General features: G+C 74.0%; 37 protein-coding genes, 1 other RNA gene and 1 riboswitch (1 of these 39 running past the window's edge). Of the genes, 17 read left to right on the top strand and 21 right to left on the bottom strand.

Going from position 1 to position 40,625, the window contains the following annotated elements; all coding sequences use genetic code 11:
* Positions 1 to 284: 284 nt before the first annotated feature.
* The 6 genes from IE248_RS18730 to IE248_RS18705 form a co-directional block, all read right to left on the bottom strand.
* The gene (locus tag IE248_RS18730) at positions 285 to 1,130 is read right to left on the bottom strand and encodes an ECF transporter S component (protein ID WP_190031194.1); all 846 of its coding nucleotides are present in this window, start codon (positions 1,128 to 1,130) and stop codon (positions 285 to 287) included.
* Positions 1,127 to 2,941, bottom strand: a complete 1,815-nt coding sequence (locus tag IE248_RS18725) for an ABC transporter ATP-binding protein (RefSeq protein ID WP_190031193.1) — start codon at positions 2,939 to 2,941, stop codon at positions 1,127 to 1,129. Before IE248_RS18725 ends, IE248_RS18730 begins: the two co-directional genes overlap by 4 nt.
* Positions 2,938 to 4,254 (bottom strand): energy-coupling factor transporter transmembrane component T, encoded by a 1,317-nt coding sequence (locus tag IE248_RS18720; RefSeq protein WP_229895383.1) that lies wholly within the window; start codon positions 4,252 to 4,254, stop codon positions 2,938 to 2,940. Before IE248_RS18720 ends, IE248_RS18725 begins: the two co-directional genes overlap by 4 nt.
* Complete coding sequence (locus tag IE248_RS18715; RefSeq protein WP_100583462.1) at positions 4,251 to 4,949, bottom strand: SCO2322 family protein; 699 nt, start codon at positions 4,947 to 4,949, stop codon at positions 4,251 to 4,253. The genes IE248_RS18720 and IE248_RS18715 overlap by 4 nt, the downstream gene beginning before the upstream one ends.
* The gene (locus tag IE248_RS18710) at positions 4,949 to 6,202 is read right to left on the bottom strand and encodes an SCO2321 family membrane protein (RefSeq protein ID WP_190031192.1); all 1,254 of its coding nucleotides are present in this window, start codon (positions 6,200 to 6,202) and stop codon (positions 4,949 to 4,951) included. Before IE248_RS18710 ends, IE248_RS18715 begins: the two co-directional genes overlap by 1 nt.
* Positions 6,203 to 6,344: 142 nt before the next feature.
* Positions 6,345 to 6,415: riboswitch (cobalamin riboswitch) on the bottom strand.
* Positions 6,416 to 6,494: 79 nt separating this feature from the next.
* On the bottom strand, positions 6,495 to 7,568 hold the full coding sequence (locus IE248_RS18705; protein WP_190031191.1) for a Strvi_7410 family MBL fold metallo-hydrolase: 1,074 nt from the start codon (positions 7,566 to 7,568) through the stop codon (positions 6,495 to 6,497).
* Positions 7,569 to 7,796: 228 nt separating this feature from the next.
* Between IE248_RS18705 and IE248_RS18700 the strand changes: the two genes are divergently transcribed.
* Both IE248_RS18700 and IE248_RS18695 read left to right on the top strand, forming a co-directional pair.
* Positions 7,797 to 9,269, top strand: a complete 1,473-nt coding sequence (locus IE248_RS18700; RefSeq protein ID WP_190031190.1) for an aldehyde dehydrogenase — start codon at positions 7,797 to 7,799, stop codon at positions 9,267 to 9,269.
* The gene (locus IE248_RS18695) at positions 9,269 to 9,502 is read left to right on the top strand and encodes a ferredoxin (RefSeq protein WP_008743688.1); all 234 of its coding nucleotides are present in this window, start codon (positions 9,269 to 9,271) and stop codon (positions 9,500 to 9,502) included. Before IE248_RS18700 ends, IE248_RS18695 begins: the two co-directional genes overlap by 1 nt.
* An 85-nt stretch (positions 9,503 to 9,587) precedes the next feature.
* Here the strand turns inward: IE248_RS18695 and IE248_RS18690 are convergent, their stop codons facing one another.
* Entirely contained in the window at positions 9,588 to 10,238 is a 651-nt protein-coding gene (locus tag IE248_RS18690) for a TetR family transcriptional regulator (RefSeq protein ID WP_073796100.1), read from the bottom strand.
* Positions 10,239 to 10,478: 240 nt separating this feature from the next.
* On the opposite strand from IE248_RS18690, the gene IE248_RS18685 reads away from it, so the two are divergent.
* From IE248_RS18685 to IE248_RS18665, 5 genes are all read left to right on the top strand, one after another.
* Entirely contained in the window at positions 10,479 to 11,792 is a 1,314-nt protein-coding gene (locus IE248_RS18685; RefSeq protein WP_073796102.1) for a glycosyltransferase family 4 protein, read from the top strand.
* Positions 11,793 to 11,865: 73 nt separating this feature from the next.
* Positions 11,866 to 12,603 (top strand): class I SAM-dependent methyltransferase, encoded by a 738-nt coding sequence (locus IE248_RS18680; protein ID WP_190031189.1) that lies wholly within the window; start codon positions 11,866 to 11,868, stop codon positions 12,601 to 12,603.
* Complete coding sequence (locus IE248_RS18675) at positions 12,600 to 13,682, top strand: prenyltransferase/squalene oxidase repeat-containing protein (protein ID WP_190031188.1); 1,083 nt, start codon at positions 12,600 to 12,602, stop codon at positions 13,680 to 13,682. The genes IE248_RS18680 and IE248_RS18675 overlap by 4 nt, the downstream gene beginning before the upstream one ends.
* Before the next feature lie 403 nt (positions 13,683 to 14,085).
* Positions 14,086 to 14,568, top strand: coding sequence for a hypothetical protein (locus tag IE248_RS37425; protein ID WP_359520608.1), 483 nt, complete (start codon positions 14,086 to 14,088; stop codon positions 14,566 to 14,568).
* A 58-nt stretch (positions 14,569 to 14,626) separates the two neighbouring features.
* A complete protein-coding gene (locus IE248_RS18665) occupies positions 14,627 to 15,028 on the top strand; it encodes a hypothetical protein (protein ID WP_190031187.1) in 402 nt (133 codons plus the stop codon).
* On the opposite strand, the gene IE248_RS18660 is transcribed toward IE248_RS18665, so the two are convergent.
* From IE248_RS18660 to IE248_RS18640, 5 genes are all read right to left on the bottom strand, one after another.
* Positions 15,025 to 16,035, bottom strand: a complete 1,011-nt coding sequence (locus IE248_RS18660) for an LLM class F420-dependent oxidoreductase (RefSeq protein WP_037797551.1) — start codon at positions 16,033 to 16,035, stop codon at positions 15,025 to 15,027. The genes IE248_RS18665 and IE248_RS18660 overlap by 4 nt on opposite strands.
* 110 nt (positions 16,036 to 16,145) lie before the next feature.
* A complete protein-coding gene (locus IE248_RS18655; protein ID WP_073796108.1) occupies positions 16,146 to 16,964 on the bottom strand; it encodes a DUF5336 domain-containing protein in 819 nt (272 codons plus the stop codon).
* Between the two features lie 139 nt (positions 16,965 to 17,103).
* Positions 17,104 to 18,108 carry an N-acetylmuramoyl-L-alanine amidase gene (locus tag IE248_RS18650; protein ID WP_190031186.1) on the bottom strand — a complete coding sequence of 335 codons (1,005 nt, stop codon included), beginning with the start codon at positions 18,106 to 18,108 and terminating at the stop codon, positions 17,104 to 17,106.
* Between the two features lie 136 nt (positions 18,109 to 18,244).
* Positions 18,245 to 18,892 carry a class I SAM-dependent methyltransferase gene (locus IE248_RS18645; RefSeq protein ID WP_008743681.1) on the bottom strand — a complete coding sequence of 216 codons (648 nt, stop codon included), beginning with the start codon at positions 18,890 to 18,892 and terminating at the stop codon, positions 18,245 to 18,247.
* 104 nt (positions 18,893 to 18,996) lie between these two features.
* Positions 18,997 to 19,941: a polyprenyl synthetase family protein gene (locus IE248_RS18640; RefSeq protein WP_073796114.1), complete on the bottom strand. Its 945-nt coding sequence runs from the start codon at positions 19,939 to 19,941 to the stop codon at positions 18,997 to 18,999.
* A gap of 260 nt (positions 19,942 to 20,201) precedes the next feature.
* Here IE248_RS18640 and IE248_RS18635 point away from each other — a divergent pair, with 260 nt between their 5' ends.
* Together IE248_RS18635 and IE248_RS18630 are read left to right on the top strand one after the other, a co-directional pair.
* On the top strand, positions 20,202 to 22,334 hold the full coding sequence (locus IE248_RS18635; RefSeq protein ID WP_190031185.1) for an acyl-CoA dehydrogenase family protein: 2,133 nt from the start codon (positions 20,202 to 20,204) through the stop codon (positions 22,332 to 22,334).
* A gap of 21 nt (positions 22,335 to 22,355) precedes the next feature.
* Positions 22,356 to 23,543, top strand: a complete 1,188-nt coding sequence (locus tag IE248_RS18630) for a lipid-transfer protein (RefSeq protein WP_190031223.1) — start codon at positions 22,356 to 22,358, stop codon at positions 23,541 to 23,543.
* 417 nt (positions 23,544 to 23,960) lie between these two features.
* Here IE248_RS18630 and IE248_RS18625 read toward each other — a convergent pair whose 3' ends face one another.
* Complete coding sequence (locus tag IE248_RS18625) at positions 23,961 to 24,320, bottom strand: response regulator (RefSeq protein ID WP_229895381.1); 360 nt, start codon at positions 24,318 to 24,320, stop codon at positions 23,961 to 23,963.
* Positions 24,321 to 24,552: 232 nt separating this feature from the next.
* Between IE248_RS18625 and chsH3 the strand changes: the two genes are divergently transcribed.
* The 3 genes from chsH3 to IE248_RS18610 are packed head-to-tail and all read left to right on the top strand — an operon-like array spanning position 24,553 to position 27,478.
* A complete protein-coding gene (gene chsH3, locus IE248_RS18620; RefSeq protein WP_100583453.1) occupies positions 24,553 to 25,407 on the top strand; it encodes an enoyl-CoA hydratase ChsH3 in 855 nt (284 codons plus the stop codon).
* Between the two features lie 32 nt (positions 25,408 to 25,439).
* The gene (locus IE248_RS18615; RefSeq protein WP_190031183.1) at positions 25,440 to 26,522 is read left to right on the top strand and encodes a Zn-dependent alcohol dehydrogenase; all 1,083 of its coding nucleotides are present in this window, start codon (positions 25,440 to 25,442) and stop codon (positions 26,520 to 26,522) included.
* 14 nt (positions 26,523 to 26,536) lie between these two features.
* Positions 26,537 to 27,478, top strand: coding sequence for a 3-oxoacyl-ACP reductase (locus IE248_RS18610; protein ID WP_073780663.1), 942 nt, complete (start codon positions 26,537 to 26,539; stop codon positions 27,476 to 27,478).
* A 19-nt stretch (positions 27,479 to 27,497) separates the two neighbouring features.
* On the opposite strand, the gene IE248_RS18605 is transcribed toward IE248_RS18610, so the two are convergent.
* Both IE248_RS18605 and iscB read right to left on the bottom strand, forming a co-directional pair.
* Positions 27,498 to 28,592 (bottom strand): hypothetical protein, encoded by a 1,095-nt coding sequence (locus tag IE248_RS18605; protein ID WP_229895380.1) that lies wholly within the window; start codon positions 28,590 to 28,592, stop codon positions 27,498 to 27,500.
* Positions 28,593 to 28,657: 65 nt separating this feature from the next.
* The gene (gene iscB, locus IE248_RS18600) at positions 28,658 to 30,217 is read right to left on the bottom strand and encodes an RNA-guided endonuclease IscB (RefSeq protein ID WP_190031222.1); all 1,560 of its coding nucleotides are present in this window, start codon (positions 30,215 to 30,217) and stop codon (positions 28,658 to 28,660) included.
* Between the two features lie 480 nt (positions 30,218 to 30,697).
* On the opposite strand from iscB, the gene IE248_RS18595 reads away from it, so the two are divergent.
* From IE248_RS18595 to IE248_RS18585, 3 genes are read left to right on the top strand one after another with little or no spacing between them, the layout of a single operon-like run.
* Entirely contained in the window at positions 30,698 to 31,546 is an 849-nt protein-coding gene (locus tag IE248_RS18595; protein ID WP_073796129.1) for a Nif3-like dinuclear metal center hexameric protein, read from the top strand.
* A gap of 15 nt (positions 31,547 to 31,561) precedes the next feature.
* Positions 31,562 to 32,305: a zinc ribbon domain-containing protein gene (locus tag IE248_RS18590; protein ID WP_073780659.1), complete on the top strand. Its 744-nt coding sequence runs from the start codon at positions 31,562 to 31,564 to the stop codon at positions 32,303 to 32,305.
* Complete coding sequence (locus IE248_RS18585; RefSeq protein ID WP_190031181.1) at positions 32,305 to 33,633, top strand: bifunctional RNase H/acid phosphatase; 1,329 nt, start codon at positions 32,305 to 32,307, stop codon at positions 33,631 to 33,633. Before IE248_RS18590 ends, IE248_RS18585 begins: the two co-directional genes overlap by 1 nt.
* Before the next feature lie 73 nt (positions 33,634 to 33,706).
* Here the strand turns inward: IE248_RS18585 and rnpB are convergent.
* Positions 33,707 to 34,108, bottom strand: an RNA gene (gene rnpB / locus IE248_RS18580) — RNase P RNA component class A.
* Positions 34,109 to 34,168: 60 nt separating this feature from the next.
* On the bottom strand, positions 34,169 to 35,614 hold the full coding sequence (locus IE248_RS18575) for an RNB domain-containing ribonuclease (protein ID WP_073796132.1): 1,446 nt from the start codon (positions 35,612 to 35,614) through the stop codon (positions 34,169 to 34,171).
* A 103-nt stretch (positions 35,615 to 35,717) separates the two neighbouring features.
* Here IE248_RS18575 and yaaA point away from each other — a divergent pair, with 103 nt between their 5' ends.
* Positions 35,718 to 36,518 (top strand): peroxide stress protein YaaA, encoded by an 801-nt coding sequence (gene yaaA, locus IE248_RS18570; RefSeq protein WP_073796134.1) that lies wholly within the window; start codon positions 35,718 to 35,720, stop codon positions 36,516 to 36,518.
* 385 nt (positions 36,519 to 36,903) lie between these two features.
* Here yaaA and IE248_RS18565 read toward each other — a convergent pair whose 3' ends face one another.
* Together IE248_RS18565 and IE248_RS18560 are read right to left on the bottom strand one after the other, a co-directional pair.
* Positions 36,904 to 37,653, bottom strand: a complete 750-nt coding sequence (locus IE248_RS18565; RefSeq protein WP_037797541.1) for a bifunctional DNA primase/polymerase — start codon at positions 37,651 to 37,653, stop codon at positions 36,904 to 36,906.
* A 175-nt stretch (positions 37,654 to 37,828) separates the two neighbouring features.
* Complete coding sequence (locus IE248_RS18560; RefSeq protein WP_190031180.1) at positions 37,829 to 38,545, bottom strand: TetR/AcrR family transcriptional regulator; 717 nt, start codon at positions 38,543 to 38,545, stop codon at positions 37,829 to 37,831.
* Between the two features lie 131 nt (positions 38,546 to 38,676).
* Here IE248_RS18560 and ddaH point away from each other — a divergent pair, with 131 nt between their 5' ends.
* Complete coding sequence (ddaH, locus tag IE248_RS18555) at positions 38,677 to 39,486, top strand: dimethylargininase (protein ID WP_037797539.1); 810 nt, start codon at positions 38,677 to 38,679, stop codon at positions 39,484 to 39,486.
* A gap of 26 nt (positions 39,487 to 39,512) precedes the next feature.
* Here ddaH and IE248_RS18550 read toward each other — a convergent pair whose 3' ends face one another.
* Complete coding sequence (locus IE248_RS18550) at positions 39,513 to 40,532, bottom strand: small ribosomal subunit Rsm22 family protein (protein WP_100583447.1); 1,020 nt, start codon at positions 40,530 to 40,532, stop codon at positions 39,513 to 39,515.
* Between the two features lie 32 nt (positions 40,533 to 40,564).
* Positions 40,565 to 40,625 carry the 3' portion of a Bcr/CflA family multidrug efflux MFS transporter gene (locus tag IE248_RS18545; protein ID WP_037797536.1) on the bottom strand. Its footprint extends 1,244 nt past the window's final position, so 61 of the gene's 1,305 nt are visible here — the last part of the coding sequence; the start codon falls outside the window, past its right edge; the stop codon is at positions 40,565 to 40,567.

Genomic DNA, 40,625 nt, shown 5'->3' with positions numbered 1-40,625 from the left:
AGACATGCGTGAACCACTCACACGGGTGGAGAGGGGATCCGCGGGCTCCGGGTGAAGCACCCGTGCTGCCCGGCGACATCAACCAGTTAGCCAGCCGGCCGCTGCCCTGGCAACGACCCCCGTTACTAGCCGGGATCGGAGCGGGGGGCCGGGAGACGCGAGTCCGGTCCGCCCGCGGGGGTCGTTACGGGCGGAACTCGGGCTACTAGGGCTGCTCGTATGTGACGTGGGTCCTATGGGGCGCCTCACCCGCAGGGCGCCCGGATCTCACCTTCCGTGGCGGTTCATACCCGTTTCAGGGGTGTGTCCTGGGCCACTTCCGCCCCCGAATCGAAGGAGACCGGGGCATCGAAGGCCGCTTTCCGCGTGGCCCGCCGCAGCGCCTTCAGCAGCGTGGTGCCGAGCGCGAGGGTCAGTACGACGGTCAGTGCGGCCCGCCCCAGGTCCCAGCCCACCGAGGTCGCCAGGCAGTACGCGACGAAGCGCGCGAGGTTCGCCGGAACGGGGTCCCCCGGGTGGAAGGAGACGCCCTGGCCCATGCCCTGCAGGATCACCCAGCCCTGGAGGTTCATGACCGTGCCGTACGCGAAGGAGCCCAGGAACCCGTACACCGCGAGCATCGCCAGCTCGGCCCGGCCGCGGATCCGCTCGGGTCCGGGCAGCAGCCCCGCGCCCAGCGAGAACCAGCCCATGGCCAGCATCTGGAACGGCATCCACGGCCCGACCCCGCCGGTCAGCAGGGCGGAGGCGAACATCGTCACCGACCCGAGGACGAAGCCGAAGCCGGGGCCGAGGACGCGCCCGCTCAGCACCATCAGGAAGAACATGGGCTCCAGCCCGGCCGTCCCGGCGCCCAGGGGCCGCAGGGCGGCCCCGACGGCGGCCAGCACGCCGAGCATCGCCACCGCCTTGGAGTCCATGCCGTCGTCCGCGAGGGTCGCGACGACCACGGCGACCAGGAGCGGCAGCAGCGCCGCGAAGAGCCAGGGGGCGTCCTGGGAGTGCGCGAAGCCGGACTGGCGGTCGGCGAGCAGCGGCCAGCCGAAGGCGGCGATGCCGATGAGGGTGACGAGGACCAGGGCGGCGGCGCCGCGGGGGCCGATGCGGATGGGGCGGGGCGCGGGCCTCACGGTGTGTCCTCCAGGGCCTCGGCGACCTGGGCGACCGTGAGCCAGTGGCCCGGGGCCAGGATCTTGGCCACCTGGGGCGCGAACGCGGGGGAGGACACGACCACCTCGGCGGTCGGACCGTCCGCGACGATCTCGCCGCCGGCCAGGATGAGGACGCGGTGCGCCAGCTCGGCGGCGAGCTCCACGTCGTGGGTGGCCAGCACGATGGCGTGGCCGTCGGCGGCGAGTCCGCGCAGGATCTCGATCAGACGGGCCTTGGCGGCGTAGTCCAGGCCGCGGGTGGGCTCGTCGAGGAGCAGCAGTCCGGGGCGGCCGGTCAGGACCAGGGCCAGCGCGAGGGCCAGGCGCTGGCCCTCGGACAGGTCGCGGGGGTGGGTGTCGTCGGGGACGTCGGGCAGCAGGGCGGTGACGAGCGCCCGGCAGGTGCCGGCGGGCCGGCCCGCGTCGGAGTCGGCGGCGGCGCACTCGGCGCCGACGGTGTCAGCGTAGAGGAGGTCGCGGGGGTCCTGGGGGACGAGACCGACGTGGCGGATCATGTCGGGCGGCGGCGTGCGGTGGGGGGTGCGGCCGCAGACGGTCACCTGGCCGGTGGTGGGCGGGACCGTGCCGACGAGGGTGCTGAGGAGGGTGGACTTGCCGGCGCCGTTGCGGCCCATGAGGGCGACGGTTTCGCCGGGGGTGACGGTGAGGGTGATGCCGTGCAGGACCTCTGCGCGGGCGCGGCGGACGGAGAGGTTCGTGACGTGGGCGGCCGGGGCCGTCGGGGCGGCGGGGGCTGTGGGGTTGGCCGGGGCCGCCGGGGGCGTGGGGCCGGCCGGGGGTGCCGGGGCCGCCGGGGGCTGGGCGGTGTTGGTGCGGCCGAGCAGGCGTGCGAGGAGGCCGGGGCCCTGCGGGCGGCTTTCCCCACCCCGCCCCTTCCCGAAACTGGGGGCTTCGCCCCCAGACCCCCGCGCCTCAAACGCCGGCGAGGCTGAGGGGGGCGGCGGGGCTGAGGGGGGTGACAGGCGGGTTTGGAGGGTTGGGGAGTGTCGGCGGGCGTCGCGGATGGAGAGGGGGAGGGGGGACCAGCCGGCGAGGCGGCCCAGGGCCACCACCGGGGGGTGGACCGGGGAGATCTCCATCATCCGGGCCGGGGGGCCCAGGAGCGGCGGTGCGCCCGGGGCCGGGAGGAGGAGGACCTGGTCCGCGTACTGGACGACGCGTTCCAGACGGTGTTCCGCCATCAGGACGGTGGTGCCCAGGTCGTGGACCAGGCGCTGGAGCACCGCCAGGACCTCCTCGGCCGCCGCCGGGTCCAGCGCCGAGGTGGGTTCGTCCAGGACCAGCACCTTCGGGTGCGGGGTCAGGACCGAGCCGATCGCGACCCGCTGCTGCTGGCCCCCCGAGAGGGTGGCGATGGGGCGGTCGCGCAGTTCGTTCAGGCCCAGCAGGTCCAGGGTCTCCTCGACCCGGCGCCGCATCACGGCGGGGGCCAGGCCCAGGGACTCCATGCCGTACGCCAGCTCGTCCTCGACGACGTCCGTCACGAAGTGCGCCAGCGGGTCCTGGCCCACCGTGCCGACGATGTCGGCGAGTTCGCGCGGCCGGTGGGTGCGGGTGTCGCGGCCCGCGACCGTGACCCGGCCCCTCAGGGTGCCCCCGGTGAAGTGCGGGACCAGGCCCGACACGGCGCCGAGCAGCGTGGACTTGCCCACGCCCGACGGGCCGACGAGGAGGGTCAGCTCCCCTTCCGGGAGGGTGAAGTCCGCGTCCCGGAGGGCGGGCGCGGGGGCGCCGTCGTACGTCACCGACACCTGTTCGAAGCGGATCACTGCGACGCCTCCTTGGGCGGTACGGGGGCCACGAAGGCGGGGAGCAGGCCGATGAGGATCGCGGCCGCCGGCCAGAGCGGGAGTCCGGGAACCACCAGCGGGACCACGCCCGGCAGCAGGGCTTCGGGGTCGACGGTGCCCGCGTAGATCATCAGGGCCGCGACGGCCGCTCCCGAGCCGGAGACCAGCCAGGCCCGCGCGCCCCACCGGTCGGGCCGGTAGCGGGTGCGGATGCTGCGGCGCCCGCCGAGGCGCAGGCCCGCGAGGGCCAGGGCGAGGCCGATGCCGAGCACCGGCAGCCCGTACGCGGCGCCCTCGGCGGCCAGCAGCCCGTACGTGCCGGCGCACATGCCGAGCAGGCCGCCGAGGGTGAGGGCGTTGGTGGTGTGCCGGACGGCGGCCGGGACCCGCGCGGTCCGGCCGTAGCCGCGGGCGTCCATCGAGGCGGCGACGGCCACGGAGCGTTCGAGCGCGCCCTCCAGCACGGGCAGGCCGATCTGGAGGATGGCCTTCACCCCGCCCGTGGGGCGCCCGCGCAGCCGGCGGGCGGTGCGCAGGCGCATCACGTCCGCGACCATGTTCGGCGCGAAGGTCATGGCGACGATGACGGCGACGCCCGCCTCGTAGAGGGCCGCCGGGAGCGACTTGAGGAGCCGGGCCGGGTTCGCGAGGGCGTTGGCGGCGCCGACGCAGATCAGCAGGGAGGCCAGTTTGGCGCCGTCGTAGAAGGCGAAGACCAGCTGCTCGGCGCTCACCCGGCCGCCGAGGCGGATGCCCTGCGCCCAGTCGGGGAGCGGGAGCTCGGGGAGCGTGAGGACGGTGTGCGCGCCGGGGACGGGGGAGCCCAGCAGCGCGGAGAAGACCAGGCGCAGGCCGATGACGACGAGGCCGAGCTTGATGAACGCGCCGTACGAACGGGCCCAGGGGGCGTCGGTGCGGCGCGCGGCGACGACGTATCCGGCGACGCCGACGATCAGGCCGAGGAGGAGGGGATTGGTGGTGCGCGAGGCGGCCGTCGCGAGCCCCAGGGCCCACAGCCACCAGGCACCCGCGTGCAGGGCGTTGCCACGCCGGGCCTCGGGAGCGGTGTGTTTTTCGTACGCCGGCCGGCGCGGGGCGTTCCCCGCCGACGCGGAGCCGGGGCCGGCCGGGGTCGCGAGGCCGTCCGCGGGCCCGCGGGTCGCCCGCCCGACCGCCGGCCGGGCGGGGTGGCCGTCCGTACGGGAGGACGCCCGGGTGGGGCGGCCGGCTGCGGCGGCCGTACGCTCCGCCGGGCCCGCGCCGCCGGGCCGGTCCTCGGGCCCGGGGGTCATCGGGTGCGGCGGCGGCGGGACTGCCAGAGCGCGGCCGCGGCCAGGGCGGCGACGGCCGCGATCCCGACGAGGAGACCGGCCGAGGGCCCGGATCCGGATCCGGATCCGGCGGGCGAGGCCGAGTCCCGGCCGTCGGCCGGTCCGGAAGCAGTCGCCGTCGCAGGCGACGAGGCCGTGCCCGGCCCCTCCGCCAGCGGTTCGCCGCAGCCCTGCTTCGGATAGCCCGACACCGCGCACAGCAGCGCCGCGCTGTTGTAGCGCAGCGGCTTCGCCACCGCGGCCAGCGCCTCGGCCGCCGTCGCGTCCGGGGCGATCTGCGCGCAGGCGGTGCGCGGGGCGTCCTGCGGCGGCTCCTCACCGGACGGGGCGTCCGCCGGGAGGCCGAAGTCGACGACGACGGCCACCCGCTTCTTGCCCTCGGCCGCCGGGGTGGCGCCGCAGACCGCCCCGAAGTCCGCCGCCGCGCGCGGCCGAGCCGCCTCGTCCCCGGCGTCCTTGCTCACCGCGAAGCGGAAGCCCCAGGCCGAGCCGTCGGCGGGGCGGGCCATCGACGGGCCGAGCGAGGCGTACGCCCACTGGCCGGCCGAGCCGTCCCAGAACGACCAGTAGCGGTAGCTCGACGCGAGCGCCGGGCCGGCCGCGACCAGGGTGAGCAGGATCCCGAACGCCAGGACCAGAGGGGTCAGCCGGCGCATCAGAGCTGGTTCTTCTTCCGGCGGCCGCTCAGCATGATGCCGATGCCCACGCCGGCCGCGGCGCCCGCTCCGACGATCCACCAGACCTTGCCGTCGCTGGAGGCCCCGTCCTTCTCGTCCTTCTTCTTGTCCTTCTTCTCGTCCTGCGCGGTCCCGCCGGTCGCCTGCGGCGCCGGGCCGGTCGCGTTCAGGGCCGCGACGAGGTCGGTGCCGCCGAAGGCCTTCGGGTCGGTGCCCGTCGCGTGCGCGGTCAGGACCAGGGAGGCGAGCGCGGCCGGGTTGTCCTTGGACCACGCCGCGGAATTGGCCTTCAGCCACTCCAGGGCGCTCGCCGCGGACTGCTTGTGGCCGGCCGCCGCCAGCGCGATCACCGCGTCGGCCGTGTTGCCGGTGTCGGGGGTCGGCTGGTCCGCGCCCGGGGTGAGGGCCGTCAGGTGGCCGTCCTTCTTGAGGGCCTCGGCCAGGTAGCCGGCCGCGCCCTGGGCGGCGGCGGCCGGGTCGGCGGAGCCCGCCGGGCAGGCCAGTGCGGCGGCCGGGGTGTCCGCGGACGGGGCGGAGACGACCGCGCCCTTGCCGAGGGCGGCCAGCGCGGCGGCGGCCGTCGCGTCGGCGTTGGCCGGGAGCTTGCCGTCGGCCGGCTGGTACCCGAAGGCGCCCCGGTCGGCGGCCGGCTCGGCGGAGCAGCCCAGCTGGAACGCCAGCAGGCCCTCGTACGCCGACTTGCCCGCCTTCGACTTCACGTCGGCCGGCTTCTCGCCCGCCACCGCGAGGGCGCTGATCACCACGGAGGTGGAGCTGGCGTCGCTGGGGGTGCCGGGGGCGTAGGCCCAGCCGCCGTCCTCGTTCTGGACGGACTTCAGCCAGTCCACGCCCTTCTTCACGGCCGCGTCCTGGCCGCCGAGCGCCTTCAGCGCCTGTACGGCCGCCGCGGTGGCGTTGGTGTCGAGCATCGTCTTCGGGTCGCAGGCCGCCGTGGCGTCCGGGCGGAAGGCGGCGAAACCGCCTTCGGCGCACTGCTGGCCGACGAGCCAGGCGACGGCCTCCTCGGCGGGGCGCAGGCCCACCGTGTGCTGGGCGAGCAGCGCGAAGGACTGCCGCCACACACCGTCGTAGGTGGGGTCGTTCTTGCCGTAGAGCCCGGAGGGCAGGACCGGGGCCGGGGAGGGGGAGGGCGCGGCGAGGGCCGTGGGGGCGGCGCCGACACAGAGCACGGCGGAGGCGGCGAGCGCGGCTGCGCTGCGGCGGACGTTCATGGCGGGGCGGGTGCCTCTCGTGCTGGGGAGCGGGGAGGCAGGCACGCGCAGGCACCGGGCTCCGGCTCCGTGTACCTCGACGGTGCCGGCCGCCGGAGGGACCGGCGGCGCGAGCCGCGCACTTTTCGGTACGGGGCATTCCGGCTTCCCGGCCGCAGTGCATGCGGGCCGGGTCACGGTTGCGGGTCAGCGCCGGATTCGCACCGGCTTCCCCCCGTACGGGAGTGTGGACGACGGGTTCACTCTACCGGCCCACCGTTCCCGGGCCCGGGGCGCGGGCGGCCCGGGCCCCTCACACCGCGCGGTAGGTCACCGGGTCGCTGCCCGGCACCGGTTCCGCCCGGCCCTGTTTCACCAGCCGCCGCAGGTGCGCCTCGGCTTCGGAGACGGCGATGTTCCGGGAGCCGTACGGGATCTGCTCCCAGGGCCGGTTCCACTCCATCCGCTCCGCCAGCGCCCACGGGGTCAGGGGTTCGGCGAGCAGCTCCCACAGCCCGGTCAGGCGGTCCTCGTGGTGGGCCAGCAGCTCCCGCACCCGGGCCGGGGCGTCGGTGAAGGCGTGCTGGTGGGCGGGGAGCACCTCGGCGGGTTCGAGGCGGCCGATGCGTTCGAGGGAGTCGAGGTAGTCGCCGAGGGGGTCGGTGGCCTGCTCGGAGGAGGGGTCCTCGTACAGGCCGATGTGCGGGGAGATCCCGGGCAGCAGGTGGTCCCCGGAGAAGAGGCGGCCGTTGCCGGGCAGGTGCGCCGGGTGCTCCTCCTCCAGGTGCAGGCAGACGTGGCCGGGGGTGTGGCCCGGGGTCCAGATCGCCCGGAGCCGGCGTCCGGCGAGGGGGAGCAGTTCACCGGGGAGGATCTCCCGGTCGGGGACGGCGGCCCGCAGCCCGGGCAGGGTGCGCAGCCGGCCGTTCGCCCGGGCGGCGCGCAGGGGTGCGAGGTGGGCCTCGGGGGCTCCGGCGGCGGCCAGCTTCCCGCTCATGTAGTCGAACCAGACGCCGGGCTCGGCGGAGCGGGTCCGTACGACGACCTCGGTGTCGGCGGCGTGCATGGCGATCCAGGCGCCGGAGGCCTCGCGGACCTGGCCGGACAGGCCGTGGTGGTCGGGGTGGTGGTGGGTGATGACGACGCCGTGGACGTCGGCGACCGCGAGGCCGAGGGCGCCGAGGCCGGCGACCAGGGTGTTCCAGGAGGCCGGGTCGTCCCATCCGGTGTCGACGAGGACGGGGCCGCGCCCGGTGTCGAGGACGTGGACGAGGGTGTGCCCGAGGGGGTTGTCGGGGATGGGGACCTTGATGCCCCACACGCCTCCGCCGTGGTCGGTGACCTGAGGCGGCACGTCCTGGTCGAGCTGTGGCGCGTCCTGCGGCATGAGGGGCTCCCTGTCCGAGCCGGGCCGCGACCGTGCCGCCGGCTCACGCTAACGAGAACATGTTGCAGTAGTCGCCCAAGTCGACCATCTCTCCGCGTTTCTGGCTAGTCGTTGGATCTTCCCGGCCGCTGCGTCCCGACCGTGGACTCCTGGAACTAGAACTGGTATCAGTTCTGAAACACCGTCAGGGTGATCGGGTATCCGCACCGGCCGCAGGAGGCATCAGCCATGACCGAGCTCGTGGAACACGGACAGCTGTTCATCGGCGGGGAGTGGACCGATCCGCTGGGCACCGGCACGATCCGGGTCGTCTCCCCGCACACCGAGCAGGTCATCGGCAGCGTCCCGCACGCCTGCGAGGCCGACGTGGACCGGGCCGTGGCCGCCGCCCGCAAGGCCTTCGACGAGGGGCCCTGGCCCCGGCTGTCCCTGGACGAGCGGATCGCCGTCGTCACCCGGATCAAGGACGCGATCGCCGTCCGCCACGAGGAGATCGCCCGCTCGATCAGCTCCCAGAACGGATCCCCGTACTCCTGGAGCGTCCTCGCGCAGGCCCTCGGCCCGATGATGGTCTACGACGCCGCGATCACCGTCGCGCGCGCCTACCCGTACGAGGAGTACCGCCAGGGCGCGCTCGGGCCGATCCTGGTGCGCCGGGAGCCGGTGGGCGTGGTCGCCGCCGTCATCCCCTGGAACGTCCCGCAGTTCGTGGCCGCCGCGAAGCTCGCGCCCGCGCTGCTGTCCGGGTCCACGGTGATCCTGAAGCCCTCGCCGGAGTCCCCGCTGGACTCCTACATCCTGGCCGACATCGCCAGGGAGGCCGGGCTGCCGCAGGGCGTGCTGTCGATCCTGCCCGCCGACCGGGAGGTCAGCGAGTACCTGGTGGGCCACCCCGGCATCGACAAGGTCGCCTTCACCGGCTCGGTCGCCGCCGGCCGGCGCGTCATGGAGGTCGCCTCCCGCAACCTCACCCGCGTCACCCTCGAACTCGGCGGCAAGTCGGCCGCCGTCGTCCTCCCGGACGCCGACCTGGACGCGGCGGTCGCCGGGATCGTCCCGGCGGCCTGGATGAACAACGGGCAGGCCTGCGTGGCCCAGACCCGGATCCTCGCGCCGCGCGCCCGGTACGAGGAGATCGCCGAGGCCCTCGCGGCGGCGGCCGGGGCGCTGGTGGTCGGCGACCCGCTGGACCCGGCGACGCAGCTCGGGCCGCTGGTGGCCGAGCGGCAGCGGCGGCGCTCGCTCGACTACATCCGGCTCGGCCAGGAGGAGGGCGCGAAGGTCCTCACCGGCGGCAGCCGCCCGGCGGGCCTGGAGCGGGGCTGGTACGTGGAGCCGACCCTCTTCGGCGACGTGGACAACTCGATGCGGATCGCCCGCGAGGAGATCTTCGGGCCGGTCGTCTGCCTGATCCCGTACGGGGACGAGGCGGAGGCGGTACGGATCGCCAACGACTCGGAGTTCGGCCTGAGCGGCAGCGTCTGGACCGGGGACGCGGAGCACGGCGTCGACTTCGCGCGGCGGGTGCGGACGGGCACCTTCAACGTGAACACCTTCAGCCTGGACATGCTCGGCCCGTTCGGCGGCTACAAGAACAGCGGCGTCGGCCGCGAGTTCGGGCCGGAGGGGCTGAGCGAGTACCTGGAACACAAGATGATCCACCTCCCGGCGGGGTACCAGGCGCCCGGGGCGGGTGCGTGATGGGTGACCGGTGGTACGTCGAGGTGGACCGCGGGGTCTGCATCGGCTCGGGCATGTGCGTGAACCACGCCCCGGCGGGCTTCACCCTGGACTCGGCGCGCCAGTCGCACCCGGCGGCCGCGGAGACCGACGCCAGCGAGCCGGTCCTGGCGGCGGCGGAGGGCTGCCCCGTCGAGGCCATCGCCATCACCCTGCTGGGCACCGGCGAGGCCGTGTTCCCCCCGGAGGAGTAACCGCAGGCGAAACCCCCGCGACCGCCGCCGGGCCTCCCGCCCGGCGGCGGCCGCGGGCCCGCTTCACCCCCGCCCTACGGCGGGTTCAGGACTTTCGCGGGGTCGGCGCGGCGGCCGCCGCGCCCGGGGCCGTGAGGTCGATGAGACGGCAGACCGTCTCGATGTCGATCTTCACCTGGGCGATCGAGGCCCGGCCCGAGAGCCAGGTGATCAGCGCCGAGTGCCAGGTGTGCTCGATGACCCGGACCGCCGAGAGCTGCTCCGCCGTCGGCGGGGCGTCCAGACCCATCGCGTCCAGGATGATCGCCGTGGTCAGCCGGGACACCGTGTCCACCTCGGGGCTCACGCTGCGGTCCGCGAACGTCAGCGCGCGCACCATCGCGTCCGCCAGGTGCGGCTCCCGCTGGAGCGCCCGGAAGGCCCGCATCAGGGTCTCCGCGACCCGCGCGGCGGGCTCCTGACCTGCGGGCGGACGCTTGCGCAGCGTGGTGTGCATGTGCTGGAGCTGGTCCTGCATGGTGGCGACGAGCAGGTGCACCTTGGAGGGGAAGTAGCGGTACAGGGTGCCCAGCGCCACGCCGGCCGCCTCCGCGACCTCCCGCATCTGGACGGCGTCGAACCCGCCCCGGCTGGCCAGCTGCGCGCTCGCGTGCAGGATCCGGCGGCGGCGCGCCTCCTGGCGCTCCGTCAGGGGAGGGGACGCCGGTGTGGTGACGGCTTTCGCTTCCACTGTCATGTGTCCCGTTCCATGGCGTTCCGTGGCGTCTCGGTGGTGCTGCGCGGGTACTGATCCACACTGGATCCGGAACCGGCACGGCAAGCGCCGGATCCGTGGCGCGAATCACCTGCTCCGCCTCTTACGGTGGGGTTTCCGGCCGGTAGATTCAATGCTCTTCAACGGATCAAGTCTGAAACTTGTTCTACATTATCCGAGCGGTTACGCTCCGGCGAAAGTGCAGGGAGATGGGGGCCGAGAGTGACCGCTGAGGCCATGGTGAAGAGCCCTTTCGAGGAGTCCGCCACGGACGGCGACCGCCCGCTGCGCATCGCGCTCCTCACGTATAAGGGGAACCCGTTCTGCGGGGGCCAGGGCGTCTACGTCCGGCACCTCTCGCGCGAACTCGTCCGCCTCGGGCACAGCGTCGAGGTCATCGGCGCGCAGCCCTACCCGGTACTGGACACCGGCGCCACGCTGACCGAGCTGCCGAGCCTGGACCTCTACCGCAGCCCCGACCCGTTCCGTACGCCGAAGCGCGACGAGTACCGGGACTGGATCGACGCCGTCGAGGTCGCCACCATGTGGACCGGCGGCTTCCCCGAACCGCTCACCTTCTCGCTGCGCGCCCGGCGCCACCTCGCCGCCCGCGCCGGTGAATTCGACGTCATCCACGACAACCAGACCCTCGGCTACGGACTGCTGGGGCAGCTCGGCGCCCCGCTCGTCAGCACCATCCACCACCCGATCACCGTGGACCGGCAGCTGGACCTGGACGCCGCCAAGGACTTCAAGAAGCGGCTCTCCGTACGCCGCTGGTACGGCTTCACGCGCATGCAGGAGCGCGTCGCCCGACGGCTGCCCTCGGTGCTCACCGTCTCCGGGACCTCCAAGCAGGAGATCGTCCAGCACCTGGGCGTCCGCGAGGAGCGCATCCACGTCGTGCACATCGGCGCCGACACCGACCTGTGGTCGCCCGACCCGTCCGTCGCCGAGGTGCCGGGGCGGATCGTGACGACCTCCAGCGCCGACGTACCGCTCAAGGGCCTCGTCCACCTCGTCGAGGCGCTCGCCAAACTCCGCACCGAGCGGCCCGACGCGCACCTCGTCGTCGTCGGCAAGCGCGCCGAGCGGGGCCCCGTCGCCCGCGCCATCGAGACGTACGGCCTCCAGGACGCGGTCCGGTTCGTCAAGGGCATCACCGACGCCGAACTCGTCGACCTGGTGCGCAGCGCGCAGGTCTCCTGCGTGCCCTCCCTCTACGAGGGCTTCTCGCTCCCCGCCGCCGAGGCCATGGCCACCGGCACCCCGCTCGTCGCCACCACCGGCGGCGCGATCCCCGAGGTCGCCGGTCCCGACGGCGAGACCTGTCTCGCGGTGCCACCCGGCGACCCGGGCGCGCTCGCCGCCGCGCTCGGCCGGGTGCTGGGCGACCCGGAACTGCGGGCCCGCCTCGGCGCCGCCGGACGCGAGCGGGTCCTGGACCGCTTCACCTGGGCGCGGGCCGCCGAGGGCACCGCCGCGCACTACCGGGCCGCGATCGAGCGGGCCGCCCGTGCCCGCAGCGACCGGTGACGTTCCGTCCCGTGTTCCCCCGCGCAGCAAGCGCCACCCCGTTCACCCCCCGCGACCGCGAAGGCAGGACCCCGTGCTGACCGTCGATTTCTCCCGGTTCCCGCTCGCCGCCGGCGACCGTGTGCTCGATCTGGGCTGTGGCGCCGGCCGTCACGCCTTCGAGTGCTACCGGAGAGGCGCCCAGGTGGTCGCCGTCGACCGCAACGGCGAGGAGATCCGCGAGGTCGCCAAGTGGTTCGCCGCCATGAAGGAGGCCGGTGAGGTCCCCGCCGGCGCCACCGCCACCGCCATGGAGGGCGACGCTCTGGCGCTGCCCTTCCCCGACGATTCCTTCGACGTCGTCATCATCTCCGAGGTGATGGAGCACATCCCCGACGACAAGGGCGTGCTCGCCGAGATGGTCCGCGTGCTCAAGCCCGGCGGGCGCATCGCCATCACCGTGCCGCGCTACGGCCCGGAGAAGATCTGCTGGGCGCTCAGCGACGCCTACCACGAGGTCGAGGGCGGCCACATCCGCATCTACAAGGCGGACGAGCTGATCGGCAAGATGGAGGCCGCCGGCCTCAAGCCGTACGGCACGCACCACGCCCACGGGCTGCACTCCCCGTACTGGTGGCTCAAGTGCGCCTTCGGCGTCGACAACGACAAGGCGCTGCCCGTCAAGGCGTACCACAAGCTCCTGGTCTGGGACATCATGAAGAAGCCCCTGGCCACGCGGCTCGCGGAGCAGGCCCTGAACCCGGTCATCGGCAAGAGCTTCGTGGCCTACGCGACGAAGCCCCACCTCCCGGTCAGCGCGGCCGCCCAGTGACCACACCCGGGCGTACCGAACACCTCGTCCTGGACGGCGTACTGACCGCCGAGCAGGCGGCCCTGACGGTCGCGGGAATCCTCGCCGCACAGCGTTCCGACGGGGCCATACCGTGGTTCCGCGGCCACCACCTGGACCCCTGGGACCACACCGAGGCCGCGATGGCCCTCGACGCGGCGGGCGAGCACGAGGCGGCCGCCCGCGCCTACGAATGGCTCGCGCGGCACCAGAACGGCGACGGCTCCTGGTACGCGGCCTACGCCGACCGGCCCGACGGCGTGGACACCGCCGAGCCGCAGGACGCCGGCCGGGAGACCAACTTCGTCGCGTACATCGCCGTCGGGGTCTGGCACCACTACCTCGCCACCGGCGACGACACCTTCCTGGACCGGATGTGGCCCGCCGTCTACGCGGCCGTCGAGTTCGTGCTCGGGCTCCAGCAGCCCGGCGGCGAGATCGGCTGGAAGCGCGAGGCGGACGGCGCCCCCGTCACCGACGCGCTGCTCACCGGGTCCTCCTCCATCCACCAGGCGCTGCGCTGCGCGCTGGCCATCGCCGAGCACCGCGAGGAGCCGCAGCCGGACTGGGAGCTGGCGGCGGGAGCCCTCGGCCACGCGATCCGCCGGCACCCGGAGCGGTTCCTCGACAAGTCGCGCTACTCGATGGACTGGTACTACCCGGTCCTCGGCGGCGCGCTGACCGGGCCCGAGGCCTCGGCGCGCATCGAGGAGCGCTGGGAGGAGTTCGTCGTCCCGGACCTCGGGGTGCGGTGCGTGCTGCCGAACCCGTGGGTCACGGGCGGGGAGTCCTGCGAGCTGGCGCTCGCGCTGTGGGCGATGGGCGAGTCGGACCGGGCGCTGGAGATCCTGCGCTCGATCGGCCACATGCGGGCCGAGAACGGCATGTACTGGACGGGCTACGTCTTCGACGACCGGGCCGTCTGGCCGGTCGAGCAGACGACCTGGACGGCCGGTTCGCTGCTGCTGGCCGTCGCGGCCCTCGGCGGCGACGAGGCCACGGGCGCGGTGTTCGGCGGCCTGGAACTGCCGTCGGGCCTGGAACCGGACTGCTGCCACTGAGCCGTGCGCGGCGGCCCTTGGCCGCCGTGCGGGCCCGATGATGCGGGCGGTGCGCGGGCCACGCCACCCGGGGGACCCGAACGGGGTGCCCGAGTGGCGGGGGCCGGGCACCCGGGTGACGCTGCGGGGGACACCTCACTCCCCGGAGGAAACCGTGTCCATACCCAGCACCGCCCGATGCCGCCGCGCCGTCACGGCGCTGTTCCTGTCCACCGCGCTGCTCGCCGGAGCCACCGCCTGCGGCAGTGGCGGCAGCGGCCGGAACCACAGCGGGGACGTCTCCGCCGCGGCCGTGACCGCCGCCGGGGCGGGCGCCGTGGCCCCGCTCGCCGTGGACCCGGCGCTGGTCAACCCGGCCCTGGTCAACCCCGGCCTGGTGAACCCCGGCCTGGTGAACCCGGCCCTGGTCGCCCCGGCGCTGGATCCGGCCGCCGTGGATCCGGCCGCGGCCGAGCCCTCGCCCAGCACCTCCGCCGAGAAGCAGAGGTTCGCCAAGACGCGCTTCGTCGCCAACGCGGGCCTCGCGGCCGGGGCGACGTACCAGTGGATCGTCAAGCCGTACCGCGAGGGCAAGTTCAAGAAGGGCGCCAAGGGCCGCACCTTCGCCCTGATCAAGGCGGGCCTCGCGGGCGCCTTCGCCTACAACCGGCTGAAGGCCGCCGTGGACAACGCCAAGGGCGACCCGCTGCTGTCGAAGGCTGTCGTCCCCCTGACGGCGGGCATCGAGTCCCTCAAGGGCCTCGGCTCCAAGCTCCGCAAGGGCAACGCGAGCGACGCCGACCTCAGTTCCCTCCAGGACGTCATCACCGGAGTCAAGAGCGCGGGCCAGAGCGCGGGCGCCCCGGTGACCGACAGGGTGCCGAGCCTCTCCCAGCTGGGCGGATAGCCCCTGACGAACGGGCCGGGCCGGCGGATGCGCCGGCCCGGCCTGTTTCAATGGCCGGGTGATCGAGCTCGTGTTCCTCGCCGCCCTGGCCGCCGTCACCGGCTGGCTGATCCGCCGCAAGCACCGCGAGCGGACCGCCGCCGGCCTGCCCCAGGGGATCCCGGCCATGGCCCGGAACCCGGCCGGGGCGGGGCGCTGGCGGGCGGGCCGGGTGTTCGCGGCCCCCGCCGGCGAGGTGCGCTGGGCGCCGGGGCGGGGCGAGCCCGTGGCGCTGCCGGGCGTACGGGCGACCGGGGTGCGGCCGCCGTCCGTGAAGGAGGGGCTGTCCATCAACCCCGGCTCGCGGATCGTGGCCTGCGCCTACGAGGGCGGGACGATCGAGATCGCCGTCATGGCACTGGACCTGCGGGAGCTCCTGGAGGCCGTACCGGCGGACGACGGCGCGGGGGAGAGCGGCTAGCCGGCCAGTTCCGCCAGGACGCGCAGGGTGTGCGGGTCGGGGGCCGTCACCAGGAGGTCCGTGACCGGGCCCGCGCGCCAGAGGTCGAGGCGTTCCGCGATCCGTTCGCGCGGCCCGATCAGGGAGATCTCGTCGGCGAACGCGTCCGGGACGGCGAGCACGGCCTCCTCCTTGCGGCCGGCGAGGAACAGCTCCTGGATCCGGCGGGCCTCCTCCTCGTACCCCATGCGGGCCATCAGGTCGGCGTGGAAGTTGCGGGCCGCGTGGCCCATGCCGCCGATGTAGAAGCCGAGCATCGCCTTGACGGGGAGCAGCCCCTCGGCGACGTCGTCGCAGACCTTGGCCCGGGCCATCGGGGCGATCATGAACCCCTCGGGGAGGCCGGTGAGCGAGGCCCGGTAGACGTCCGTGCGGGTCGGCGACCAGTAGAGCGGGAGCCAGCCGTCCGCGATCCGGGTGGTCTGGGCGATGTTCTTCGGGCCCTCCGCGCCGAGCAGGACCGGCAGGTCCGCCCGCAGCGGGTGGGTGATGGGCTTGAGGGGCTTGCCGAGGCCGGTGCCGTCCGCGCCGCGGTACGGGTGCTGGTGGAAGCGGCCCTCCAGCGCGACGGGGCCCTCGCGGCGCAGCACCTGGCGGACCACGTCCACGTACTCCCGGGTCGCGGTGAGCGGGCTCGCGGGGAAGGGGCGCCCGTACCAGCCCTCGACGACCTGTGGCCCGGACAGGCCGAGGCCGAGCATCATGCGGCCGCCGGAGAGGTGGTCCAGGGTGAGGGCGTGCATGGCGGTGGCGGTCGGGGTGCGGGCGGACATCTGCGCGATGGCGGTGCCGAGCCGGATCCGCGAGGTGTGCGCGGCGATCCAGGTCAGCGGGGTGAAGGCGTCCGAGCCCCAGGCCTCGGCGGTCCACACCGAGTGGTAGCCGAGGTTCTCGGCCTCGGTGGCGAGGTCGAGGTGGGACGGATGGGGGCCGCGGCCCCAGTAGCCGAGTGCGAGTCCGAGGCGCATGTACGGTCCCCTCCGCGAAGCCGTATCTGACGATGCGTCAGGTGACTCTAGGGCAACGGCCCCCCGCCCGGAAGGGCGGGGGGCCGTCGATGCGCGCGTCGAGCGGGGCGTCAGCCGCGCTGGATGCCCGAGGTGTCGTTCAGGACGCCGCGACGGCCGTCCTGGGTCTGGGCGATCAGCGCGGACTGGCCGCGCTGTTCCACGGCCAGGTACCAGGTGCCCGGGGCGAGCTCGGCGATCGGGCTGGAGGAGCCGTCCTCGGCGAAGAGGGGGCGGGCCACCGGGACCGCGAACCAGAAGGGGGTGAAGTCGGCCGCGGGCGCCTCGTGGGCGGCGGGGGCCGGAGCCGGGGCCGGCTCGTGGGCGGCGGGCTGGCCGCCGTACGGCGGGACCGGCTGGGGGGTCGCCCCGTACGGCTGCGGCTGCTGGCCGCCCGGGTAGCCGTAACCGCTGCCCGGCTGGGGCTGGGAGCCGAAGGCCGCGGCGGGGGCGGCGGGCGCCGGGTCCGGGATCAGCTGGCCGGCGAGCGCCGGGATCTTCGGGCCCGCGATGGCCACACCGGCGATCGCCAGGGTGGCGAGGAAGGAGATGACGGCGCCGGCACCCAGGTCGAAGGTGCTGGGGCAGGTGATCAGGGACCACAGTGCGGCCCACACGGAGGAGACGGCGAGCACGGTGCCCCACGCCGGCAGCGGAACGCCCGCGAGCCCCCGGCCCTGCGGCAGGAAGCGGGAGCCGACGAGCAGGCCGGCCGCGACGAACGCGGTCAGGAAGACCGTGGGGAGGGCCAGGTGGTAGACGTCGGTGTCCCAGACGCTGGGCAGGTCGACGCCGTCGGCGGAGTAGAAGTCGAGCAACGAGGCGATGAACAGCAGCACCGCTGCTCCGATCACCACGCCGTCTCCTCGTGTGAGGGAGCGGATATTCACTTCGTCGGTGTCCTTCTCGGTCTCGGTCGTCTCGTGGTGCCGCAGTCGCGCGTCTTGCCTGGAGCGGGGCGGGCGGCACCATGGTACGGACGTCTGCCGCGACCGGAGGGGTCGGGGGCGGCGGGCGGTCCCCGGGGGACTACCCGCCGAGGAACCCGACGATGCCGTTCGTGATGCCTTCCGCGGCCTTCTGCCGCCACTCCGGACTCGTCAGCTGCGCCGCGTCCTTGGCGTCACGCATGTTGCCGCATTCGATGAACACCTTGGGCCGGGTCGACAGATTGAGACCGCCGAGATCGTCCCGGACCACCAACCCGGTGCCGCTGCCCAGGTAGTTGGCCGGGGCGGATCCGGTGCTGCGGGCGAAGTTCCCCGCGATCCGCTCGCCCAGGTCCCGGGAGGGCCCGACGATCTTCGAGGTGTCCGCCGCGCCGCCCTTGACCGTGGCCGGGAGGATGACGTGGAAGCCGCGGTTCCCGGCGGAGACGCCGTCCGCGTGGACGGAGACCACCGCGTCCGCCTTCGCCTCGTTGCCGATCCGGGCCCGCTCGTCGATGCAGGGGCCCCAGGGGCGGTCGGCGTCGTGGGTGAAGACCACCTTGGCGCCCTTGGACTCCAGGAGGGCGCGCGTCCGGCGGGACACGTCGAGGGTGAACTCGGCTTCCATGTAACCCGAGTTGGTGGTGGTGCCGGTGGTGTCGCACTCCTTGCGGTTGGTGCCGATGTCCACCTGCCGGTCGATCTCGGAAGTGTGCTTGAAGTTACCGGTGTTGTGGCCGGGGTCGATGACCACGGTCCGGCCGGCGAGCGGGCCCTTGGCGGGCGCCGCGGGCGCGGAGGTGGAGGCGGAGGCGGAAGCAGAGTCCGGCGCGGCGGGGGAGGGCGTGGCCGTACTGGCCTTCGCGTCCCCGGCGCCGCGGGCGCCGGCCCCCGTCGTGTGGGAGGCGGGCAGCGCCTTGGGCTGCGGCGGCTGTCCGCCGGGGCCGGAGCCGGTCAGGACCTGGGTGAGCACCCACCCGGCCAGCGCGGTCGGGGCCAGGGCGGCCACCGCGACGGCGAGGGTGGAGCGCCGGGCGTACCAGGGCGGGTCCGGGCTGACCGATGCGGCGGACTCGGGGGGCGGGGGGCTGTCGTCGTAGCGCACCTCGCGATGCTAGACCGCCCGTCCGCCGCCGGTCCGGATCGTGGGCCATCCGGGGGCGTGGTGCGATGATCGGATCATGTGCCCGGATGGATGACCGGGCCCCCGGTCCGCGCCGCTGACCGGGGGCGGGCGCCGGTCAGATGCCGGAGCCGGTACGGCGCAGCACCCGGAGCGAGTCGGTGACCGAGATCTCCTCGAAGGCGCCGGAGGCCAGGGCGCGCAGGTAGATCCGGTACGGGGCCTGGCCGCCGTCGGCCGGGTCCGGGAACACGTCGTGGATGACGAGCGTCCCGCCCTCGGCGAGGTGCGGGGCCCAGCCCTCGTAGTCGCCGGTGGCGTGCTCGTCGGTGTGGCCGCCGTCGATGAAGACGAAGCCGAGCGGGCCGCCCCAGGCGGCGGCGACCTGCGGGGAGCGGCCCACGACCGCGATGACGTGGTCTTCCAGACCCGCCTTGTGGAGGGTGCGGCGGAAGGTCGGCAGGGTGTCCATCAGGCCGATCTCCGGGTCCACGACGGTCGGGTCGTGGTACTCCCAGCCCGGCTGCTGCTCCTCGCTGCCGCGGTGGTGGTCGACGGTGATCGCCGGGACCCCGGCCTCGCGGGCCGCGTCGGCGAGCAGGAGGGTGGAGCGCCCGCAGTAGGTGCCGACCTCCAGGAGGGGCAGCCCGAGGGCCGCCGCCGAGACGGCGGCCGCGTACAGGGCGAGGCCCTCGCGTGCCGGCATGAAGCCCTTGGCGGCCTCGAAGGCGGCGAGGGTCTCCGGCTTGGGGGTGGCGGGGGCCATGGGTTCCTCCTGGGCTGCTGGTGGGGGCCATGCTGCCCTACCGCCCGGTAGGCGTCGCGTCCGGGTCCCGGGCCGTCCCCGCGCGTGCTGCCGCGAGGGCGCCGTTACGCGGGGACCGCCACCGCCGGGGCGGGTGCCGGCTCCAGCAGCAGCCGGGCCGAGTCGTCGACGAGGCGGCGCAGGACGCCCGCCTGGATCGCGTCACCGCCGAGTCCGTCCAGAATGCGCAGCGCCTCGCCGCGGAATCCGTCGAGGTCTTCGCGGAACCGGTCGAGAACGGGGCGGTCGAGCAGCAGGCCGGTCAGTTCCGCGCGCGCCCGCGGGCACGCGCGCGCGGCGGTCCGCAGGTTCAGGAGGTGTGCGCGGGATTCCGGTGAGGCGTCGTCGAGCGCGCACGTGAGCAGATAGGTGACGGTGCCGTTGAGAAGGTCTTCGCCCCGGCCGGAGAGAATGTCCTCCTGGTCGTTGAACATCTGCCACAGGATGCCGAAGACATAACCGAACTCGCGCCACCGCGCGATTCTCCCGGGGTGCGCGCCGGACAATATCGCCGCCATTGCCGTGATCATCGAGAACGGGCCGCCGGATTTCCCCCGGTAGGCCGCGATCACCGATTTCCGGGTGGCGTTGTCCGCGTCGGCGCGGATGTCGCGCAGCTGGCCCTCGGTGCCGACGGTCCAGCCGGTGGCGATCTCGGCGGTCAGGGCGCTGTGGACCGGGGCGGGGGCCGGGATCGAGTGGATGATCCGCAGCGGCAGGATCGTGCCGCTGATGACGGAGGCGAGCACCGCCTCGTTCTGGGTGAGCCCGGCGGAGAGCGGTGCGCCGTGGCCGTCGGCGAGGTCGTCGAGAAAGCAGGCCGAGGTCCACCACAGCACGTGCAGGGCGGATATGGGCAGGGCCGGCCGGAGGGTGCCCGTCTCGACGCCGTGCACCAGCATCGGCAGGACGGAGAGCGGATGCCGGAGCCTTTGGTGGCGCAGGAGTTTGACGACCGAGGCCTTGACCGCCTCCGATGCCGGGCCGAGCTGATCGAGAGCGAGTTCCATCTCCGCGTCGATATCCGCGGAGACTTGTCTGTGAAGGTCCACAAATGTCAGGGCGCTCACGTGTCGACTTCCATTCCGAGAGTGAATTGCCGGCGACGGTGCGTCACCGATTCGATCATTCTGCATGAACGGGAGCTAGAGCGATTTTCGGCCATGTCCGGAAACGTCGCGAGTGATCTGACCTTCCGTCAGAATGGAACGTGTTCTAGTCTGACCGGCGACCAGGGGGCACGGACACCGAGAAGGCGACAGGGATCCGTATGGGCATCGGCATCACGCAGGAGCAACGGGAACTGGCCGACGCGGTACGCGGCTGGCTGGCGCGGACCGTACCTCCCGAGGAGGTGCGCAAACTGCTCGACGCCCCGCCACGGACCGGAACCCGCCCCGCCTACTGGGACGCGCTCACCGAATCCGGACTGCTCACCCCGCACCTGGACGGCGGCACCCTCCTCGACCTCGCCGTGGTGGTCGAGGAAGCCGCCCGGGCGGCGCTGCCCGGCGGGTACCTGCCGAGCGCGCTGGCCTCCGTACTGCTGGACCGGGCCGGGGCGCCGCCGCTCGACGGGCGCACCGCGGCGGTGGCCCTCGGGCCCGGCGGCATGACCGCCGTCGCCGTCGAAGGCGGCGGACACCTCCTCGACGGCGCCGCGCCGCCCGTGCTCGGCGCCGGGGAGGCCGACCTCGTGCTCCTCGCCGCCGAAGCCGCGCACGGCACCCGCTGGTTCGCCGTGGACGCCGCCGCGCTGGACATCCGCACCCACGAGAGCGCCGACCCGACCCGCCCCACCGCCGAGGTGCGGGCCCGCGGCGTCACCGTCGCACCCGGCCGGCTCCTCGCACTGGACGCCGCCCTGGTACGGGACCTGGCCTGCGCCCTCTTCGCCGCCGACGCCTGCGGCACCGCCGCCCGCGCGCTGCACACCGCCGCCGAACACGCCAAGGTGCGCGAGCAGTTCGGCCGGCCCATCGGACGCTTCCAGGGCGTCAAACACCTCTGCGCCGACATGCTCGTCCGCCTCGAACAGGCCCGGGCGCTCGCCTGGGACGCCGCGAACGGCATGGACGAGACCCCCGACGTCCGCTCGCTCGTCGCCGCCCTCGCCGCCGGCACCGCACTCGACGCCGCCTACTCCTGCGCCAAGGACTGCATCCAGATCCTCGGCGGCATCGGCTTCACCTGGGAACACGACGCCCACATCCTGCTGCGCCGGGCCCTCGTCGCACGCCAGCTCCTCGGCCCCGGCGACGGACACCGGCTGCGCGCCGTCCGGCTCGCGGCGGCCGGCGCCCGCCGCGAACTCCGGCTCGAACTCCCCGCGCACGCCGAGACCCACCGGGCCAAGGCCCGCGCCGCCGCCGAGGACGCCCGGGGCCTCGACCCGGCCGCCGCCCGCCGGATCCTCGCCCCGACCGGATACGCGGCCCCCTACCTCCCGCCCCCGTACGGCCTCGGCGCGGACCCCGCCGAACAGCTCGTCATCCAGCAGGAGCTGCGCGCCGCCGGGGTCAGGATCGCCGACCTCGGGATCGCCACCTGGGTAATCCCCTCGCTGCTCGCCTACGGCACCCCGGCACAGCAGGAGGCGTACGTACTCCCCACCCTGCGCGGAGAACTGACCTGGTGCCAGCTCTTCTCCGAGCCCGACGCGGGCTCCGACCTGGCCTCGCTGCGCACCCGCGCCGAGCGCACAGAGGAGGGCGGCTGGCTGGTCAACGGACAGAAGGTGTGGACGAGTTCCGCGCACACCGCCGACTTCGGGATCCTGCTCGCCCGCACCGACCCGGCCGCGCCCAAGCACAAGGGCCTCGGCTACTTCGTCGTCGACATGAAGCGGACCCCCGGGATCGACATCCGGCCGCTGAAGGAGATCACCGGCGAGGCCCTCTTCAACGAGGTGTACTTCGACGACGTCCCGCTCCCGGCGGACGCGCTGGTCGGCGCCGCCGACGGCGGCTGGCAGGTCGCGCGCAACACCCTCGGCAACGAACGCGTCCACATGGCCGACCAGATGACCTTCGACACGGGGCTGGAGGCGCTGATCGCCCGCTCCGCCGACCTGGACGGGGCCGGGCGCGCGCGGATCGGGGCGCTGGCCGCCGAGGCGCACGCGCTGGCCTGCATCGGGCTGCGCACCACGCTCTCGCAGGTGTCGGGACTGGAGCCGGGCGCGGGCGCCTCCGTCCGCAAGCTCGTACAGACCCCGCACCAGCAGCGGACCGCGGAACTCGCGCTCGAACTGCTGGGCCCGGCGGGCGCGGTACGGGAGGGGGTGGGGGAGCGGGCGGTGCACGGGATGCTCATGTCCCGCTGCCTGACCATCGCCGGAGGCACCACCCAGGTCCAGCTGAACGTCGTCGCCGAGCGGATCCTCGGCCTTCCCAGGGACTAGGAGTCATCAGGCATGAAGGGCATGAAGTCGTACGTCGTCGGTGTCGGCATGACGAAGTTCGAGAAGCCGGAATCGCGGGACTGGCAGTACTGGGACATGGCCAGGGAGGCCGGGGGTGCGGCGCTGGCCGACGCGGGCATCACCTACGACCAGGTCGAGCAGGTGCCGGTGGGGTACTGCTTCCAGGCGTCCACGGCCGGGCAGCGGGCGGCGTACGAACTGGGGCTGTCCGGGGTTCCCGTCTACAACGTGAACAACAACTGTGCGACGGGCTCGACGGCGCTGATGATGGCGCGGCAGTTCGTGGAGGGCGGGATCAGCGACTGCGTGCTCGCGCTGGGCTTCGAGAAGATGAAGCGGGGTGCGCTGGGGGGCGGCGCCGACGGCGGCGACTTCAAGACCTCCCCGGTCGCCCGGCACTACGGGATCATGGCCGCCGGACACGGCTTCGAGATGTCGCCGCCGACCGCGCAGATCTTCGGGAACGCGGCCCGGGAGCACATGGAGCGGTACGGGACGACGGCCGCGCAGCTGGCGATGGTGGGCGCGAAGAACCACCGGCACTCGGCGAACAACCCGAACGCGCAGTTCCAGGACGTGTACACGGTGGAGGAGATCCTGGCGGCGAAGGAGATCCACGCCCCGCTCACCAAGCTCCAGTGCTCGCCGACCTCGGACGGGGCGGCCGCGGCGGTGGTGGTGTCGGAGCGGTTCGTGGTCCGGCACGGGCTGCACGACAAGGCGGTCGAGATCGTCGGGCAGGCGATGACGACGGACACGGCGGCCTCCTTCGACTCCGGCTCCTGCATCGACGTGGTCGGCAAGCCGATGACGGCGGCGGCGGCGCGGGCCGTTTTCTCGGCGTCGGGGCTGGGCATCGAGGACGTCGACGTGATCGAGCTGCACGACTGCTTCTCGATCAACGAGCTGCTGACGTACGAGGCGTTGGGGATGTGCGGGGAGGGGGCGTCGGGGAAGCTGGTGGAGAGCGGGGCCACGACGTACGGCGGGCGGTGGGTGGTCAACCCCTCGGGCGGGCTCATCTCGAAGGGGCACCCGCTGGGGGCGACGGGGCTGGCGCAGACGGCCGAGCTGACGTGGCAGCTGCGGGGGGAGGCGGGGCCGCGGCAGGTCCCGAACGCGAGGGTTGCCCTGGCCCACAACATAGGCCTCGGCGGCGCGGCCGTAGTAACCCTCCTCCACCGCTAGCCTCCCGGCTCCTCCGGCCGCCGCCTGGCCGGCGCACCTCAGCCCGGCCGGCACGCTCCAGCCCCGCCGGCACCACCTCCAGCCCGGCCGGCGCACCCAGCCCAGCCGGCGCCGCCTCCAGCCCCGCCGGGGCGCGATCCAGCCTCGCCGGCGTTTGAGGCGCGGGTCTGGGCGGAGCCCAGGTGGGGGTCCCCCCGGACGAAGTCTGGGGGAGGTGGAAGGGCGGGGCGGGGAGATAGCCCGCGCAGCGACCGGCCGTGGGTGCGCGCGGCGCCGCTGCCGGGGGTCGGCCCCCGGACCCCCGTGCCTCAAACGCCGGCGGGGCTGGAGGTGGCGGAGGTGTCGGGGGTCGGCCCCCGGGCCCTGCGCCTCAAGCGCCGGCGGGGCTGGAGGTGCGCCGGCGGGGGCGGTGGGGTGTCAGGGGGTGGTGAGGGAGGGGTCGGTGGCTGGTTCGCCGCGGGCGGCCCGGCGAATGGCATCGGCCAGGTCCTCGATCGGCCCGTCGCGCAGCACCAGGCCCGCCGCGCCCGCGGCGACCGCCGCCTGCGCGAGGCCCGGGTGCGCCGAGCCCGTCATCAGCAGGACCCGGCATTCCGGGTCGTCCGCCAGGACCTCCCCGACCTCCGCGAGCTCCTCGACCAGGGCCACCGCCGGCCGGGCCATTGAGGAGGGCACCACCTCCAGGTCCGGCTGGAGTCCGAGACGTACCGCCAGCGGCGGGTTCGGCGGGTGCAGCAGTACCCGAAGGGATCGGGCGGTACGGTGCGTAACGGGCATTTCATCCACCCCGCCAGGGTAGGCCCCCGCGCCCCCCACGGCCCGATCTGACGTGAAGTCAGCAGTCCGTCCGGCTGTCTTCCCAAGTGCTGGGGCGTGCGTTATACATGCCTTCACCGGCCCAACCTAGAACGCGTTCTAGAAGGCGGGCCGGTTCCGCAGACGACCTCGGTGTGGCCGACGGTGCGGACGGCCGCACCGAGGTCTTCCAAGACAAGGAGCCGCATCCTCAATGCCGATCGATGCCGCCAAGGCCCTCGCCGCCGCCCCCCGCCAAGGGGACATCGCCTGGGACCACAAGGACATCCAGCTCTACCACCTCGGCCTCGGCGCGGGCCTGCCCGCCACCGACCCCGACGAGCTGCGCTACACCCTGGAGTCCAAGCTCCACGTCCTCCCCAGCTTCGCGACCGTCGCCGGCGCCGGCATGGCCATGCTCGGCGGCCTCGCCGCCCCCGGGATCGACGTGAACCTCGCCGCCGTCCTGCACGGCGGCCAGTCCATCGAGCTGCACCGCCCCATCCCCGTCAAGGGCCGGGCCACCTCCTCCGCCAAGGTCGCCGCCGTCTACGACAAGGGCAAGGCGGCCGTCATCGTGCTCCGCACCGAGGTCGCGGACCCCGACGGGCCGCTGTGGACCTCCGACGCGCAGATCTTCGTCAAGGGGGAGGGCGGCTTCGGCGGCGAACGCGGGCCCTCCGTGCGGAACGAGCTGCCCCAGCGCGCCCCCGACCGGGTCGAGGAACGCCACATCCGCGAGGAGCAGGCCCTGCTCTACCGCCTCTCCGGCGACTGGAACCCGCTCCACGCCGACCCCGAGTTCGCCAAGCTCGCGGGCTTCGACCGGCCCATCCTGCACGGCCTGTGCTCGTACGGCATGACCCTCAAGGCCGTCGTCGACACGGCGCTCGGCGGGGACGTCTCCCGCGTCCGCGCCTACCGCACCCGCTTCGCCGGGATCGTCTTCCCCGGCGAGACCCTGCGCGTGCGGATGTGGCAGGAGCCCGGCCGCGTACAGGTCTCGGTGACCGCCGTCGAGCGGGACGACGCGCCGGTCCTCGCCGACACCGTCGTCGAACACGCGTAACCCCAGCAGCCACGGAGACAAGGAGCCGCACCGTGCGCGCAGCACTGCAGAGCGAGATAGGCCAGGACAAGCTAGAGGTCGTCGAGGACATGGAGGCCGTGGGCTTCGGCCCCGGCAAGGTCAGGATCCGCATCAGGGCCACCGGCCTGTGCCACTCCGACCTCTCCGCGATGAGCGGCGTACTGCCGCAGCCCGCCCCCTTCATCCCAGGCCACGAGGGCTCCGGCGAGATCGTGGACGTCGGCGACGGGGTCACCACCCACCGGATCGGCGACCGGGTCCTCGTCTGCTGGCTGCCGCCGTGCGGACACTGCCCCGCCTGCAAGCGCGGCCAGGGCCACCTGTGCCTGGAGGCCTTCGGGAACGTGGCCACCCCCAACTTCCGCCGCACCGGAACCGGCACCGACATCTTCGGCTTCGCCGGCACCGGCACCTTCGCCGAGGAGATGGTGGTCCCGGCGGCCTGCGCCGTCCCCATCCCCGACGACCTCCCCTACGACATCGCCGCCCTGATCGGCTGCGGGGTCACCACCGGACTCGGCGCGGCCATCAACACCGCCCAGGTGGAGACCGGTTCCTCCGTCGCCGTCATCGGCTGCGGCGGCGTCGGCATCTCCGTCATCCAGGGCGCCAAGGTCCGGGGCGCCGCGCAGATCATCGCCGTCGACCCGGTCGCCTCCCGGCGCGAGGCGGCCCTGCGCTTCGGTGCCACCGAGGCCGTCGCGCCCGAGGACTTCGCCGACGCCAAGAACCGGATCACCGCGGGCGAGGGCTTCGACTACGTCTTCGAGGTCGTCGGCAAGTCCGCGACCACCCAGACCGCGTACGAGATGACCCGGCGCGGCGGCTCGGTGGTCGTGGTCGGCGCGGGCGCGCTCGACGACAACTACTCGATCAACATGTTCTCGCTGTTCTTCGACGAGAAGAAGATCCTGCCGTCGATGTACGGGGGCGGCGACGTACTGCGCTCCTACGAGCGCACCATCGCCCTCTGGCGGGCCGGCCGGGTGGACCTGGCGGGCCTGATCACCCACCGGGTGCACCTCGCCGAGATCAACGACGCCCTCGACCAGATGCGTACGGGCGTCGCCCTGCGCACCTGCATCGAACTCTGAGAGGAATCCGGTAGATGTCACTGCCACTTGAGGGGCTCAGCGCCATCGTCACGGGCGCGGGCCGCGGCCTCGGCCGGGCCGAGGCGGTCGAACTCGCGAGGCTCGGTGCGAGCGTGGTCGTCAACGACTTCGGCCAGAGCGGCCGCGACGGCTCCGGGGAGGCCTCGGCCGCCCCGGCCGAGGAGGTCGCCGAGGAGATCCGCGCCGCGGGCGGGCAGGCGGTGGCGCACCTCGGTGACGTGGCCGACTTCGAGCAGGCGCGGGAGCTGGTCGCTCTGGCCGTCTCCCGCTTCGGCAAGCTGGACGTCCTGGTCAACAACGCGGGCATCCTGCGCGACCGGATGGTCTTCTCCATGTCGGAGGAGGAATGGGACTCGGTCATCCGGGTCCACCTCAAGGGCCACTTCAACACCACGCACTTCGCCTCCGCGCACTGGCGGGAGCGCTCCAAGGCGGCGGGCGGCCCGGTCTACGGCCGGATCGTCAACACCTCCTCGGAAGCCTTCCTCGGCGGTTCGGCCGGCCAGCCGAACTACGCGGCGGCCAAGGGCGGCATCGTCGGCCTCACCACCTCCACCGCCCTCGCGCTCGCCAAGTACGGGGTGACGGCGAACGCCATCTGCCCGCGCGCCCGCACCCGGATGACCGAGGACGTCTTCGCCGGATTCCAGGTCCCCGAGGAGGGCAAGCTCGACGCCCTCGCCCCCGAGCACGTCGCCCCGCTGGTCGGCTACCTGGCCTCCCCGGCCGCGGCCGGGGCCAACGGACAGCTGTTCGTCGTGCACGGCGGGATCGTGGTCGTCATGGAACGCCCCAGGGTGGCGGCCAAGTTCGACACCGCCAAGGAGGCCTTCTCCTACGAAGAACTCGACGGGCTGCTCACCCCGCACTACGCGTCCCGCCCGGCCGGAGAGACCTTCGCCGCGGCGGAGGTGCTGGGCCTCAAGCACGACTAGCCGGCCCCCGCCGCCCCCGTCACCGCAGCGGGGCCTGCTGGAGCGGGATCGGCCGCGGCGCGGCCGGCGCGGCCGGCGGGGGCGGGGGCGGGTCGAGCCGGACCGGGGGCGTCGGGGCCGACGGCATCCCCAGGGTCATGAGGCCGCACGGCACGTCGGCGGTGGCGTACGGGAGGTGCAGCCGCCCCTCCCGCGTCCACAGGCCCGTACCCCCGAGCCAGCCGACCGGCGCGGGCAGCCGGAAGACGAGCCGGTCGGCGGGACGCCACAGCCCGAGGCCGCCGTCCTCCAGCCGCAGCGCGACCGCGCAGGTCTCGGGCATCAGGGCCTGCCCCGGCTGCACCGCGAACGGCGAGGCCACCGCGCCCCGCAGGCACTCGGGGAAGCGGACCGGCAGCGAACTGCCCAGCACCCCCCAGCCGATCCGCGGTTCGCCCGGGGCGTCCGAGCCGATCAGCAGCAGCCCGCTGTCGGGGTCGGCCAGCAGCAGCCGGTCGTCGCTGGCCTCCGCGATCTGGAGCAGCGCGGAGACCTCGCCGCCCCGGCCCAGATCCACCGCGACGGCCTTGGTGCGCCCGTCGAGTTCGCGGTCCAGGGCCAGCAGCCGGCCCGTCCGGTCCAGCCAGACCCCGCCGGAGCAGCGGCCGGGGATCAGGGCGACCCGCTCGGGCCCGAAGCCGCCCCCGGTGATCCGCCAGACGGTGCTCACCCGCGCACCCACCGCCAGGGCGAACGCCCCGCGCCCGTCCGGGGACGGCGGCAGCAGGCGGACCCGTACCTCCGTACCGTCCGCCCCCTCCGGGTCGACCGTGCCCAGCGGCAGTTCCCCGGTCCGCGGCCCGGTGGCGGCACTGCCGCCGCCCGTCGGATACAGCAGGGCGAACGCGTGCCGCTCCGCCACCCGGCGGTGGATCAGCACCCGCCCGTCGGCCAGCGGCAGCACCTCGCTGTCCGCCTCCTCGGGCTGCGCGAGCGGCAACGGCACCGCGTACGGCTCGGGCCCGGCCAGGGTCCAGCGCTCCGGATAGCGCGCCTCGCCGTCCCCGGCCAGCCGGGCCGCGTAGGACCCGTCCGCGGCGATGGTGAACGGGGCCGTCGCGGTCAACGTGGTCATCGAGCACCTTTCATGCGTCGGACAACCGCCTTCGAAGGGCGGGGACGAGCCGGGGTCGACCACGCCTAGGGCCTGGGTACGAGGTACCCGGGCCGTCCTTCGGAGGTGGCCTGGTAGGCGTATCCGTCGGCTCGTTGGAGGAGTCGAAAACGTGTGTGGCGGGCGGTGAACAACCCGGACTGGGTGCGGACAGCGAACGAGCCACTGGCCCGCACGGCGACCCGCCCGGTGTGGGTGCCGGCGTTCTTGCCGTCGGGGACGCAGGCGCGGACCAGATCACCGGTCATGAAACCGAAGAATCGCTTCCGCCTGGGCAGGCGCAGGCGGGGGAACCCGTACGCGTCGCTGCGGGTCCGGGCATGTGTGCCACGCCCGGTGCACCCGGCGATCAGTACACGGTTGACGGTCTCGGTCACCGCGCCCAACTCCCCCACGGCGAGGGCGTCAAGGGTGTGGGTCTTCGGCAGATGGTTGCGGATCCGGTTCCACCTGGTCCGGCCGCCGGAGGCGCCATGGGTGGGCAGCCGGGCCTCCAAGGCCCGCCGCAACGCCCAGCGCGTGGCATTGACGGCCGCGGCGTCCCTCAACGGAACTTTGGCCTGCGCGAGGATCCGAGCGGCTCGGGTCTTGGCACGGGCGAATTCCTCCACGGGCCGGTTCGTCTTTTCCTGGTTGCAGGGAACGCAAGCCAGGACGAGGTTGGAAACGCGGTCGGAGCCGCCCCTGGACGTGGGCCGGACGTGGTCGACGTTCAGCGGAGCACCAGTGGCGCCGCAGTAGCCGCATGCCCGCTTCCACTTGGTGCGGAGGTACTCCCGGACCTCCGTGCCGTGCAAGGTGCCGTGCTGGTACTCGGCGCCTTCCAGAGGGCCGCCGGAGCTGATGGCGTGGGTGTCGAACGCCACGCTTTCCACATGCACCGCTGTGACGGGCGCCCAGCGGGCCAGGCGGTCCACCCACGCGACCGTGGTGTCGACACGATGTCGCAGGGACGGCGCGAGCCAGCCCTCGCGGCGCGCTCGGTTGTCGTGGCGCGGCGCACGGTAGCGGAGGTTCCGAGTGCGTCGACCACGCCGGAAATCCGACTTCTGCTGCAATTTCCTGCGGATCTGCGCGCCGCGGTGGTCGAGCCGTACGGCGAACCGGCCGCGCCGCTCCCCACCGGTGGCGGTGAACACCGCGATGCCCGTATGCCGCGAACCGGGGTCGATGCCCAGTTCAACCCCCTCCACCGTCGATTCGGCGATCGTGCGGTCCTTGAGGCGGATGACGAACGGCGTGTGGCGGGCCACGACCGCCCGGCCCTTGCCCAGGATTTTCCGGGCTCTGGCCGGGTGGCACGGCTGCAGCGGGGCCCCGTGCCGGTCGAGGACGAATACGGATGGGTGCCGCTCACGCGGCGTCTCCCCGGCCTCTGCGGGCCGGAAGGTGTCGCCGTCTGCGGCAGGTGAACCGCCGACGGTCTCCTCTCGCACATGTTCTCCGCTCGGGGCCACAGGTGGGACGTGGCGTCCGCGGGCCGTTTCGTGCCCGATCCGGGGCGTGTCTGCTCCCGCGGATTCCAGAGCGCGCCGCTGAGGAGGCACGGCGCGGTGGATCTGCTGTCCTGCGGAAAACGTAGCCATCGGTGGGTCTACCTCCCTGAACGTGATGGCTGGTGCTGGTAGCGGCGGCCCGTGACCCATCGGGCTCGACCCGGTGTGTCAGGGGGATCTCGATACCCGTGCGTCACCTCCGGGGAGGAAGCTAGTTTTCGCACTTCCGGCGAACAACACGACCAACCGTGCTTCACACATACGGGTGTCCGGGCGTGGGTTCGGCTGTGGGGGGCGGCGCGATTGTGCTGTGCGATATGGGGTGTTTCGGGGCGGGGGCCGGTTGGGCCCTCGCGCGGGGCGGCGAGGAGGCCGCGGGCCGCCTCGCGATCCTCGACGACTCCGGCGGCCCGCGCCCGGCGAACCGGCAGGTGGAGGCCGTCGGCGAGGCCCGGGCGGCGTGGGCGGCTTCCTCTTCGGCCGGCCCCGGTCCCGCGCGCCGCGGCCGCCCGTCCGTACCCCCGGCCAGGGGATCGGCGGGCGGGTCGCGACGGACGGTAGCCTTGGCCCGTGCCCCGTCTCTCTGAAGTCATCGCCGCGCTGGACGCCCTCTGGCCCCCCTCCCGGGCCGAGCAGTGGGACGCCGTCGGAACCGTCTGCGGCGATCCCGACGCCGAGGTCTCCCGGGTCCTCTTCGCCGTGGACCCCGTCCAGGAGATCGTCGACGAGGCGGTGAAGCTGGAAGCCGACCTGATCGTCACCCACCACCCCCTCTACCTGCGCGGAACCACCACCGTCGAGGCCGGCACCTTCAAGGGCCGCGTCGTGCACACGCTGATCAAGAACGACATCGCGCTGCACGTCGCCCACACCAACGCCGACACCGCCGACCCCGGGGTCTCCGACGCCCTCGCCGGCGCCCTGGACCTGCGCGTCACCGGCCCGCTCGTGCCCGACCCGAGCGACCCCGCCGGCCGCCGCGGCCTCGGCCGGATCTGCGAGCTCGACCACCCCGAGACCCTGCGCGAGTTCGCCGCCCGCGCCGCCGCCCGGCTCCCGCGCACCGCGCAGGGCATCCGTGCGGCCGGCGACCCGGACGCCCTCATCCGCACCGTCGCCGTCAGCGGCGGCTCCGGCGACAGCCTCTTCGCCGAGGTCCGCGCGGCCGGCGTGGACGCCTTCCTCACCTCCGACCTGCGCCACCACCCCGTGTCCGAGGCGCGCGGGACGAGCCCGCTCGCCCTCGTCGACGCCGCCCACTGGGCCACCGAGTGGCCCTGGTGCGAGCAGGCCGCCGCGCAGCTCGACGCGATCTCCGAGCGCCACGGCTGGGGTCTGCGCACCCACGTCTCGCGCACGGTCACCGACCCGTGGACGGCGCACGCGCCGTCCGACGTTCCTTCCTCTCCCTCTATCTAACTCAGGAGCCCCCAACTGAACGCCGAGCCCGCCGACCAGATCCGACTTCTCGACGTCCAGGCCCTGGACGTCCGGCTGTCTCAGCTCGCCCACAAGCGCAAGTCGCTGCCGGAGCACGCCGAGGTCGACTCCCTGACCAAGGACCTCACCCAGCAGCGCGACCTGCTCGTCGCCGCCCAGACCCAGGCGAGCGACGCCGCCCGCGAGCAGACCAAGGCCGAGCAGGACGTCGACCAGGTGCGCCAGCGCGCGGCCCGCGACCAGCAGCGGCTCGACTCCGGCGCCGGCATCTCGGCCCGTGACCTGGCGAACCTCCAGAGCGAGGTCGTCTCCCTCGCCAAGCGCCAGGGTGACCTGGAGGACGTGGTCCTGGAGGTCATGGAGCGCCTGGAGGCCGCGCAGGAGCGGGTCACCGAGCTCACCGAGCGCGTCTCCGCCCTGGAGGCCAAGCTGACGGACGCCACCGCGCGCCGTGACGCCGCCACCAACGAGATCGACACCGACGTGGCCAAGATCGCCAAGGACCGGGAGCTGATCGTGGCCTCCGTCCCGGCCGACCTGATCGCCCTGTACGAGAAGATCCGCGTCAAGCAGGGCGGCGTCGGCGCCGCGCGCCTGTACCAGCGCCGCTGCGAGGGCTGCCGCCTGGAGCTCGACATGGCCGAGGTCAACGAGATCAAGGCCGCCAAGCGCGACCAGGTCGTGCGTCACGAGAACTGCGGCCGCATCCTGGTCCGTACGGCGGACTCGGGCATCTGATGCAGAGGCCCCTCCGGTTCGTCGTGGAGGCGGACGGCGGTTCCCGGGGCAACCCGGGGCCCGCCGGCTACGGCTCGGTCGTCCTCGACCCGGCGACGGGCGAGACGCTGGCCGAGCGCGCCGAGTACATCGGCGTCGCGACGAACAACGTGGCCGAGTACAAGGGGCTGATCGCGGGCCTCAAGGCCGCCCGCGAGCTGGCCCCGGACGCGCAGGTCCTCGTCCGCATGGACTCCAAGCTCGTCGTCGAGCAGATGTCGGGCCGCTGGAAGATCAAGCACCCGGACATGAAGCCGCTCGCGGCGGAGGCCGCGACGGTCCTGCCGCGCTCGCAGGTGACGTACCAGTGGATCCCGCGCGAGCAGAACAAGCACGCGGACCGGCTCGCCAACGAGGCGATGGACGCGGGCAAGCACGGCAGGCAGTGGGAGCCCTCCGCCTCCACGGCGGTCTTCGACCGGGGCGCCGCGCGCGCCCTGGCGACCCCGCCGGCCGCGGGCCCCCCGGGAGACGCCGCGGCGGGTGCCGCGGCCGTACGGGCCGCCCTCGCCTCGGCCTCCGGTACGACGGCGAGTGCGGCGGCGTCCGCCCCCGCCGAGGCCGACACCCTGTTCGCGGCCGAGGGTTCCGGCGCGCCGGAACCCGCTCCGGCCGCTGCCCCCGGCACGACGGCGGCACCCGCGAGCGGCTGGGGACCCGACATGGGAACCCCCGCCACCTTCGTGCTGCTGCGTCACGGGGAGACCGCCCTCACCCCGCAGAAGCGCTTCTCCGGCAGCGGCGGCACCGACCCGGAGCTGTCCCCGGCCGGCCGCCGCCAGGCGGCCGCCGTCGCCGAGGCGCTGGCCGCGCGCGGCACCGTCCAGGCGGTGGTCAGCTCCCCGCTGCGGCGCTGCCGCGAGACCGCCCAGGCCGTCGCGGACCGCCTCGGGCTGGCGGTGGTGGTCGAAGACGGGCTGCGCGAGACGGACTTCGGCGCCTGGGAAGGGCTCACCTTCGGCGAGGTGCGGGAGCGCTTCCCGGACGACCTGCAGGCCTGGCTGGACTCCCCGAAGGCGGCGCCCACGGGCGGCGGCGAGAGCTTCAGCGCCGTCACCCGGCGGGTCTCGGCCACCCGTGACCGGCTGCTGGCCGCGTACGCGGGCCGCACGGTGCTGGTGGTCACCCACGTGACCCCGGTCAAGACGCTGGTCCGGCTCGCCCTGGGCGCCCCGCCGGAGTCCCTGTTCCGCATGGAACTCTCCGCGGCCTCCCTGTCGGCGGTGGCCTACTACGCCGACGGCAACGCCTCGGTCCGGCTGCTGAACGACACCTCGCACCTGCGCTAGGCCCCGGGCCCGCCCCCGGACGCAAGGAACCCCCGCCACATGTGGCGGGGGTCCTTCGCAGTCGTGAGGACGACAGACGAGCCGGCCTGTACGCCGGGTTCTGTCTCCCGATGACCTCGCGGTCGCCGGGGAGACGGCCATCCATCTAGGACCGGTGTTGCCACCGGCCTCGTGCGGTCTACCCGCGAACTCGGGCGGGCAGCCCTCAAGCGTTCGCGCAGGGCGGTCCGAAGACCACCCCTCTTGACCTTGCTCCGGGTGGGGTTTACCTAGCCGCCTGAGTCACCTCAGGCGCTGGTGGTCTCTTACACCACCGTTTCACCCTTACCAGGGGCCGAAGCCCCGGGCGGTCTGTTTTCTGTGGCACTGTCCCGCGGGTCACCCCGGGTGGGCGTTACCCACCACCCCGCCCTGTGGAGCCCGGACGTTCCTCGGCGGGACCTCGCGGTCCCGACGCGGCCGCCCGGCCGACTCGTCTGTCGTGGCGACCATGCTACCGGCTGCGCCGTCGCGGCTTGACCTTGACGCAGGCGGCTCACGCCGGGGCGAAGAGGATCTTCGCGAGCCCCGGGTCCGCCCGGGTCAGACGGACCCGGATCCGGTCGCCCAGCGGCAGCGGGCGCGAGGGCGACTCGACGCGGCCGACCACCGCCGGCTCCTCCAGGTGGACCGTGCCGACCAGCGGCTCGTGGTCCAGGACGTCGATCACCGTGGCCTCGAAGGTCTCCCCGACGCGGTCCTTGAGCACGGCCGCCTCGACGAGGTCCACGGACTCCCGCTCGGCCGAGTTCGCCAGCCGGGTGCCCTCCGCCATCCGCTGAGGCAGCGCGTCCAGCGCCGCGACCGCCCACTCCGGGGGCGCCGCCCCGGCCACCGCCGCCACGCACAGCTCACCCGTGTAGCGGTCGACGAGCCTGCGCAGCGGGGCGGTGCAGTGCGCGTACGGGGCCGCCACGGCCGCGTGCAGGGCGGGCGAGGGCAGGTGGCCGCCGCTGAACACCGTGTACCCGGCGCCGCGCAGCAGGGCCGTGCACTCCTGGAGGAACGCGGCGTGCGCGGGGACGTGCGGGTCGAGGGAGCGGACGAGTTCGGCGTACGGCACGTGGTGCGGCCAGTCGATCCGCAGGGCCGTCGCGGTGCGCCGCAGCCGGCCGACCGCGCCGTCGGGGGCGGTGGGGAGGGTGCGCAGGATCCCGGTGCCGGCGGCCAGCATCAGATCGGCGGCCGCCATGCCGGTCATCAGGGAGATCTGGGCGTTCCAGCCGTCGGCGGGGAGCGGGGCCCGGTAGACGAGGCTGTACGAGCCCTCGTGCTCGACGACCTCCTGCTCGGGCACGTTCAGCGAGATGCCGCCGCGTTCGCGTTCCAGGGTCTCGCGCAGCCGGCCGATGTCCTTGAGGAGGGCCAGCGGCTCTTCGGCGGTGCCCGCGTCGATGGCCTTCTGTACGCCCTCGTAGTCGAGCTTGGCCCGGCTGCGGACCAGGGCCCGGCGGACGTCGGCGGTCTCGACGCGGCCCTCGCGGTCCAGGTCGAGCCGCCACAGCAGGGCCGGGCGGGTCTGGTCCGGCAGCAGGCTGGCCGCGCCCTCCGAGAGCGGCGCCGGGTGCAGCGGGACCTTCACGTCGGGGAAGTAGAGGCTGGTGACGCGCCGGTGGGCCTCGGCGTCGAGGGCGCCGCCGGGGGTGACGAAGGCGGCGACGTCGGCGATGGCGTAGTGCACGCGGTAGCCGCCGCCCGCCGGGCGCTTCGCCAGGTGCATCGCCTGGTCCAGGTCGCGGGAGGCCGGCGGGTCGATCGTGAACAGGGGGATGCCGGTCGCGTCGAGTTCCGGAAGCCGGGGCTCGCGCGCCGCCCGCTCGGCCTCGGCGAGCACCGGGGCCGGGAACTCGGCCGGCAGGTGCAGTCTCGTCCGCAGTTCACGCAGCGCGGCCCGCAGGGCAGCCCCTTCTGCGCCGGTCATGTGGATGTGGCGGCGTGGCATGGATCGAGCGTAGATCCGGTGGCTCCGGGCGGCGCGGCGAGAGGCTTTACCCTGACTCGGGGGCCGCATCCCCCTGCCGTGTTCGTCATGAAGGAGAACCACCGTGCTCGTGCTGCTGCCGCCTTCCGAGGGAAAGGCCGCCGGCGGCTCCGGCGCCCCGCTGGAGCCGGGGACCCTGTCGCTGCCGGGACTGGCCGGGGCGCGGGCGGCCGTACTGGAGGAACTGGTCGAGCTGTGCGCCGGGGACGAGCTCAAGGCGCGCGAGGTGCTGGGCCTGAGCGAGGGACTGCGGGGCGAGGTCGCGAAGAACGCCGGGCTGCGGGAGGCGGTGGCGCGGCCGGCGGGGGAGATCTACACCGGAGTGCTGTACGACGCGCTCGGGCTGTCCTCCCTGCCGGAGGCCGCCCGGGCCCTGGCCGACGATTCCCTGATGGTGTTCTCCGGGCTGTGGGGCGCGGTGCGCGTGACGGACCGGATCCCGTCGTACCGGTGCTCGATGGGGGTCAAGCTGCCGGGGCTGGGCGCGCTGGGCGCGTACTGGCGGGAGCCGATGGCCGGGGTGCTGCCGGAGGCGGCGGGGGACGGGCTGGTCCTGGACCTGCGGTCCTCGGCGTACGCGTCCGCGTGGAAGCCGAAGGGGGAGGTGGCGGGGCGCGCGGCGACGGTGCGGGTGCTGCACTCGCAGATCGTGGACGGCGTGGAGAAGCGGTCGGTGGTCAGCCACTTCAACAAGGCGACGAAGGGGCGGCTGGTGCGGGACCTGCTGGTGGCCGGAGCCGTGCCGGCGTCGCCGGCGGAGCTGGTGACGGCGCTGCGGGACCTCGGGTACGTGGTCGAGGCCGTCGGCTCCGCCGCGTCGGCGAAGCCGTGGTCCCTCGACGTGATCGTCACCCAGGTCCACTGACGGCGTCCCGCCGTCCCCGTCGTCGCCGCTGCCTCTAGCCCCGGCACCCTCAGCCTCGGGGCGCACCTCCAGCCTCGCCGGCGTTTGAGGCGCGGGGGTCCGGGGGCTGGCCCCCGGCAGCGGCGCCGCGCGGGCTTCTCCCCGCCCCGCCCTTCCGCCGTTCCCTGGGCTCCGCCCAGACCCGCGCCTCAAACGCCGGCGAGGCTGGAAAGTGCCCCGGCGGGGCGGGAGGTGCCCCGGCGGGGCGGGAGGTGCGCTGGCGGGGCTGGAGGTGCGCCCGCGGAGCTGGAAGGTGCCCCGGTGGGCTGGATCGTGCGCGGGACGGGCTGGGGTGTGCCGGCGAGGCTAAAGGTGCGCCGGCGGGGCTGGATCGTGCGCGGGAGCGTCAGTGGCCCAGGGGCCAGGCGACCGTGGCCGGGGTGTGGGGGGTGGAGTCGGCGTAGGCGGCGCAGGCGTCCGTGAGGGCTTCCAGGAGGGTGAGCGGGTCCGGAAGGGCGTGCTCCATGCCGCGGACCCAGCTCACCGCGTGGTCACCCGGCAGGGCCGCCGGCGGGACCAGGACGTAGCTGCCGCGGCAGTGCCACCGCAGGCCCGGGTGCTCGTCCATCGTCTCGGGGTGGCAGTCCAGCGCGCACGGCCACCACTCGTCCTCGTCCTCGGGGGTGCCCCGCGTCGCGGTGAAGAAGAGCATCCGCGCCTGGTCGCCCCTGCCGGCGGACTCGGCGACGGGGCCGACCTCCACGCCGGCGGCCAGCAGGCGCTCCAGCGCGCTGCGGCCGGCTTCGAGCGGGACGTCGAGGACGTCGTGGACCATGCCCGTCGCGGTGATGAAGTTGGCCTGGGGCTGGTTGCGCGCCCAGCGTTCGACCTGTGCGCGGTCGGTGGTCGACTGGGTCTGCCAGGCGAAGGAGACGGGGTGGCGGGCGGGGGTGGGACAGCCGATGCGGTCGCACGAACATCGGTAGCCGGCCGGATGCGCGGCGGGCGCCAGCGGCAGCCCCGCGGCGGCCACGGCCAGGAGGAGGGCCTCGCGTTCTCGTCCGGGGTCTTCGGCCTGGGGTTTGGAACGCAGGCGCAGCCACTGCGAAATCCTGCTCTGCTCGCCGCGTTTGACGCGGCCCGATTCAGACCCCATCTATCCCCTCACCTGAACGTTGGCCCCGGCAGACCCTCACATGCTCCCACCATCCTGAGCCCCGGATGACCGCGCTCCTCAACCGGGGCCCCACGCACGGTCCCCGGTAAACCCGTGCATACCCGTAGAAACCGGCCATATCTTCTCAGCCAGATGCGGCATGTGCCGTCAGCCGTCAGGCGGTGACTTTCCCCACCCCGGTGGTCGTCCCGCCGGCCACCCCGCCCAGCACCCCGTCCACCAGCGCGTCCGTGAACGCGTGCGTCAGCGGCGCCGTCCGCAGCAGCCAGCGGTACGTCAGCGGGCCGAGCAGCATCTCCACCGTCAGTCGCAGATCCGTGTCCGGCGCGAGCTGCCCGGCCTCCCGGGCCGTGCGCAACCGGTCCTCGTACAGGGCGAGCTGCGGTTCCAGCAGCCGCTCGGTGAACCGCGCCCCGAGCTCGGGATCCGTGGCCCCGGCCGCCGTCAGGGCGCGCGCGGGGGCCTCGTACCTCTCGTCGTTGAACTCGTCGACCGTCGCCCGCAGTACGAGCTTCAGGTCGGCCGCGAGATCACCGGTGTCGGGCAGCCCGGCCCACCCGCCCTCGGCGTCCGGCTCCCCGGCGAGCGCCAGCGAGGCGTCCAGCAGCACCGCCGCCTTCGAGGGCCACCAGCGGTAGATGGTCTGCTTGCCGACCCCCGCGCGGGCCGCGATGGCCTCGATGGTGAGCTTGTTGTAGCCGACCTCCCCGAGCAGGGCGAGCGCGGCGTCGAGGATCGCGCGCCGGGAGCGCTCGCTGCGGCGGCCGGCGTCCGGGGCCTTGACGGTCTTCCCGGCTGCGGCTGCGGCCGCGGCGGCCTTCGCGGGCTGTGGTGGGGCGGCCGGTCTCGACGCGGGGGGCTCGGTGCTCATGCCGCCAAGCTACCAACCCGATACGTCTCGTCTTCGAGTCATTCCTTAAACCACCCGGTCAGTTCACTGCGCGGTCCCTGTCGAGGAGGGACGATTCTCTCCACACCTTCGTGAGTCGTGAGGAGCCTTCTTTGCGCAGAGACGCCACACCCCGGCGCTACCTGATGTGCCCACCCGCACATTTCAAGGTGACCTACTCCATCAACCCGTGGATGGACCCCACGAAACCGGTGGACCTGCCCATCGCGAACGCCCAGTGGGAGGACCTGAGGGACCGCTACCGCTCCCTCGGCCACACCGTCGAGACCCTCACCCCGGACCCCGGCCTGCCGGACATGGTCTTCGCCGCGAACGGCGCCCTCGTGGTCGACGGCCGGGTGCTCGGCGCCCGGTTCGCCCACCCGGAGCGCGCCGCGGAGGCGGAGATCCACCTCGACTGGTTCCGGTCCCACGGCTTCCAGGAGATTCACGAACCGTCCCACGTCAACGAGGGCGAGGGAGACTTCGCCGTCACGACCAGCTACATCCTGGCCGGGCGGGGCTTCCGCTCCAGCCCGCTCTCCCACGACGAGGCCCAGGAGTTCTTCGGCCGGCCCGTCATCGGCCTCGACCTCGTGGACCCGCGCTACTACCACCTGGACACGGCGCTCAGCGTCCTCGACGGCGACGAGGTCATGTACTACCCGGCCGCCTTCTCGCCCGGCAGCCAGGCCGTGCTCCGCAGGCTCTTCCCGGACGCCCTGATCGCCGACTCCGACGACGCGGCGGCCCTCGGGCTGAACGCGGTCTCGGACGGCCGGCACGTCCTGCTCCCGCAGGCCGCGGCCGGGCTGCTGGCGCCGCTGCGCGACCGCGGGTTCGAGCCGGTCCCCATGGACCTCGGGGAACTGCTCAAGGGGGGCGGCAGCGTGAAGTGCTGCACCCAGGAGCTGCGGATGTAGCCGCGGCCGACGGATGCGGCCGCGGCCTACGGAGCGGGCGGCGGCCACTCCTGGCCCCAGTCGGCGTCCCGCGCCGACTTGTAGAGGTCACCGTGGCGCTTGGTCACGGTGGCCCGGGTCAGCCCCGGCGCCCCGGCGCCCTGCGGACCGCACAGGTCCAGCAGGACCAGCCCCTTGCGGATCTGCGGCCTGCGCGTGATCCGGGAGACGGCCGGCTCCACCGGGAAGCGGGTCGCGGCCACGTAGCTGAACTTCTCGTCCTCGTACGGGAGGGAGCCGCCCTTGACCTTCCGGTGCAGGGAGGAGCGGCTGACCCGGGCCGAGAAGTGGCACCAGTCCTGCCCGACCTCGATCGGGCAGGTCCCGTCGTGCGGGCAGGGCGCGGCGACCCGCAGACCGGCCGCGATCAGCATGTCGCGGGCCTCGCGGATCCGCAGGTACCCCTCGGGCGTGCCCGGCTCGATCACCACCACCGCCTGCCCGGCGCGCGCCGCCTCGGCGACCACGGCCCGGCGGGCCTCCGGCGTGAGCTCGCCGAGTACGTACGACACGGTCACCAGCTCGGCCTCGGGCAGCACCAGGCCGGCTCCGATGACGGCCCGTCGCCAGTCGGCGCCGCGCAGCACCGGCGAGCCGGAGGCGGCCGCCAGCTCCTTGCCCAGGGCCAGCGCCGGCTCCGCCCAGTCGAGCACGGTGGTCCCGCGCGGGCCGTCCCAGGTGGCGTCGGCCGCCCAGGCTGCGGCGCCGGTGCCGCCGCCGACGTCCACGTGCGAGCCCGGCGTCCAGTGCGGGGCCGCCTCGGCCAGCCCGTCCAGCGCGGACCGGACGGCCTCGAAGGTGGCCGGCATCCGGTACGCGGCGTACGCCGCCACGTCGGAGCGGTCGCGCAGCACGGGCGCGTCGGTCGGGGTGGTGCCGCGGTAGTTCGCGATCAGGCGCTCGACGGCGGCCGAGGCCTGCTTCGGCGGGAGCCCTTCGAGCAGTCCGCCCAGCGCGTGGCGCAGGGTTTCGGAGGTGGTGGCGGGGGCGGGGGCGGAGGCGTTCACCCGCGAAGTTTACGGCGACGCGGGCGGCCGGTTCACGCCGCGGCGGCCACCGTGGCCTCGCGGTCCCGCCAGGGCCTGCACATCCCGAGGAAG

The organism is Streptomyces goshikiensis (assembly GCF_014650555.1).
Taxonomy (GTDB): Bacteria; Actinomycetota; Actinomycetes; order Streptomycetales; family Streptomycetaceae; genus Streptomyces; species Streptomyces goshikiensis.
This window is presented reverse-complemented; position numbering and strand designations above follow the sequence as displayed.

Bases quoted from the DNA above. Each gene is read 5' to 3' on its own strand.
- IE248_RS18720 (WP_229895383.1), bottom strand. From the start codon at position 4,254: ATGACCCCCGGGCCCGAGGACCGGCCCGGCGGCGCGGGCCCGGCGGAG.
- IE248_RS18715 (WP_100583462.1), bottom strand. From the start codon at position 4,949: ATGCGCCGGCTGACCCCTCTGGTCCTGGCGTTCGGGATCCTGCTCACC.
- IE248_RS18710 (WP_190031192.1), bottom strand. From the start codon at position 6,202: ATGAACGTCCGCCGCAGCGCAGCCGCGCTCGCCGCCTCCGCCGTGCTC.
- IE248_RS18705 (WP_190031191.1), bottom strand. From the start codon at position 7,568: ATGCCGCAGGACGCGCCACAGCTCGACCAGGACGTGCCGCCTCAGGTC.
- IE248_RS18700 (WP_190031190.1), top strand. From the start codon at position 7,797: ATGACCGAGCTCGTGGAACACGGACAGCTGTTCATCGGCGGGGAGTGG.
- IE248_RS18695 (WP_008743688.1), top strand. From the start codon at position 9,269: ATGGGTGACCGGTGGTACGTCGAGGTGGACCGCGGGGTCTGCATCGGC.
- IE248_RS18690 (WP_073796100.1), bottom strand. From the start codon at position 10,238: ATGACAGTGGAAGCGAAAGCCGTCACCACACCGGCGTCCCCTCCCCTG.
- IE248_RS18660 (WP_037797551.1), bottom strand. From the start codon at position 16,035: ATGCGCCTCGGACTCGCACTCGGCTACTGGGGCCGCGGCCCCCATCCG.
- IE248_RS18645 (WP_008743681.1), bottom strand. From the start codon at position 18,892: ATGGCCCCCGCCACCCCCAAGCCGGAGACCCTCGCCGCCTTCGAGGCC.
- IE248_RS18640 (WP_073796114.1), bottom strand. From the start codon at position 19,941: ATGGAACTCGCTCTCGATCAGCTCGGCCCGGCATCGGAGGCGGTCAAG.
- IE248_RS18635 (WP_190031185.1), top strand. From the start codon at position 20,202: ATGGGCATCGGCATCACGCAGGAGCAACGGGAACTGGCCGACGCGGTA.
- IE248_RS18630 (WP_190031223.1), top strand. From the start codon at position 22,356: ATGAAGTCGTACGTCGTCGGTGTCGGCATGACGAAGTTCGAGAAGCCG.
- IE248_RS18625 (WP_229895381.1), bottom strand. From the start codon at position 24,320: ATGCCCGTTACGCACCGTACCGCCCGATCCCTTCGGGTACTGCTGCAC.
- chsH3 (WP_100583453.1), top strand. From the start codon at position 24,553: ATGCCGATCGATGCCGCCAAGGCCCTCGCCGCCGCCCCCCGCCAAGGG.
- IE248_RS18610 (WP_073780663.1), top strand. From the start codon at position 26,537: ATGTCACTGCCACTTGAGGGGCTCAGCGCCATCGTCACGGGCGCGGGC.
- IE248_RS18605 (WP_229895380.1), bottom strand. From the start codon at position 28,592: ATGACCACGTTGACCGCGACGGCCCCGTTCACCATCGCCGCGGACGGG.
- iscB (WP_190031222.1), bottom strand. From the start codon at position 30,217: ATGGCTACGTTTTCCGCAGGACAGCAGATCCACCGCGCCGTGCCTCCT.
- IE248_RS18585 (WP_190031181.1), top strand. From the start codon at position 32,305: ATGCAGAGGCCCCTCCGGTTCGTCGTGGAGGCGGACGGCGGTTCCCGG.
- IE248_RS18575 (WP_073796132.1), bottom strand. From the start codon at position 35,614: ATGCCACGCCGCCACATCCACATGACCGGCGCAGAAGGGGCTGCCCTG.
- IE248_RS18565 (WP_037797541.1), bottom strand. From the start codon at position 37,653: ATGGGGTCTGAATCGGGCCGCGTCAAACGCGGCGAGCAGAGCAGGATT.
- IE248_RS18560 (WP_190031180.1), bottom strand. From the start codon at position 38,545: ATGAGCACCGAGCCCCCCGCGTCGAGACCGGCCGCCCCACCACAGCCC.